General features: G+C 55.5%; 58 protein-coding genes (2 of these 58 cut by a window edge). 28 read left to right on the forward strand and 30 right to left on the reverse strand.

Annotated features, from left to right (window positions below):
• From speE to CXF87_RS12885, 6 genes are all read left to right on the forward strand, one after another.
• Window positions 1-457, forward strand: partial view of a polyamine aminopropyltransferase gene (gene speE / locus CXF87_RS12860; protein WP_101146857.1) — the 3' portion only. It extends 410 nt beyond the left edge of the window; only the last 457 of its 867 coding nucleotides appear in the window; its start codon lies beyond the left edge, outside the window; its stop codon occupies window positions 455-457.
• A gap of 245 nt (window positions 458-702) precedes the next feature.
• Complete coding sequence (locus CXF87_RS12865; RefSeq protein WP_101146858.1) at window positions 703-1,728, forward strand: amino acid ABC transporter substrate-binding protein; 1,026 nt, start codon at window positions 703-705, stop codon at window positions 1,726-1,728.
• Window positions 1,729-1,829: 101 nt separating this feature from the next.
• Window positions 1,830-3,020 (forward strand): amino acid ABC transporter permease, encoded by a 1,191-nt coding sequence (locus tag CXF87_RS12870; RefSeq protein WP_101146859.1) that lies wholly within the window; start codon window positions 1,830-1,832, stop codon window positions 3,018-3,020.
• A gap of 15 nt (window positions 3,021-3,035) precedes the next feature.
• Window positions 3,036-4,136: an amino acid ABC transporter permease gene (locus CXF87_RS12875; protein ID WP_101146860.1), complete on the forward strand. Its 1,101-nt coding sequence runs from the start codon at window positions 3,036-3,038 to the stop codon at window positions 4,134-4,136.
• Between the two features lie 84 nt (window positions 4,137-4,220).
• Window positions 4,221-4,949 (forward strand): amino acid ABC transporter ATP-binding protein, encoded by a 729-nt coding sequence (locus CXF87_RS12880; protein WP_035583650.1) that lies wholly within the window; start codon window positions 4,221-4,223, stop codon window positions 4,947-4,949.
• A 114-nt stretch (window positions 4,950-5,063) separates the two neighbouring features.
• Window positions 5,064-5,456: a RidA family protein gene (locus CXF87_RS12885; protein WP_022521312.1), complete on the forward strand. Its 393-nt coding sequence runs from the start codon at window positions 5,064-5,066 to the stop codon at window positions 5,454-5,456.
• A 20-nt stretch (window positions 5,457-5,476) separates the two neighbouring features.
• Here CXF87_RS12885 and CXF87_RS12890 read toward each other — a convergent pair whose 3' ends face one another.
• The 3 genes from CXF87_RS12890 to CXF87_RS12895 form a co-directional block, all read right to left on the reverse strand.
• The gene (locus CXF87_RS12890; protein WP_232774921.1) at window positions 5,477-6,646 is read right to left on the reverse strand and encodes a sensor domain-containing diguanylate cyclase; all 1,170 of its coding nucleotides are present in this window, start codon (window positions 6,644-6,646) and stop codon (window positions 5,477-5,479) included.
• Between the two features lie 135 nt (window positions 6,647-6,781).
• Entirely contained in the window at window positions 6,782-6,940 is a 159-nt protein-coding gene (locus CXF87_RS22110) for a hypothetical protein (protein WP_232774922.1), read from the reverse strand.
• A gap of 50 nt (window positions 6,941-6,990) precedes the next feature.
• Window positions 6,991-7,590: a histidine phosphatase family protein gene (locus CXF87_RS12895; protein WP_198556104.1), complete on the reverse strand. Its 600-nt coding sequence runs from the start codon at window positions 7,588-7,590 to the stop codon at window positions 6,991-6,993.
• A gap of 174 nt (window positions 7,591-7,764) precedes the next feature.
• Between CXF87_RS12895 and phnD the strand changes: the two genes are divergently transcribed.
• The 6 genes from phnD (at window position 7,765) to CXF87_RS12925 (ending at window position 13,700) form a co-directional block, all read left to right on the forward strand.
• Window positions 7,765-8,757, forward strand: coding sequence for a phosphate/phosphite/phosphonate ABC transporter substrate-binding protein (gene phnD, locus CXF87_RS12900; RefSeq protein WP_008956569.1), 993 nt, complete (start codon window positions 7,765-7,767; stop codon window positions 8,755-8,757).
• A 56-nt stretch (window positions 8,758-8,813) separates the two neighbouring features.
• Window positions 8,814-9,611: a phosphonate ABC transporter ATP-binding protein gene (gene phnC, locus CXF87_RS12905; protein WP_101146862.1), complete on the forward strand. Its 798-nt coding sequence runs from the start codon at window positions 8,814-8,816 to the stop codon at window positions 9,609-9,611.
• Window positions 9,598-10,410, forward strand: a complete 813-nt coding sequence (gene phnE, locus CXF87_RS12910) for a phosphonate ABC transporter, permease protein PhnE (protein ID WP_101146863.1) — start codon at window positions 9,598-9,600, stop codon at window positions 10,408-10,410. The genes phnC and phnE (CXF87_RS12910) overlap by 14 nt, the downstream gene beginning before the upstream one ends.
• Complete coding sequence (gene phnE, locus CXF87_RS12915; protein ID WP_101146864.1) at window positions 10,404-11,213, forward strand: phosphonate ABC transporter, permease protein PhnE; 810 nt, start codon at window positions 10,404-10,406, stop codon at window positions 11,211-11,213. Before phnE (CXF87_RS12910) ends, phnE (CXF87_RS12915) begins: the two co-directional genes overlap by 7 nt.
• 77 nt (window positions 11,214-11,290) lie before the next feature.
• On the forward strand, window positions 11,291-11,722 hold the full coding sequence (locus CXF87_RS12920) for a host attachment protein (protein ID WP_008956565.1): 432 nt from the start codon (window positions 11,291-11,293) through the stop codon (window positions 11,720-11,722).
• Window positions 11,723-11,843: 121 nt separating this feature from the next.
• The gene (locus tag CXF87_RS12925) at window positions 11,844-13,700 is read left to right on the forward strand and encodes a methyl-accepting chemotaxis protein (protein ID WP_101146865.1); all 1,857 of its coding nucleotides are present in this window, start codon (window positions 11,844-11,846) and stop codon (window positions 13,698-13,700) included.
• Window positions 13,701-13,726: 26 nt separating this feature from the next.
• On the opposite strand, the gene CXF87_RS12930 is transcribed toward CXF87_RS12925, so the two are convergent.
• On the reverse strand, window positions 13,727-14,653 hold the full coding sequence (locus CXF87_RS12930) for a LysR family transcriptional regulator (protein WP_008956563.1): 927 nt from the start codon (window positions 14,651-14,653) through the stop codon (window positions 13,727-13,729).
• Between the two features lie 179 nt (window positions 14,654-14,832).
• Between CXF87_RS12930 and CXF87_RS12935 the strand changes: the two genes are divergently transcribed.
• Window positions 14,833-15,609, forward strand: coding sequence for a ferredoxin--NADP reductase (locus CXF87_RS12935; RefSeq protein WP_008956562.1), 777 nt, complete (start codon window positions 14,833-14,835; stop codon window positions 15,607-15,609).
• Window positions 15,610-15,693: 84 nt separating this feature from the next.
• Here the strand turns inward: CXF87_RS12935 and glnK are convergent, their stop codons facing one another.
• The 3 genes from glnK to CXF87_RS12950 form a co-directional block, all read right to left on the reverse strand.
• The gene (glnK, locus tag CXF87_RS12940) at window positions 15,694-16,032 is read right to left on the reverse strand and encodes a P-II family nitrogen regulator (protein WP_007112362.1); all 339 of its coding nucleotides are present in this window, start codon (window positions 16,030-16,032) and stop codon (window positions 15,694-15,696) included.
• Window positions 16,033-16,203: 171 nt separating this feature from the next.
• A complete protein-coding gene (locus CXF87_RS12945; protein ID WP_101146866.1) occupies window positions 16,204-17,451 on the reverse strand; it encodes an ammonium transporter in 1,248 nt (415 codons plus the stop codon).
• 73 nt (window positions 17,452-17,524) lie between these two features.
• On the reverse strand, window positions 17,525-17,863 hold the full coding sequence (locus CXF87_RS12950) for a P-II family nitrogen regulator (RefSeq protein ID WP_007112359.1): 339 nt from the start codon (window positions 17,861-17,863) through the stop codon (window positions 17,525-17,527).
• A 357-nt stretch (window positions 17,864-18,220) separates the two neighbouring features.
• Between CXF87_RS12950 and CXF87_RS12955 the strand changes: the two genes are divergently transcribed.
• Window positions 18,221-18,568 (forward strand): accessory factor UbiK family protein, encoded by a 348-nt coding sequence (locus tag CXF87_RS12955; RefSeq protein ID WP_101146867.1) that lies wholly within the window; start codon window positions 18,221-18,223, stop codon window positions 18,566-18,568.
• A 107-nt stretch (window positions 18,569-18,675) separates the two neighbouring features.
• Here the strand turns inward: CXF87_RS12955 and CXF87_RS12960 are convergent, their stop codons facing one another.
• Window positions 18,676-18,900: a hypothetical protein gene (locus tag CXF87_RS12960; RefSeq protein ID WP_157826554.1), complete on the reverse strand. Its 225-nt coding sequence runs from the start codon at window positions 18,898-18,900 to the stop codon at window positions 18,676-18,678.
• 70 nt (window positions 18,901-18,970) lie between these two features.
• On the opposite strand from CXF87_RS12960, the gene CXF87_RS12965 reads away from it, so the two are divergent.
• The 4 genes from CXF87_RS12965 to CXF87_RS12980 all read left to right on the forward strand — a co-directional run bounded on the left by CXF87_RS12965 (window position 18,971) and on the right by CXF87_RS12980 (window position 24,885).
• Window positions 18,971-19,942 (forward strand): AraC family transcriptional regulator, encoded by a 972-nt coding sequence (locus CXF87_RS12965; protein WP_101146869.1) that lies wholly within the window; start codon window positions 18,971-18,973, stop codon window positions 19,940-19,942.
• A 159-nt stretch (window positions 19,943-20,101) separates the two neighbouring features.
• On the forward strand, window positions 20,102-22,204 hold the full coding sequence (locus CXF87_RS12970) for a TonB-dependent siderophore receptor (RefSeq protein WP_101146870.1): 2,103 nt from the start codon (window positions 20,102-20,104) through the stop codon (window positions 22,202-22,204).
• Between the two features lie 159 nt (window positions 22,205-22,363).
• The gene (locus CXF87_RS12975) at window positions 22,364-23,257 is read left to right on the forward strand and encodes an ABC transporter substrate-binding protein (protein WP_101146871.1); all 894 of its coding nucleotides are present in this window, start codon (window positions 22,364-22,366) and stop codon (window positions 23,255-23,257) included.
• A 119-nt stretch (window positions 23,258-23,376) separates the two neighbouring features.
• On the forward strand, window positions 23,377-24,885 hold the full coding sequence (locus tag CXF87_RS12980) for a YifB family Mg chelatase-like AAA ATPase (protein ID WP_101146872.1): 1,509 nt from the start codon (window positions 23,377-23,379) through the stop codon (window positions 24,883-24,885).
• A gap of 12 nt (window positions 24,886-24,897) precedes the next feature.
• Here the strand turns inward: CXF87_RS12980 and CXF87_RS12985 are convergent, their stop codons facing one another.
• Complete coding sequence (locus tag CXF87_RS12985) at window positions 24,898-25,878, reverse strand: alpha/beta hydrolase (protein WP_101146873.1); 981 nt, start codon at window positions 25,876-25,878, stop codon at window positions 24,898-24,900.
• A gap of 262 nt (window positions 25,879-26,140) precedes the next feature.
• Between CXF87_RS12985 and CXF87_RS12990 the strand changes: the two genes are divergently transcribed.
• Window positions 26,141-28,321: a malate synthase G gene (locus CXF87_RS12990; protein ID WP_101146874.1), complete on the forward strand. Its 2,181-nt coding sequence runs from the start codon at window positions 26,141-26,143 to the stop codon at window positions 28,319-28,321.
• Between the two features lie 110 nt (window positions 28,322-28,431).
• Complete coding sequence (locus CXF87_RS12995; RefSeq protein ID WP_101146875.1) at window positions 28,432-28,860, forward strand: PaaI family thioesterase; 429 nt, start codon at window positions 28,432-28,434, stop codon at window positions 28,858-28,860.
• 12 nt (window positions 28,861-28,872) lie between these two features.
• On the opposite strand, the gene CXF87_RS13000 is transcribed toward CXF87_RS12995, so the two are convergent.
• The 4 genes from CXF87_RS13000 to CXF87_RS13015 form a co-directional block, all read right to left on the reverse strand.
• Complete coding sequence (locus CXF87_RS13000; RefSeq protein WP_101146876.1) at window positions 28,873-29,319, reverse strand: DUF411 domain-containing protein; 447 nt, start codon at window positions 29,317-29,319, stop codon at window positions 28,873-28,875.
• Window positions 29,320-29,419: 100 nt separating this feature from the next.
• The gene (gene paoC, locus CXF87_RS13005; RefSeq protein ID WP_101146877.1) at window positions 29,420-31,609 is read right to left on the reverse strand and encodes an aldehyde oxidoreductase molybdenum-binding subunit PaoC; all 2,190 of its coding nucleotides are present in this window, start codon (window positions 31,607-31,609) and stop codon (window positions 29,420-29,422) included.
• 3 nt (window positions 31,610-31,612) lie between these two features.
• Window positions 31,613-32,563 (reverse strand): FAD binding domain-containing protein, encoded by a 951-nt coding sequence (locus CXF87_RS13010; protein ID WP_101146878.1) that lies wholly within the window; start codon window positions 32,561-32,563, stop codon window positions 31,613-31,615.
• Window positions 32,560-33,120 carry a 2Fe-2S iron-sulfur cluster-binding protein gene (locus CXF87_RS13015; RefSeq protein WP_101146879.1) on the reverse strand — a complete coding sequence of 187 codons (561 nt, stop codon included), beginning with the start codon at window positions 33,118-33,120 and terminating at the stop codon, window positions 32,560-32,562. Before CXF87_RS13015 ends, CXF87_RS13010 begins: the two co-directional genes overlap by 4 nt.
• A gap of 171 nt (window positions 33,121-33,291) precedes the next feature.
• On the opposite strand from CXF87_RS13015, the gene CXF87_RS13020 reads away from it, so the two are divergent.
• Window positions 33,292-34,317 (forward strand): XdhC family protein, encoded by a 1,026-nt coding sequence (locus CXF87_RS13020; protein WP_232774923.1) that lies wholly within the window; start codon window positions 33,292-33,294, stop codon window positions 34,315-34,317.
• On the forward strand, window positions 34,307-34,924 hold the full coding sequence (locus CXF87_RS13025) for a nucleotidyltransferase family protein (RefSeq protein ID WP_101146880.1): 618 nt from the start codon (window positions 34,307-34,309) through the stop codon (window positions 34,922-34,924). Before CXF87_RS13020 ends, CXF87_RS13025 begins: the two co-directional genes overlap by 11 nt.
• Here the strand turns inward: CXF87_RS13025 and CXF87_RS13030 are convergent.
• Both CXF87_RS13030 and CXF87_RS13035 read right to left on the reverse strand, forming a co-directional pair.
• Window positions 34,905-36,020, reverse strand: a complete 1,116-nt coding sequence (locus tag CXF87_RS13030; RefSeq protein ID WP_101146881.1) for a metallophosphoesterase — start codon at window positions 36,018-36,020, stop codon at window positions 34,905-34,907. The genes CXF87_RS13025 and CXF87_RS13030 overlap by 20 nt on opposite strands.
• Window positions 36,021-36,086: 66 nt before the next feature.
• The gene (locus CXF87_RS13035; RefSeq protein ID WP_101146882.1) at window positions 36,087-36,467 is read right to left on the reverse strand and encodes a DUF423 domain-containing protein; all 381 of its coding nucleotides are present in this window, start codon (window positions 36,465-36,467) and stop codon (window positions 36,087-36,089) included.
• Window positions 36,468-36,604: 137 nt separating this feature from the next.
• Between CXF87_RS13035 and thiS the strand changes: the two genes are divergently transcribed.
• The 3 genes from thiS to trmB are packed head-to-tail and all read left to right on the forward strand — an operon-like array spanning window position 36,605 to window position 38,396.
• Window positions 36,605-36,811: a sulfur carrier protein ThiS gene (gene thiS / locus CXF87_RS13040; RefSeq protein WP_101146935.1), complete on the forward strand. Its 207-nt coding sequence runs from the start codon at window positions 36,605-36,607 to the stop codon at window positions 36,809-36,811.
• Between the two features lie 10 nt (window positions 36,812-36,821).
• A complete protein-coding gene (locus tag CXF87_RS13045) occupies window positions 36,822-37,631 on the forward strand; it encodes a thiazole synthase (RefSeq protein ID WP_101146883.1) in 810 nt (269 codons plus the stop codon).
• Between the two features lie 12 nt (window positions 37,632-37,643).
• Complete coding sequence (gene trmB / locus CXF87_RS13050) at window positions 37,644-38,396, forward strand: tRNA (guanosine(46)-N7)-methyltransferase TrmB (protein ID WP_101146884.1); 753 nt, start codon at window positions 37,644-37,646, stop codon at window positions 38,394-38,396.
• A gap of 4 nt (window positions 38,397-38,400) precedes the next feature.
• Here trmB and thpD read toward each other — a convergent pair whose 3' ends face one another.
• Together thpD and CXF87_RS13060 are read right to left on the reverse strand one after the other, a co-directional pair.
• Window positions 38,401-39,312 (reverse strand): ectoine hydroxylase, encoded by a 912-nt coding sequence (gene thpD, locus CXF87_RS13055; RefSeq protein WP_101146885.1) that lies wholly within the window; start codon window positions 39,310-39,312, stop codon window positions 38,401-38,403.
• A gap of 361 nt (window positions 39,313-39,673) precedes the next feature.
• Window positions 39,674-40,588: an AEC family transporter gene (locus CXF87_RS13060; RefSeq protein ID WP_101146886.1), complete on the reverse strand. Its 915-nt coding sequence runs from the start codon at window positions 40,586-40,588 to the stop codon at window positions 39,674-39,676.
• A gap of 104 nt (window positions 40,589-40,692) precedes the next feature.
• Between CXF87_RS13060 and CXF87_RS13065 the strand changes: the two genes are divergently transcribed.
• Both CXF87_RS13065 and CXF87_RS13070 read left to right on the forward strand, forming a co-directional pair.
• Window positions 40,693-41,196: a hypothetical protein gene (locus CXF87_RS13065; protein WP_232774924.1), complete on the forward strand. Its 504-nt coding sequence runs from the start codon at window positions 40,693-40,695 to the stop codon at window positions 41,194-41,196.
• A gap of 5 nt (window positions 41,197-41,201) precedes the next feature.
• Window positions 41,202-41,795 (forward strand): SCO family protein, encoded by a 594-nt coding sequence (locus tag CXF87_RS13070; RefSeq protein WP_008956530.1) that lies wholly within the window; start codon window positions 41,202-41,204, stop codon window positions 41,793-41,795.
• 6 nt (window positions 41,796-41,801) lie between these two features.
• Here the strand turns inward: CXF87_RS13070 and CXF87_RS13075 are convergent, their stop codons facing one another.
• The 7 genes from CXF87_RS13075 to CXF87_RS13105 form a co-directional block, all read right to left on the reverse strand.
• Window positions 41,802-42,893 carry a PHB depolymerase family esterase gene (locus tag CXF87_RS13075; protein ID WP_101146888.1) on the reverse strand — a complete coding sequence of 364 codons (1,092 nt, stop codon included), beginning with the start codon at window positions 42,891-42,893 and terminating at the stop codon, window positions 41,802-41,804.
• A 3-nt stretch (window positions 42,894-42,896) separates the two neighbouring features.
• Window positions 42,897-43,577, reverse strand: coding sequence for an FKBP-type peptidyl-prolyl cis-trans isomerase N-terminal domain-containing protein (locus tag CXF87_RS13080; RefSeq protein ID WP_101146889.1), 681 nt, complete (start codon window positions 43,575-43,577; stop codon window positions 42,897-42,899).
• A gap of 139 nt (window positions 43,578-43,716) precedes the next feature.
• Window positions 43,717-44,160, reverse strand: a complete 444-nt coding sequence (locus CXF87_RS13085) for a universal stress protein (RefSeq protein WP_008956527.1) — start codon at window positions 44,158-44,160, stop codon at window positions 43,717-43,719.
• Between the two features lie 21 nt (window positions 44,161-44,181).
• Entirely contained in the window at window positions 44,182-45,465 is a 1,284-nt protein-coding gene (locus CXF87_RS13090) for a TRAP transporter large permease (protein ID WP_101146890.1), read from the reverse strand.
• 30 nt (window positions 45,466-45,495) lie between these two features.
• Window positions 45,496-46,074 carry a TRAP transporter small permease gene (locus CXF87_RS13095; RefSeq protein WP_101146891.1) on the reverse strand — a complete coding sequence of 193 codons (579 nt, stop codon included), beginning with the start codon at window positions 46,072-46,074 and terminating at the stop codon, window positions 45,496-45,498.
• A 296-nt stretch (window positions 46,075-46,370) separates the two neighbouring features.
• A complete protein-coding gene (locus CXF87_RS13100) occupies window positions 46,371-47,417 on the reverse strand; it encodes a TRAP transporter substrate-binding protein (RefSeq protein ID WP_008956524.1) in 1,047 nt (348 codons plus the stop codon).
• 202 nt (window positions 47,418-47,619) lie between these two features.
• Window positions 47,620-48,207, reverse strand: coding sequence for a TIGR02444 family protein (locus CXF87_RS13105; protein ID WP_101146892.1), 588 nt, complete (start codon window positions 48,205-48,207; stop codon window positions 47,620-47,622).
• A 29-nt stretch (window positions 48,208-48,236) separates the two neighbouring features.
• Between CXF87_RS13105 and CXF87_RS13110 the strand changes: the two genes are divergently transcribed.
• Window positions 48,237-50,213 (forward strand): ATP-binding cassette domain-containing protein, encoded by a 1,977-nt coding sequence (locus tag CXF87_RS13110; protein WP_101146893.1) that lies wholly within the window; start codon window positions 48,237-48,239, stop codon window positions 50,211-50,213.
• Here the strand turns inward: CXF87_RS13110 and dtd are convergent.
• The 6 genes from dtd to CXF87_RS13140 form a co-directional block, all read right to left on the reverse strand.
• Window positions 50,210-50,647 (reverse strand): D-aminoacyl-tRNA deacylase, encoded by a 438-nt coding sequence (gene dtd / locus CXF87_RS13115; RefSeq protein ID WP_101146894.1) that lies wholly within the window; start codon window positions 50,645-50,647, stop codon window positions 50,210-50,212. The two genes, CXF87_RS13110 and dtd, sit on opposite strands and share 4 nt — an antisense overlap.
• A 65-nt stretch (window positions 50,648-50,712) precedes the next feature.
• Window positions 50,713-51,282 carry a chalcone isomerase family protein gene (locus CXF87_RS13120; RefSeq protein ID WP_101146895.1) on the reverse strand — a complete coding sequence of 190 codons (570 nt, stop codon included), beginning with the start codon at window positions 51,280-51,282 and terminating at the stop codon, window positions 50,713-50,715.
• Between the two features lie 100 nt (window positions 51,283-51,382).
• Complete coding sequence (locus CXF87_RS13125; RefSeq protein WP_101146896.1) at window positions 51,383-52,228, reverse strand: universal stress protein; 846 nt, start codon at window positions 52,226-52,228, stop codon at window positions 51,383-51,385.
• A 115-nt stretch (window positions 52,229-52,343) separates the two neighbouring features.
• Window positions 52,344-53,174 carry a bifunctional hydroxymethylpyrimidine kinase/phosphomethylpyrimidine kinase gene (gene thiD / locus CXF87_RS13130; RefSeq protein ID WP_101146897.1) on the reverse strand — a complete coding sequence of 277 codons (831 nt, stop codon included), beginning with the start codon at window positions 53,172-53,174 and terminating at the stop codon, window positions 52,344-52,346.
• Window positions 53,175-53,315: 141 nt separating this feature from the next.
• Window positions 53,316-54,428, reverse strand: coding sequence for a TRAP transporter substrate-binding protein (locus CXF87_RS13135; RefSeq protein WP_101146898.1), 1,113 nt, complete (start codon window positions 54,426-54,428; stop codon window positions 53,316-53,318).
• A 200-nt stretch (window positions 54,429-54,628) separates the two neighbouring features.
• On the reverse strand, window positions 54,629-55,413 hold the 3' portion of the coding sequence (locus tag CXF87_RS13140) for a TRAP transporter large permease (protein WP_101146899.1). The gene runs 619 nt beyond the window's last position; only the last 785 of its 1,404 coding nucleotides appear in the window; its start codon lies off the right edge, out of view; it ends in the stop codon at window positions 54,629-54,631.

Consider the following 55,413-nt stretch of genomic DNA (forward strand, 5'->3'; position numbering starts at 1 on the left):
TGAGCTGTTGTTCGCTGATGGCGTGAAGTGGGTAGACGATGCACCTGATGAGAGCATTGATGTATTGATTATCGATTCAACCGACCCGGTCGGCCCTGCGGAAGGGCTGTTTAAAACCGACTTTCTCAAGCGCTGCCACCGTATTTTGAAAAGCGGCGGCGTGATGGTACAGCAGAGCGAGTCACCGCTTTACCACACGGGTTCAATCATTCGTGAGCTACGCCACGATATGCTGGAAGCGGGTTTTGACAGCGTCGCCACCCTGCCCTTCCCGCAGCCGGTGTACCCATCAGGCTGGTGGAGTGTGACATTGGCGGGTAAAGCCATTGATGTGAATGCGTTCCGCGAGCAGGCAGCCGCCAGCCACGAGCTGCCGCTTGAGTACTACAGCATTGATGCCCATCGCGGCGCGCTCGCCCTTCCTCCGTTTATGCGCAAGGCATTCGCGACCGAATAAACGTCCGCCCACCGCGTATCTTTCTGTCACCACTCACCTCAGCTTGCCCTACAAAGGTGCAAAGCGAGGTGGGTGGTAACATTTTTTTGCACCTAGACGTTCGTCTCGAATTCATTGAGTAGCGTTGAAAAGCGCTGAATTCACGCCTGTACCCTTGTTGGCATCTTCCTTGCTAGGTTTAGTTACATGCTACGGCATGCATAACTATTTTAATGACGGTTGTTAATCACTTCGAGGGAAACTAAATGTTCAATAAAAAACACCTGGCGCTTCTGGCGTCCGCTGGTTCACTGAGCCTAGCGGGAATGGCGACTGCTCAAGCCGACACCTTAGAAGATACTATTGAGCGTGGCGCCGTTCAGTGTGGTGTGAGCGATGGTTTGCCGGGCTTCTCAGCACCGGATGACGACGGTAATTGGCAAGGTCTGGACGTTGATGTATGCCGTGCAGTCGCCGCAGCGGTTCTCGGCGATTCAGAAGCCGTTAACTACATTTCTCTAAATGCCGTTGAGCGCTTCACCGCCCTGCAGTCTGGTGAAGTCGATGTACTGTCACGTAACACCACCTGGACCACCACGCGCGACACGACTCTGGGCCTAAACTTCACCGGCGTTACTTTCTATGATGGCCAGGGCTTCATGGTTTCACGCGATCTGGGTATTACCAGTGCCGATGAGCTAAACGGCGCCTCTATCTGCATCCAGTCGGGTACCACCACCGAGCTGAACCTGGCGGACTACTTCCGTGCTAACGACATGGAATTCAACCCGATCGTATTTGATACCTCTGAGCAAACCGTGGGTGGCTATCAAGCCGGCCGCTGTGACGTTCTGACCTCTGATACTTCTCAGCTTGCAGCGCTGCGTATCCAGCTAGACGATCCTTCTGCCTCGATGATCCTGTCTGACGTCATCTCCAAAGAGCCGCTAGGTCCTGTGGTTCGTCAGGGTGACGATCTTTGGTTCAACATCGTGAAATGGTCACTGTTTGCGATGATCAATGCTGAAGAGTACGGCGTCACCAGTGAAAACGCTGAAGAGATGCTTAACTCTGAAGATCCCAACATCGCTCGTTTGCTGGGCCAAGACGGCAACTACGGTGAAGGCATGAACCTTGAAGCTGACTGGGCTTACAATATTATTAGCCAAGTAGGTAACTACGCTGAAAGCTTTGAACGTAACGTCGGCATGGGCTCTCCGCTTGAAATCGAGCGTGGTGTTAACGCTCTGTGGACAGACGGCGGCTTCCAGTACGCTCCCCCGATTCGCTAAGCGTCTCGCTTGACCCCGGCCCGCCGCTCTCTTTGCAGGTATCTGTTTAAAGGGCATGGCGGGCCATCTGATTGACCTTCCGTGTAGCGGAGACGCCATCCATGTCTGTTAGACCCAACGTTCGCCCCGTCGGCCACAAGCCGCCGTTTTGGCGAGACCGCGCTAAGCGCGCACTTATTTTTCAAATCATTTTAGTCGCCGTTGTGGCGGCTTTCCTGATCTATATTATCGGCAATACCCAAGCCAACCTGAATGCCCGCGGCATCACCACAGGCTTTAGCTTTTTGGGCAACACAGCCGGCTTTGGTATTGGTCAAACCTTAATCGAGTACTCCTCCCAGAGCACCTACGGCCGCACCTTCGTGATCGGCTTGCTCAATACGCTGCTGGTCGGAGGGCTGGGTGTCATTGCCGCCTCAATTATCGGGTTTATCGTCGGCATTGCACGGCTATCGCCCAATTGGTTGATCGCCAAGTTAGCCAACGCCTATATCGAAACCTTTCGTAATATCCCGTTGCTGCTGCAAATTTTCTTCTGGTACTTCGCGGTACTACGGACCTTACCCAGCGCTAGAGAGAGCATGGCGTTTGGCGAAGCCATTTTCCTGAACGTGCGCGGGTTGTACTTGCCACAACCGCTGTTTGAATCAGGCTTTGGATTGATCCCTGCTACTTTTGTGGTAGCGATCATTGCCAGCATTGCGTTGGTCATCTGGAATAAGCGCCGCCACGAAGCGACCGGCAAACGCATACCGGTTTTCTGGATCTCGCTGGTGATTATTTTTGGCCTACCACTGCTGGTACTGGTGGCGACCGGCGTTCCGGTCACTTGGGAAATGCCGGTACTGCGTGGTTTTAACTTCGGCGGTGGTATTACTATCATTCCCGAATTTTTGGCCCTGTGGCTGGCGCTTTCCATTTATACCGCATCGTTTATTGCTGAGATTGTGCGCTCGGGCATTCAAGCGATTCCCCATGGCCAAACCGAAGCGGCCCAAGCACTTAGCTTGCCGCGAAAACTCGTTCTGCGCCTGGTGGTGATTCCTCAAGCCTTGCGCGTCATCATTCCGCCGCTCACCAGCCAATATCTCAACCTGATTAAAAACTCCTCTCTGGCCACCGCCATTGGTTACCCCGACCTGGTGTCGGTTTTTGCTGGCACCACGCTCAACCAGACCGGTCAAGCAATCGAAGTCATTGCCATGACCATGGCGGTCTATCTCATCATCAGCTTGCTGGTGTCCATGCTCATGAACTGGTTCAACGCTCGCGTTGCGCTGGTCGAACGCTAGGCCGGAGGCGACCCCATGATTCACAACAAAGAAACCATACCTCAGCGTCCGGCGCCTAAAGGCACGATCGGCCCGGTTGCCTGGCTACGAGGCAACCTGTTCAACGGTCCTATCAATAGTGTTTTCACGCTGTTGGGCCTGTACGTACTGTATCTGCTGGTGGTGCCAACCGTTCAGTGGGCGTTTATCGATGCCAACTGGGTGGGCGACAGCCGCGAAGACTGCACACGGGCGGGCGCCTGCTGGGTCTTCGTCAACGCGCGTTTCTCCCAGTTCATGTATGGCCTCTACCCAAGCGAAGAGTATTGGCGTGCCAACATCGTGTTTGCCATGTTTGCGGCCATTATTGCTTGGATGGTCATTCCTCGCCTGCCCTTTAAGCGCTGGATGGCCCTGTTTGCGCTGCTAATCTTCCCGGTCATCGCCTACGTGTTGCTCCACGGCGGCTACTTTGACCTACCGCGTGTCTCGACCCACCGCTGGGGCGGCTTGATGCTGACCCTGCTCTTGGCCAGCGTAGGCATGATTGGCGCGCTACCGATTGGTATCGTGCTCGCCCTTGGGCGACGCTCGAACATGCCCATCGTCAAAACCTTCTGCGTGATTTTCATTGAGTTCTGGCGCGGTGTACCACTGATTACCATTCTGTTTATGGCCTCGGTGATGCTGCCGCTGTTCTTGCCTTCAGAAATCAGCGTGGATCGCCTGGTGCGCGCCCTGATCGGCCTCACGCTGTTCCAAAGCGCCTACATGGCGGAGGTGATTCGCGGTGGTTTGCAGGCGATCCCCAAAGGCCAGGACGAAGCTGCCGCAGCGCTGGGGATGACGTACTGGAAGCGTATGGGGCTCATCGTCATGCCGCAGGCACTTAAGATGATGATTCCCGGTATCGTTAATACGTTTATCTCCCTATTTAAAGACACCACCCTGGTGATGATCATCGGGCTGTTTGACCTGCTGGGCATTGTGCAAGCGGCGCTTTCCGACTCGCGCTGGCTGGGCTTCTCAATCGAGGGGTATGTATTTGCGGCGTTCGTGTTCTGGATTTTCTGTTTCAGCATGTCGCGCTACAGCCAGTACCTGGAACGCAAGCTTAATACCGGCCATAAGCACTGATGCCGCATTTCTTTACGATTTAAGTAGGATTTCAACATGACACAAGCAGCCACCAACACCACTGACGCCAGTACTTCTGACCTGATGGTCGAGATGCGCAACGTCAACAAATGGTACGGCGATTTTCACGTACTGCGCGATATCTACCTTGAAGTAAAACGCGGCGAACGGATCGTGGTATGCGGCCCTTCGGGGTCGGGCAAATCAACGCTAATTCGCTGCATTAACCACCTTGAAGAGCACCAAAAAGGTGAAATCGTAGTGGGCGGCGTACCGCTAACCCAGGACGTTAAGCGTATAGAGCAGATTCGCCGCAGCGTGGGTATGGTGTTTCAGCACTTCAACCTGTTTCCTCACTTAACGGTGCTGGAAAACTGCTGTATCGCGCCAATGTGGGTTCAGAAGAAGCCCCGTAAAGAAGCCGAAGCGCTGGCCATGGAGTACCTTGAAAGGGTGCGCATTGCAGAGCAGGCCACCAAGTACCCCGGGCAGCTTTCGGGCGGCCAGCAGCAACGCGTGGCCATCGCCCGCTCACTGTGCATGCACCCTGACGTGATGCTGTTTGACGAGCCCACCTCCGCCCTAGACCCCGAGATGATCAAAGAGGTGCTGGACGTTATGGTGGAACTGGCGGAAGAGGGCATGACGATGATTTGTGTCACCCACGAAATGGGCTTCGCCAAAAAGGTCGCTGACCGAGTGATCTTTATGGATCAGGGTCAAATCATTGAAGAAAACGCGCCTGAACCATTCTTCAATAACCCGCAGTCTGAACGCACCCAGTTGTTCCTGAGCCAGATTCTGGGGCATTAATCCACAGCCCAATCGACAAAGCAGCTGTTGATAAGTACGTCATCATGGGTCTCATTTGAGGCCCATGATGGTTAACAGACTTTAAAAAATGGCTATCAAATAAAGGACAAAGGCATGATTGAAAAGCTGTTTATTGACCGCGCGCCACAGCCTATCGCACCGTTTTCTCATGCGTGCCGCGTAGGTGATCTGGTGTTTATCACGGGGCAAATGCCGACGGTGCCGGAAACCAACGAAATGCTATTGGGGACTTTCACCGAGCAGACCCACCGGGTGATGCAGAACCTAGCGATTGTGCTGGAAGAAGTTGGCAGCGCCTTCGAGTATGTGGTGCAGTCAAGGGTGTTTATTACCAATATGGGCCACTTTGACGAGGTCAATAAGGTTTATGCGAGCTACTTCCCCCAGCCGCTGCCTACCCGCACCTGCATTGGGGTGACCGGCCTTGCGGGCGGTGCCGATGTGGAAGTCGATATGATTGCCTGGATTCCGCCGTCGCAACAATAAACCTTATCAGTAGGCTATTCTCACGGCTGCCAGTGCGCCACAACGCAATTTCGCCCCGCCTCTTTGGCGGCATAGAGCGCTTGGTCGGCCTGGGCAACGGCGACTGCCTGACTGTGGTCTAAATCACTGGTGAGCGCCAGTGGTGCAATCCCCACGCTGACCGTGAGTGTCACCACCGTCGGCGTTTGGGACTCGCCCGCCGTCAGATAAAACGGCTCCCGGGCTATTCGTTCGCGAATACGCTCGCCTAGCTGGACTACCTGTTGGTGCGATAAATCACCTGCCGTAACGGCAAACTCTTCACCGCCAAGCCTTGCCAGACAATCCTCGGGCCGCAGGGCATCATGGACACGCTTTGCCATCTCCACCAATAGCTCATCCCCTGCGGGGTGGCCGTAGCGATCATTGATATTTTTAAAGTAATCAATATCAATCATCAGCAAGTAATAGGCTGCCGCTACAGGGCGCTCATTGAGTTGCGCTAAGTGATTAGCCAAGCCGCGTCTGTTGCGCGTGCCGGTCAAGGCGTCAAACTCCGCTGCTGCCCAGGCTTGCTCTTCGATATTTTTGCGTTGGCTAATGTCGATGACTAGACCGCCGATACGCGCCAAATAGCCATCCTCGGTGTAATAGCTTTCCATCACCAACTCGTGCCAGCGCCACTGCCCGGATGCGACCCTAAGCTGGACATCAATACGACAATGGGTTTGCAGTCGCTGATAGCACTCGCGAATCACACCAAACACCCTTAATCGGTCGGCGGGCATGGCATGGGCCAGTAAGCGACGCAACGGGAGCATGGCGTAATCGCCAGGGTATCCCAGCGAAAGCAACAACGCCGAAGAGCACCAGGTGGCGCCGCTGCGCGTGTTGATCTCCCAGGTGCCGCATGCGGCGACCTGCTGCAGCAGATCAACCTGACGCTGCCTGCGGGTAAGCTGCTGACGATAGATAGCCGAGGCGATCAGTTCGGCGCCGATCACTAGCGCCTGCAACCCCGCCCCCTCCCAGTCAACTTCGCGCTCACAGTCGTCAAAGCCCAAGGTGCCCCACCACTGACCATTCACCATAATCGGAACAGTGACCATTGATTGAATCGACTGGCTTTCCAAATTGTCGCGCAGCGTTCCCAGATCCACCTTCGAGGTAATACAGGTGTGCGATTCACCGCGCTCACGACGATTGACCATTTCCTCATACTCGGCATCGTCGATCAGCGTGGTAAAAAAGCGAAAGCGTTTTTGCGTTCGCTCACGATAGTGCGAGGAAGACGCCCACTCAAAAACATAATCCTGCAGGACACCGTTTGGGCTGCGTTCTATGGTTTAAAATATCCACACGCGATTGACACCCGATGCCTCTCCTAGCGCCGCCAATAGCTTATCGACTCCTTCACTCCAAAAGTGCGCGTCGATTAACGCACGGCTACCCACGGCAAGGGCATTTAGCAGGCTCGGCGCATCCGGCGAAAAAGGAGCAGGCATAACAGGATCTCTTTACTTTTCTTAGAGACTATCACACAGCTTTCTGTGGATTACACACCATGCCCATAAAGAGTGATGCTAGCGGGTGCTAACGGCGTTTGCTCACGATGGGTCGTCAGCGGTTTCCCGGCTAGCGCCGTGAGCAGGATTTGCAGCGGGTCGCCATGGCTTACCAACAGGATGATTTCACCTGCGTATTGCTGTTCTAGCCCTTCCATCACGGCGCTCATGCGCGCCGCTACTGAACTAACGGCTTCCACCTGATGATGAGTATGATCGGCATTACGGCTGTCCAGTGCCCATACGTCAGGATAATGCGCATCAGTCTGCCCATCGAATTCGCCAAAATAACGCTCCCGCAAGCGCTTATCTACTGCCATCTCAAGCTTAAAAGCGCTCGCCACCTGGGCAGCCGTTTGGGTCGTCCTTAAAAAATCTGAATGCACCACTTTGGTGGGCACAGGCCACCCCCTCTCAGCCACCGCCTGGGCAAGCTGGCGCTCGCCGATCGCCGAGAGACCAAACTCGTTAATACCGCGCTCAGGGCTGCTGATAATTAGCCCCTGTTGGTTTGCTTGGCTGTGGCCGTGGCGCATTAATAAATAGCGATTGCGCCAATGGTCGGAGGGAGACTGTAAAGTATTTGACATAAGTTTGTCACAAACCCTAGATTGAAGGTGTCTGCTTTCGAAAATAACCATCCTTCGCGCGGAATGTCCACTTACGAACCATTTTTCGTTTTCATAAGTAGCAAATCGCAGTGAAGAGAACACAGCATTAACCATAGCAAGCACACAACAATAACCGTACAAACGAGGCATACCATGGCAACTTCGCTCTTCCGCAAGCGCCCGCTTGCAATGCTTACCGCCGCATCACTCCTTCCGCTCGCCCTGTTAACAACACCTGCTTTCGCTGAGTGTGAGCGGGGTGATTTGGCTGCCATTTATTGCGACGAAGATGGCGATATGGTCGCTGATCGTCCGTCTGACGAGTCTGAGTGGGTTAATCCCGATACGCTGATCTTTGCCTATACCCCGGTAGAAGATCCGGCCATTTATTCAGATATCTGGCAGCCCTTTATCGATCACTTGGCGGAAGTCACCGAGCGCGATGTGCGCTTCTTCGCGGTGCAGTCCAACGCGGCGCAGGTAGAAGCCATGCGCAGCGGGCGGCTGCATATTGCTGGGTTCTCTACCGGCCCCACACCGTTTGCGGTGAATTTGGCCGGTGCTGTGCCATTTGCATTGATGGGCTCTGATAGCGGCCAATTTGGTTATACCCTGCAGCTATTTACCCACGTCGATTCCGACATTCACGAGGTAGAAGACCTCAAAGGTAAGCGTGTCGCCCACACCTCGCCCACCTCCAACTCGGGGAACTTGGCCCCTCGCGCCCTGCTGCCTGAACTCGGCATTACGCCCGATGAAGATTACGAGGTGGTCTACTCGGGTAGCCACGATCAGTCCATGCTAGGTGTTGTGGCCCAAGACTATGACGCCGCTCCTGTGGCCTCTGAAGTCGTCGAGCGGATGGCCGCCCGCGGCCTTTACGATGAAGAGGACGTGCGGCTGATTTTTGAGTCCGACCGCTTCCCCACCACGTCTTACAACTACGCCCATAACCTGCACCCAGATCTGGTCAAAAAAATCGAAGAAGCCTTTTTCAGCTTTGATTTTGTCGGCACCGAGCTAGGCGAGGAGTTTGAAGGCGTCGAGAAATTTATTCCCATCAATTACCAGGATAATTGGAAGGTAATCCGCACCATTCAGGCGGCTAATGATGTGAGCTATACGCCAGAAAATCTGGAAGAGTAAACGTAACGCACCGCCACCGGCGGTGCGGTTATTTTCTCGACGATGGAAGCGGACACATGCTGGAAATTACCAATCTGGTCAAACGTTATGGTCACGATGAAGCCGTGCTGAAAGGGCTTGACCTCAAGGTAGAGGGAAACAGTGTTGTTTCTATCGTAGGCGCCTCGGGTGCGGGTAAAAGCACCATGCTGCGATGTATTAATCGCTTGGTCGAGCCCACCTCTGGCTCGATCAAGCTCAACGGCAATGAGCTGGTGAACCTGAAAGGCGCCGAGCTGCGCCGTGCTCGCCGCAAAATCGGCATGGTGTTCCAGGGCTTTAATCTGCTGGATCGTTTGACCGTGATGGAGAACGTGCTGGCCGGGCGGTTGGGTTACGTCAATCTCTATCAAGCGATATCGCGCCGCTATCCCCAGGCAGATATTGAACGTGCGTTTGTGCTGATGGAGCGGGTGGGAATCGCTCACTACGCCAACAAGCGCGCTGATGAGCTATCCGGCGGTGAGCGCCAGCGGGTAGGCGTGGTTCGTGCGCTAATGCAGGAACCTGAAGTCCTGCTGGCAGACGAACCAACGGCCTCTCTCGACCCACGCACCTCCGAGCAGATCATGATACTGCTGCAGAGCCTGGCCAGCGAGCTGTCGCTGCCGGTGCTCATTAATATCCACAACGTGGCACAGGCCAAAACCTATACCGAGCGCATAGTGGGTCTACGCCACGGCAAGATGATCTTTGATGGGTTGCCTGCCGACTTCAACAAAGACGCGCTAGACGCCATTTACGGCGGCATTGAAGCACCGGACGATGCGATCACCGAGAATCCAGCGGAGGAGCGCGCCCATGACTCCGCCTGACGCCCCGTCAACAGCGCCCCGCACCTGGAGAAAGCCGCCGTTTATCGCTAATCCGTTGCTACGTTATGGGCTGATCATCGTCGCCGTAGTCTATTTGGTGTGGGCGTTCGGCTCGCTGCCATTCAACTGGGCGCGAATCTCTGAAGGGTTGCCTCGCGCCGCGCGTATTTTTAGTGGCGGCTTCCCGCCCAATTTAGAGCGCTACGAGCTACTGCTGACAGGTTTTAAAGAGAGCTTTCAAATCGCCATTTTGGCCACATTGATGGGGGTTTTGCTCTCTATTCCTTTTGCCGTGATGGCGGCGCGCAATATCGCTCCAATGCCGATTTACATCATTGGCCGAGCAGTGATTATTGTCTCACGCAGCTTCCACCCGGTGATCGTGGCGATTCTGTTCGTCGCTGCTGTCGGCTTTGGTCCGCTGGCGGGTATCCTTACCCTCACGCTCTATTCGATTGGTTTTGTCGGCAAGCTGCTTGCCGAGGAGATCGAAGAGATTGATTGGGGCCAGGTAGAAGCGATGAAAGCCGCAGGCGCGGGTTATGTTGCTATTCTGTTTTATGCGGTTTTCCCGCAAATACTGCCACGCCAGGTCGGGCTTTCCATGTACCAGCTGGACAGCAACCTGCGCGCCTCTGCGGTGGTTGGCATCGTGGGGGCAGGCGGCATTGGCGGCACGCTCATGAACGCCTTTGGGCGCTACGATTACGATTTCGCCTTTGCGATTTTGCTCGTTATTATCGCGGTCATTTTGCTCAGCGAAGGTGTCAGCGGCTGGGTAAGGAAAAAAATATGGTAGATCACGCACAGCAGATTGCCGACCGTGTTTGGCAACGTTACGACCGCAAGCAACGCCTTATTCGCTACGCCGTGCTCTTAGCCACCTTGATAGTAGTGGTCTGGGCGGTGCGCGATATTGATATTTTCTGGCCCTGGGTATGGGATGCACCCAACCAAATTTCTGCGCTTGGGGGGCGCATGTGGCCACCCAGTGCAGCGGGATTTAAGGGCATCATCGCGGCGCTCATTGAGACCGTGCATATCGCCACCCTGGCGACCTTCTTAACCATCTTCTTGGCCTTACCGGTGGCCTATATTGCGGCCCAAAACACTACGCCAAACCGTACCTGCCTGTGGCTGGGGCGTTTTATTCTCGTCTCCAGCCGTTCGGTAAACACCATTATCTGGGCGCTGCTATTCGTGGCAATTTTTGGTCCTGGCGTGCTAGCAGGGATACTCGCCATCGTATTTCGCTCCATTGGCTTTATCGGCAAGTTGATGGGCGAGGCAATCGAGGAAATCGACCGACGCCCTGTAGAGGCGATGGAAGCCACCGGCGCCTCCAAGGCCAAAGTGGTTGCCTATGCGATTGTGCCTCAGGTCATGCCAGCCTTTTTTGCCATTGTGATCCTGCGCTGGGATATCAATATCCGCGAATCGACAGTGCTTGGCTTAGTGGGTGCGGGCGGTATTGGGGTGATCCTGCAAGGTGCGATTGACACCTTTGCCTGGCCAACCGTGGCGACCATTTTGATTGCCATTATTGTGCTGGTGCTGATTGGCGAAGCCATCACCAGTTTGCTGCGCGGCAAAGTCCTGTAGGTGGCCTAAGCGTTTGACCTAGCGCCAAACGCTTGCCATGTTTAAAGGATCATCAACGACAAGGAGTATGCACAGCGATGACAACTTATATCGTGGTAGCCGACGCCGCTCGCGCGCGTATTTTTACCCGTGATTCGCTTAATCTTGCCGAAAAGGAAAGTCTGGTACATGCAGCAGGAAGACTTCATGAGGGCGATTTAATCACTGATCGCCGCGGCGCCGATGTGCATGAGTCGACATCCTCCACGTCACGCTCTTCTGGAGAAGAAAACGTTGCTTCACAGCACGAGAATGAACTGTTTGCTAAAGAGGTCGCTCAACACCTCTATAGTGCGCGGGTTAAGAACAGCCTGGAGAAGTTAATCATGGTCGCACCCCCTAAATTTTTAGGCCTGTTGCGTGACAAGCTTGATGGCCCGACCCAGAAACTGGTCATTCACTCCCTTTCGAAAGACCTAAGCAAAGCCTCGCTAGCAGAAATTCAAACTGCCGTGAGCGACTTACGTTAGACGTATTAACTTTACAATCTCCTTACTAACCTAAAGTAGTGGTCGCTCTCGCCGATACTAAGAAGTTCTATCAACAGTGCCTCCCTGGGTACTGACATGCACTTCGACGTCGAGAGCGATCATGTTTTCTACCCTCCGAGCACGCATTCTACTAGCTGCGCTAGTAGTGATTACTCTTGCCCTGATGATTAACGGCATTGCCAGCTATACCACGGTAAAACACCATAATAATCAACAAATAACCCGTAATCTTAACGCTGTGGTTAGCGGCAACACCAGCGCGCTTCATGAATGGATGGAGTCACGTAGCACTATGCTAACAGGCATGGAAGAAGCTGCCTCTAGCCGCAATCCTCGTGCTGCGCTGCGCCAGCTAACGACTTCTGGCGACTTCATGGCAACCTATATAGGTTACGCGGAAAGCGGTGAAACGATTTTCTTTAATGGCTGGGAGCCACCCGCTGACTTTGATCCTCGCACGCGCCCCTGGTATCAGGCAGCTGTAAATGCCGAAGACACCATTGTGACTGCCCCCTATGTCGATGCCCAGAGCGGGGATCTTGTCGTTACCTTTGCCCGGCCGTTTTACCAAAACAATCAATTACAGGCGGTAGTAGGCGCCGACGTTAACATCAGTGATATGGTGGCTATTGTTGATGGTATATCTCCCACGCCTTCCAGCTTCGGCTTCCTGGTAACGGGCGACGGTACCCTTGTGGCTCATCCCAATAGTGAGCTGACGCTTGAGCCCTCTACCGCCTTGAGTAATGAATTAAGCGCTGCTTACTTACAACAACTCACGTCTGCGACTAGCCCACAACAAATCACCCTGGAAGGTAGCAGTAAGCTACTAATGGCACGTTCAGTAGGCGGTAATAGCGATTGGCAATTGGTGGTGGCGTTAGATGAAGCCGAAGCCACAACGGGCCTTCGGGCAATCGCGACAACCTCCATTGTGACGCTAATCATCGTTGCTGGCGTCACGATAATTACATTTGGTCTGTTGTTAACTTTCCTACTGCGTCGTTTGCTTAGCGTGCGCAATGCATTGATGAGCATAGCCAGCGGCAGCGGCGATTTAACTCAGCGCTTATCAGAAGATGGACGCGACGAAGTGGCACAAATCGCCAGCGCCTTTAACCAGTTTGTCGCTAAAATGGATGGTGTCATGCTCACCATTCGCGACAGCAGCCAATCGGTACAAACCGCGGCCAGTGAAATTGCCCTTGGTGGCCAGGATTTATCGCGGCGCACCGACAATGCGGCCTCAAGCCTTCAGCAGAGCTCTGCTTCCATTGAAGAAATCACCAGCACTATCGAACATACCGCTTCCTCGGCACAACATGCTAACCAACTGTCGTTAGACGCATCTAAAGTAGCGAACCGCGGTGGTGACGTAGTGGGCCAGGTTGTTGCCACCATGGACGATATTTCGGCGTCATCTACGCGAATCAGCGAGATTGTTACGTTGATGGATGGCATCGCCTTCCAGACCAACCTGCTGGCATTGAATGCCTCTGTAGAGGCTGCACGCGCTGGTGAGCATGGCCGTGGGTTTGCCGTGGTAGCCGATGAAGTACGTAAATTGGCTCAGCGCAGCAGCGATGCCTCCAGTGAGATCAAAACGCTCATAGATACTTCTCACCAAACTGTTACCAACGGTACTCAGTTGGTTAAGAGCGCGGGCTCTACCATGCAAGAGATTGTCGTTAGCATCACTCGTGTAACCGATGTATTGAACGAAATTACCGCCGCTACGCGTGAGCAAAGTGATGGTATCAGTCAGGTCAATATTGCCGTGTCCGAACTCGACCGCATGACGCAACAGAATGCCGCCATGGTGGAAGAATCCACCACTGCAGCTGAGCAGCTAAAAGATCAGTCACTACGCTTGGCAGATGCAGTGGGCGGCTTCAAACTTTCAGAATCAGCGTCTGCTCCGTTAGCATTAAGCAACGCCAGAGCCTATACCACCTAATCTCAAGAGCAAAGCCAGTGGAGATGTTAAGGAATCGGCGGCAGCGCAATATCGTCACTGCGTTTAGCCCCAGCGGTCATTTCACGGCATAGCCGCAAGAACTCACGCACACCGGTGGTGAGGTACTTGTGGCGGTGCCAGATAAAGGTGAACTGACGCTTTAAATCCAACTCCGGCGTGGGCAGCGGTACCAAACTGCCGCGCCGGAAGGCATCGCGTAGAGCGAGGCGTGAAACACAGCCAATCCCTAGCCCCGACTCTACCGCCCGTTTAATACCTTCGGTGTGTTCAAGCTCCAGCAGGGTATTAAACCGGCTGCGCCGGTGGCGTGCGGCGTGCTCCAGCGTCATCCGCGTGCCCGAGCCCTCTTCACGCATGATCCAGTCTTCACGCAGTAGTTGCTCTAACTCAAGGTGCTCACGGCCTGCCAGTGGGTGGCGCGGCGAGCAGAACACGCACAGCTCATCTTCGACCCAGGGCTGGCTGATGATCATCTCATCGTCGCACTGCCCCTCAATCAGCCCTAAATCCAGCGAATGTTGACGCACACCTTCGATTATATGGCGGGTATTGCGCACTGCTAAGCGCACTCGGCTGCCGGGGTGGCGCTGCATAAAGTCGCTGATCAGCAGCGTGGCGAGATAGTTACCGATGGTTAGCGTGGCGCCTACCTCCAGCGACCCAACCCCCTGTTGACCACGCAGGAGTTCTTCTATCTCTTCCCCGCGGTCGAGCAGCGCCACCGCTTTGGGCAACAGTTGAAAGCCGAGTGCGTTGAGCTTTAAGCGCTTGCCGATGCGATCCAGCAGCTGGCAATCGAACTGCCGCTCCAGCTCGGCAAGCGCGGTACTGGTCGCTGACTGAGACATGGAGAGCGCCCGCGCCGCATGGGAGACGCTCTCATGCTGGGCGACCGCTACAAAAACTTCCAACTGCCGCAAAGTGTAGTGCATAGAGCCTGACCTTTATTTGATCTATATCTATTTTTCAGATAACCGATATCAATATAATTCACTTAACAGATATACCACCCTTTGCTTAGACTTGCTGGCAACTTATTTAATCATTTTTATTCTTTTTAAGAATATGCCCGATGCAGTAGCGCGTCCGCATCGGCTAAGGGAGAAGCGGCATGAGTAAGTTTGCTCTGGAAGAAGTGCTTAGTGTTCATCACTGGAACGATACCCTGTTCAGCTTTCGCACCACACGCGAGCGCAGCCTGCGTTTCAAAACCGGTCAGTTTGTAATGATTGGTCTGGAAGTGAATGGCAAGCCGCTAATGCGCGCTTACTCAATTGCCAGCCCCAACTATGAAGACCACCTTGAGTTCTTCAGCATCAAAGTGCCCGATGGCCCGCTAACCTCACGCCTACAGCACTTGAAAGTGGGCGATCAGATCATGGTCAGCCGCAAGCCAACCGGCACGCTGGTGACCGATGATCTACTGCCTGGTCGTAACCTTTACATGCTTTCGACTGGTACTGGTCTGGCGCCCTTTATGAGCTTGATCCAAGACCCCGACGTTTACGAGCGCTACGAGAAAATCGTGCTGGTACACGGTGTCCGTGAGGTCTCTGAACTGGCTTACGCCGACTTCATCACCAAAGAGCTGCCTGCGCACGAGTACCTGGGTGAAGATATCACTGAAAAGCTGGTCTACTACCCCACCGTTACCCGTGAAGAGTTCCACACCATGGGCCGCCTGACCGACCATATCCGTACCGGTAAGCTGTTCGAAGATACTGGATTGCCGCCCATCGACCCGCGCCAGGATCGTGCCATGATCTGCGGTAGCCCCGCCATGCTGGATGATACCAGCGCACTGCTTGATGAGCTGGGGCTCAATATCTCGCCGCGCATGGGCGAGCCGGGCGACTACGTGATTGAACGCGCTTTCGTCGAAAAGTAAGTTAACCACTAGCCATTAAAAACCCCCGCTAATCGGTTTGAGGATATAAACCGGCTAGCGGGGGTTTTGTATTCTGGTGCGTTGTTAAACGGCGTCTTTGCCCGTTTCACCAGTACGGATACGAATTACCTGCTCCAACGGCATCACAAAAATTTTGCCGTCGCCGATTTTACCCGTGTTAGCGACTTGGGTGATGGCATCGATCACCTGCTCGGCCATATCGTCGTCCACGGCTACTTCCAGCTTCACCTTGGGCAGGAAGTCCACCACATACTCAGCGCCACGATACAGCTCGGTATGCCCTTTCTGACGCCCAAAACCTTTCACTTCCGTCACCGTAATACCCTGTACACCGATGTCGGAGAGCGACTCGCGCACATCGTCAAGCTTGAACGGCTTGATAATAGCTGTGATCAATTTCATTACCATATCCTCTAACTGGGTGGCCGTGATGGGGTTGAGTTGAAGGGCTGCAAGTATCGCAACCGATAACCGCTACTCACCAGCATACACCGCTATCGACAGAGAATAAAAAAGCCTCCCACTTTAGGGGAGGCTATAAGGAGCACACCAGCTCAATGGGTAGGCATTACCTTATTTCTTAATACCAAATTCGGGGTAGGCTTCGAGACCACATTCAGCGATATCAACGCCTTCATACTCTTCTTCTTCGCTGACCCGGATACCCATGATGGCTTTCAGGATTAGCCATACCACCAGGCTTGCCAGGAAGACCCAACCGAAGATACCGGCAATACCGATGATTTGAGCACCAAATGACGCGCCGTCGTTGTTCAATGGCACCGCCAGCACGCCCCAGATCCCGACAACACCGTGCACTGAGATCGCGCCGACCGGATCATCCAGTTTCACTTTATCGAGGGTGACGATGGCAGCGACAACGATGATGCCGCCCACTGCACCAATAATCGTGGCGCCTAGTGCGGTCGGAGAGAGCGGATCAGCGGTGATTGCCACCAGACCCGCCAGCGCACCGTTCAGTGCCATGGTCAGGTCCGCTTTACGGAACCACAGTTTGGCCAGAATCAGTGCCGCAATCACACCACCTGCTGCTGCAGCGTTGGTATTTACAAACACTTGCGCCACGTTATTCGCAGAATCGACGGCCGCCAGCTTGAGCTCGGAACCACCGTTAAAGCCGAACCAGCCCATCCAAAGAATGAAGGTACCCAGCGTTGCCAGCGGCATGTTGGCACCGGGAATCGCGTGGATAGAACCATCTTTGCCATATTTGCCTTTACGCGGCCCGAGCACGATGACACCAGCGAGTGCTGCAGCTGCACCGGCAAGGTGCACAATGCCTGAGCCAGCATAGTCAGAGTAGCCAACTTCAGACAACCAGCCGCCACCCCACGTCCAGTAGCCAGACACCGGATAGATAAACGCGGTCATCACCACTGCAAAGGCCAGGAATGCCCACAGCTTCATACGCTCGGCCACGGCACCCGACACAATCGACATGGCGGTGGCGACAAAGACTACCTGGAAGAAGAAGTCAGAACGCATGGAGTAGTAGGGGGCGTCATCGCCGCCTGCGGTCACCGCATCAACGCTGTTTTCAGCGCCAATCAGGAAGCCTAGGTTAGGCAGAAAGCCGCCAGCGCTGCTGGAGTACATGATGTAGTAGCCCACCAGCAGGTACATGGTGCAGGCAATCGCAAACAGCGCGATATTTTTGGTCAGAATTTCAGCGGTATTTTTGGAGCGTACCAAGCCCGCTTCCAACATGGAGAAGCCTGCGGCCATCCACATCACCAGCACGCCGCAAATTAGAAAGTAGAACGTATCGAGCGCGTAGCTCAAATCAGCTAACTCATTCATAAGGTGTTCCCCGTTATTCTATGAGAAGTTATACGCAAAAGACGGCTATGCAGCCCTGTTCGCGTGGCGTCCGTTATACGGCGTCAGCGCCACGCTCACCGGTGCGGATACGAATCACGTCTTCCAGTGGCGTAACAAACACCTTGCCGTCACCGATTTTTCCGCTGTTGGCTGCGCTACAGATTGCGTCCAGCACGCTTTCTAATCGTGCATCGTCGACGGCCACTTCCACTTTTACCTTGGGCAGAAAGTCGACAACGTATTCGGCGCCACGGTACAGCTCGGTATGCCCTTTCTGACGGCCAAACCCTTTAACTTCAGTAACGGTGATGCCCTGAACTCCGTTGTCGGCGAGTGCCTCACGAACATCGTCGAGCTTGAATGGCTTGATGATAGCGGTGATGAGTTTCATCCCGGATCTCCCCTGCTGGATAAGTCCTGCTAGATTGGTAGCGGCACAGCCGCCAGAATAAGCACCTGAACCGTTAATGCGCATACCGTGCCAGCTGACTTTTTTTTCTTATAATTCAGCTAATTAGACAACAAGGAAAGTCTTTCAAAGCGCTTAATCTCGTCAAATCCATCGTCACACCACGGCTATTGCACCAAAAAAAGGCGTAAGCAAATGTTGCCTGCTCCATTTCGATGCAAACCACCCGCTGAGCAGTTAATCCATTCGACACATGCGAATTCGCCAACTGTTGCGTATCCTTACGGTAAGCCGTTTTTATATATGTTCATTTAGTGAGTTATTAAGGAGAGAGCAGCTATGGCGCCTCAAGACCGCATCAGCCGACTGGCCCAGCAGATTGGCGACCGTTTACAAAACGCCTCTCAGGCACCGGAAGATATCCAAAAAGGCGTACAGCAAGTCGTGCGTGGCGCCTTCGACCGCCTTGAGCTTGTTTCCAGAGAAGATTTCGATATTTTGATGGACGTACTGCAGCGCACGCGTTCGCGGGTAGAGGCGTTAGAGCGCCAAGTGGCTAACCTTGAAGCAGCCGTTGAAGCCTCCACAGCGCCAACCGCCACGCCAGTAGAAGCAGAAGTACCGCCGGTGCCGACGCCAGAGCCAGACAGTGACAGCAATGAAGACGAAAAACCGACCAAACGGTAAACCCATTTACTGCCTAGTCAATTAGTTAGCGGTTATCGGCAATAGCGTGACATCACCTATTGCCGACGTCTGCCGTCATGATGGTCGCCTTGCTCTATCATGCCCTCTCAGCCCTCCCCATCCTCATAAATACGAATCAATATCATTGACATTTTAGCTGTCAATGATACCTTCCTGGTGTAGCCGTTATCTTCAAGCGCCATTCGTTCTTCGCTAGTGGAGCCGTTGAGAAAGGCGACCTGGTAAAAATAAGTCGCGTGCAAGCACCAAGATAGATCAAACCGGTGCCGACGCCGCTGCGGGATGGCCTCTGCCAGCGCAGATTTTTTCATTTTGACGAGTCGTCTTGCGTACTGATGCGCCAATTTGATGCATATCATTGAAAACAATAGCGCATGACCTATGAAATCACTCGCGACTCACCCGCCTATAAACCAAACACAGCAGACCCTGACGTCGCAGTCGCTGGAACAATTGGGGTTGCGCTTCGGCATCGATTATCGAATTGAGGGGAGGTGTGCAAAAGTAGCGCCCGTCGCCCAAGGCCAAGTACATGATGTCAGCCTTTCCCCGTCGCTCCATTTAACGCTCTCGGACCTACAGGTTGAGCGTACCTACTGGTCGACTTCCCGCCAGTCAGTGCCCTGGTTCATTAGCGTTGTGCTCGAAGGTCATATCACCGCCACGGTGGGTTCTGAATGCTTTGCCCTCATGGCAGGCGATGGGCTGTGCGCGCACTTCAATTCTCAGCATTCGCTCACGGTCTGTCAGCCCGCCCAGCCGCGCCTACGCACGGTGAATCTTGCAGTACTCGCAACAGAACCTCATGGGCTTCCTCTATCCCCCGCAGCCCCGCTGTTGCATCGCTGGCGGCTACCTGAAGCGCTGCTTCTGGCCCTGCGCGCCAACATCGACCAGCCGACAAGTGCTTGCCGGCAACCGCTGGTGTGGCAAGGGCTAGCGCTACAACTACTCGGTCATGGCTTACCCGCTGACCCGTTATCGCCGCTGGCGGCACGCTCTGCCTCCCATCACCGTGAAACACGCTTAACCTCTCGAGACCGCGGCTGTCTGGCGACGCTTCACCAGCAGATTGCCGATCAACCAATGAAGAACTACTGCTTGGATGGCTTGGCCCGTGATGTAGCCATGAGCCCTAGCAGCCTGCGTCAGAAGTTTCGCGCCTATTACGGTTACTCACTTTTTGAGCACCTGCGCCAATGCCGCTTAACCCAGGCATATCACGATCTGCAGCGTGGTTATAGTGTGCAGCAGGCTGCCCATGCGAGCGGTTATCGCCACGCCACTAATTTTGCCACCGCTTTCAAGCGCGCTTTTGGGATGGCGCCCCACGCTGTGTTGAAACGCCATTAAGACACCACTCACTTGTCTTTAGCAGTAAGTTCCTCTCCCAGGCATTTTTTGGCATCAGGCATAACACCTTTGTCATTGCGCATACCTTTCCACTGCAATAAAAAGTAATAATTCTCATTAACACGTTTGCTTCATTGCTTTTTATTGCAGGTACCACCCATGCTTACTTCCCATCATCGCTTTCTACGCTCTCCGCTTAGCGCCGCTGTTATCGCAGCACTGTCGGTATCACCGCTTTATGCACAGGAAAACACCACGCTGGGTACCGTCACGGTGACCGCTCAGCAGGCCGCCACCAAAGTCGAGACGCCGTTTATCGAAACACCCCAGAGCGTCTCTACCATTACGCGCGAACAGATGGATAACCGCGGTGTAAGCACCGTTCAGCGAGCCACTGACTACACGCCCGGCGTTTATAGCAATCAAATCGGCGCCTCCAACCGTTTTGACTATCTCGTGCTGCGCGGGTTTTCGGACGGTAGCTTGAGCAATACTTTCTTAGATGGTTTGAAGATCATGGGCGATGCCAACTCCCATAGCAGCATGCATATCGACCCGTGGTTTCTAGAAAGTATCGAAGTAGTGCGCGGGCCCGCCTCGGTGCTCTATGGTCGTGCCTCCCCTGGCGGAGTGGTCGCCCTGAACAGTAAGCGGCCCGAATTTGAACAGGGCGGTGAGCTGCGTTTTCGAGTGGGTAATAATAACCAGCGCAGCGCCGCTTTTGACCTTACCGGGCCACTTGGCGCTGAGCAGCGGGTGGCCTTTCGCCTGACCGGCATTGCCAGCGCCGCGGACACCCAGTTTGGCCCGGCAGAAGAGGAGCGCTACGCCATTGCGCCCCGGCTCGCTTGGGATATCACCGATGACACCAGCCTAACGGTAGAAGCCTACTTGCAGGATGAACCCGAAGGCGGCTACCACTCCGGCGTCCCCTATGAAGGCGCCGTGGTCGCCCACAATGGCCGTAAGATCAGCAACAACTTCTTTGATGGCGAAGAGGATTACGACACCTATGAGCGCACCCAGCGCATGGTCGGCTACGCCCTGGAGCACCGCTTTAACGATCAGGTGACCGGTCGGCAGTTGATGCGCTACCTCAATTCAGATGTGGTGCTCAATCAGGTCTACGGTTTTGGCTGGACCTCGCCTACGTCTGATGAACTCACCCGCTACTACTCCGGCAGCAATGAATCGCTAGACGCCTGGACGCTCGATAACCAGTTAGAAGCCAACATTAGCAGTGGCTTTATGGATCACACGCTGCTGTTCGGGGTGGATTACCAGCAGCGGGAAAACGACGTCTCTTGGCCATCCGGGTATTTTCCGTCGATCAATGCGTTTAACCCTGTGTATGGCAGCGAACCCATCGAGTTTTACGCCCCGGTGCGGGAACGCCACGAAATCGACCAAACCGGCGTTTACCTGCAAGACCAAATCGCCCTCAATGACTGGCGCTTCACCCTGGGCGGCCGCTACGACTGGGTGAATATCGACAATACCAACCGCGACAGTGGGGATACCAGCTCGCTCAGCGATACCCAGTTCAGTGGCCGCGCCGGGGTGGTCTACCTGTTCGATAACGGCGTGGCGCCCTACTTAAGCTACTCCACCGCGTTCACCCCCACCAGTTTCGTGGATGAAAGTGGCGATCTGCTGCAACCGATGGAAGGCGAACAGTGGGAAACCGGCGTCAAATTCCAACCAAACGGCAGCGCCAGCCAGTACAGCGCGGCCCTGTTCCACATCAGCCAGGAGAACGTCGCCACCAAAGAGCAGCCCACTGACCCTTACCGGGCCGTGGGTGAAATCGAATCCCAAGGGCTGGAACTGGAAGCGCAAACACGGTTGAGCGACACCCTTTCGCTACAGGCGGGCTACAGCTTCACCGATATCACTTACGCCAAAAGCGATGACGGCAACCAGGGCAATAACGCGATTTACTCACCCCGACACCAGGTTCAACTGTGGGGCCACTACGAGGGCAACAAGGGTTGGCTAAACGGCGTGGATATGGGTGTCGGCGTACGCCACTACGCGGATATCGCCGCTGACCGGTCCAACACCGAAAGCGTGCCCGACTACACCCTGGTCGATGCCACCGTTGGCTATGACCTTAGCCAACTCGGTGTTGAAGGGGTCGAGACACGTCTGAATGTGAGCAACCTGCTGGATAAAGAGTACGTGGCTTCCTGCAACTCCCTGGAGTACTGCTACTTTGGCGCCGAGCGGGGCATCACTGCCAGCGTTCACTACCGATTCTAAGCCTCCGCTCAGAGCCATTGCCTAAGTATCGAGAAGTAATCATGAACATATTTGCCCAGGCCGCCGCGCCTGGGCTTTTTTACCTGCACTCATGTTTGCAAACAATAAATATTATCGTTTAAATACAGCTCTTATTTTTCTGGATGGCCTCTCTTCATCATGCGCCAAACCACCCTGCTCTCTTTATTTGTACGCTGTGGGCTGTTCGCCGTTTGCCTAATGACTTTTTCAACGGCAAAGGCGCAGTGGGCAACGGTCGACTGGACTATCGCCGAAACCCTGCTGGCCATTGACGCCCCTATTAGCAGCGTTGCCCAACAGGACGCTTACCACGACTGGGTAGGTGAGCCCCGTATATTTAACAGTGCCACTGATATGGGCCTGCGCACCCAACCCAATCTGGAGCTATTGGCCCAAGTACCGCCCGAACAGATACTGATCTCCCCCATGTTCGCTGGCTTAACACCGCGCCTGGAGCGAATCGCACCGGTCACCTCGTTCGCGCTCTATTCGCCCGGCACCGATACCTGGCAAGAGATGCAAACCCTGACCCGCCAGTTGGGCGAGTTAACCGAGCGTCAGCCTCAGGCAGAGCAACTGATCGAAGAAACCCAAACCTTGATGACCACGCTGCGCGAATCCCGGTCCCGCTCACAGTCAGAAATCGCGCCACTGCTCATGGTGCAGTTCATGGATGCCCGCCACGTGCGCGTCTTTGGCGATAACAGTCTTTACAACGCTGTTCTAGAGCAGCTCGAACTCCCTAATGCCTGGGACAAGCCCACCAACGCCTGGGGGTTTGCGCTGGTAGGGGTTGAAGCGCTGGCACGCTACCCTGAGGCAATGTTAGTTATCATCGACCCGCTCCCCGCCGGGGTAGAAGAGCAGCTTGCAAAAAGCGGCCTGTGGCAACAACTTCCCAGCGTCAAGAATGACAACCTGCTACGCCTACCGCCGGTATGGAGCTTCGGCGCATTACCTTCGGCTCAACGCTTTGCCAAGGAACTGACCGCGGTGTTGGAAGACGCTGCAGCAGACAGCGAGCAGCCTTAAGAGGAGTAGCGTTGAGCGCTACCAAAGCGGGCTTAACTAAGGTAGTTTAGCCATAATGGTAAAGCAGGCTTAGATAATATAAGCGTAACGTTGGCCCCCATCATCAGCGAGGAATTGCAATGACATTAGCCATTGTCGCCACCCGCGCAGGCGTAGGTTTAGACGCACCCGCGGTGCATGTTGAAGTGCATCTGGCTAATGGCTTGCCGGGCCTGACGTTAGTGGGCTTACCCGAAACCGCCGTCAAAGAGAGCCGTGAACGGGTGCGCAGTGCATTGGTCAATGCAGGCTTTGATTTCCCTAATACGCGACGAATCACGTTGAACCTCGCCCCCGCTGATCTTCCCAAAGAGGGTGGCCGCTTTGATCTACCTATTGCATTAGGCATTTTGGCCGCCTCTGGGCAAATTCCGGTGGAAGCATTGGAAGGTATGGAGTGTGCCGGTGAGTTGGCCCTAGATGGCAAACTGCGCGCCGTGCCGGGAATACTGCCCTTTGCACTGGCTACGCGGCGGGCGAAAAAAGCGCTGATTATTCCCCGCGACTGCGCCGATGAAGCGGCCCTGGCAGGCGACTTACCGGTGCTGCCTGCCGACACGCTCTGGCAAGTCGTGGCGCACTTACTCGACCAAGAGAAGATTCCCCCGCACAAGCTCAGCGCCTCGGTGAAAACCACCGCCCCGGTGGATGACCTCGCCGATGTGCGCGGCCAGCAGCAGGCGCGGCGGGCGCTCGAAGTCGCCGCTGCTGGGGGTCATAATCTCATATTCGCAGGCCCGCCAGGCACCGGCAAAACCATGTTGGCCAGTCGCCTGCCGGGCATTCTGCCGCCGCTTTCCGAAGAGGATGCCCTGGAAGTCGCCGCCGTGCGCTCGGTCTGCGGCCTGCCACTGGAAGCTGACTGGGGCAAAAGGCCGTTTCGCCAACCCCATCACAGTGCCAGCGCTGCAGCACTAGTCGGCGGCGGCTCGAAACCCAAACCCGGCGAGATTTCACTCGCCCACCACGGCGTGCTGTTTTTAGACGAACTCCCCGAGTTTTCCCGCAACGTATTAGAAGTACTTCGGCAGCCACTGGAAACAGGTACGATTCATTTAGCCCGCGCCAGCCATGAACGCCGTTATCCAGCTCGTTTTCAATTGGTAGCCGCCATGAATCCTTGCCCCTGCGGCCACTTAGGCGACCCGCGCCAGCGTTGCCAGTGTACCGCCAGCCAAATTCATCGTTATCAAGCACGTCTTTCCGGGCCGCTGCTGGATCGCATCGACCTCCAAGTGGAAGTGCCCGCGCTGCCACCTGAACAACTTACTGCGCAGACCCAAGGTGAATCATCAGAAGCGGTGCGTGGGCGGGTAATCGCGGCGCGGGAGCGCCAAATGGCGCGCGGCGCGCTTAACAGTCAGTTAAGCGGCAAAGCCCTGGAAGCCGCCTGCGACCTGAATGATGAAGAACGCGCCTGGCTTGCAGGCGTGCTCGAAAAGCTCAAGCTTTCCGCCCGCGCCTACCACCGCGTTTTGCGGGTGGCGCTTACGCTAGCCGACCTGCAGGGTGAACCCAAACCCACTCAACCGCACTTTATTGAAGCGATTGGCTACCGGCAGTTGGATCGGATGCTGAAGGGAGCTTAGCGAAAAGCGGCACTAGGCCTGATTTTCGCTTAACTGGTCTACAAACCCATCCAGCGCTTCAAAAAGCACCTCCCGGATGGAATCGGCTTCATTGACCAGATGATGACGCGCTTCCGGGTGGCGATGAATCTCGGCATTGGGAAACTTCTTCGCCAGAATCGCTAAATTCCACTCCCAATCAACGGTCAAATCCTGCTCGCCCTGCAAAATCAACGTCGGTAACTGGCTTGGCTCCTGCGCCAGTAGCCGGGGCATCCAACGACGCATAGCGCTCACCCAGGCAACGCTCAAGCGCTCGGGCTGCAGAGGGTCTCCCTCGCGTAGAAATTCGGTGAACTGTTCGTCGGTAGAGTTGGGCCGATATTTACGCGGCAGCTCTTTTACAAAGGGGCTGGCAATCAAGTGCAGCCAGCTTGTTTGGCTCCATCCCCAAGGCCGCACCAGCGGCGCCAGAAGCACCAAGCCTGACCAGCCCGAATCCTCTCGGCGGGTGAGCGCATCGGTAGCTAGAATTGCCCCGCCGGTACTCTGCCCCACCCCCAGCCACGGGGCCGGCGCCATTCCCTGGCTCTTGAGGATGGTCTGCAGGTGGGTCAGACAGTGCTGATAATCATCGAAATCCTCTATTTCCGCGCGCGCACCACTGGAAAGGCCATGGCCCGGAAGGTCCCACAGCACCACCCGCCAGCCCTTGGCCAGCAAACGCTTGAGCAGATGGCGATAAAGGCCCATATGGTCAAAATAACCGTGCACCACGAAAGCGGTGCCTACCGGCTGCGGCGGGCTCCACACTTGGCACCACAGCGCAAAGCGTCCAGTATCAATAAAGCCTGCGTGTACTTCACTGGTATCCAGTAGCAGGACTTCCAGACCATAGTGCTGAAAATAGTCCTGCATGGCGTCGGTCAATATTTCCCCTGGCAGCAGACGGCTAAGGGCGGTCTCGCCCGAAGCATGGCGAAACAAGCCTTCCAGATGTTGGAAATCACGCATCGTTGTTTCTCCATATCGCCATTTTACGTTGGCCTAGACGCGGCAGGCGAGTCGCGCTATCAACTTCTAATGGCTAGTCATTTGGTCGCGCATTTTACCGCTTTAGGGTCTACGCTGTTTACATGCCCGAGCAAATGTGGAATTATTTTCCATAAATACATTTTACTCTGCCCACGGCAAACCATGTTTTAAGAACCCATGTTATAAAAAAACATGTTCTAAAAAACAGAGTGCCCACGGGCATCCTCACAGGAGATACCCCATGAGTGAGCGTATCACGCGCCACCGTTTACAGGTGGCAGCCAATTTAGATCGTTTTATTAATGAGCAGGCGCTACCGGGAACAGGCGTTGATGAAAATGCCTTTTGGGCCGGTGTGGATGCCCTGTTTCATGATCTGACCCCTAAAAACCGTCAATTGCTGGAAGAGCGCGACACGCTACAAGAGAAGCTAGATGCGTGGCACCGGGAAAACCCCGGCCCAGTCACCGATATGCCTGCGTACCGCAGCTTCCTGAAAGAGACCGGCTACTTGGTGGAAACCCCCGCTAACGTCAAAGCGACAACGACGAATGTTGATCGTGAAGTAGCTGTTCAAGCAGGCCCGCAGCTGGTAGTGCCGGTAAGCAATGCGCGCTATGCGCTGAACGCTGCCAATGCGCGCTGGGGCAGCCTTTATGATGCCCTGTACGGCACCGACGCGATTTCAGAAGACGACGGCGCCGAGAAAGGCACCAGCTTCAACCCGAAACGCGGCGCCAAGGTGATTGCCTACGCCCGCGGCGTGCTGGATCGCGCGGCACCGTTGGCCACTGGTTCACACCGTGACGCGGTGAAATACGCTATCCGTGATGAGCATTTGGTCGTCACCCTGGAAGGTGGCCGTGAAACCGGCTTGAAGGATTCCGGCAAGCTGATCGGTTTCACTGGCGAAGGAGCCAAACCCGACGCGATTCTGCTGGGTAACAATGGTCTGCACCTGGAAATCCAGATCGACGCCAGCGATTCCATCGGTAAAACCGACCCAGCAGGCGTGAAGGATGTTGTCGTCGAAGCTGCCCTGACCACGATCATGGATTGTGAAGACTCCGTTGCTGCGGTGGATTCAGAAGACAAGGTCGGCGTTTACAGCAACTGGCTCGGCCTGATGAAGGGCGACCTGGAAGAGAAGATCGAGAAAGGTGACAAGACGTTTACGCGTAAGCTGAACGCCGACCGCACCTGGCAAACCAGCGATGGCGGCAGTGTAACGCTACCCGGTCGTTCGCTGATGTTCGTGCGTAATGTGGGTCACTTGATGACCACACCAGCGATTCTGGATGAAAATGGCAACGAGCTGCCGGAAGGTATCCTGGATGCGGTGGTTACCTCGCTACTCGCGCTGCACGACCTGAAAAAGGATGATAGCCAGCCGCGTAACTCGCGGACCGGCTCGGTCTATATCGTGAAGCCGAAAATGCACGGCCCTAAAGAAGTCGCCTTTGCCAATGAACTGTTTGGCCGCGTTGAAGACCTTCTGGGCATGGACCGTGACACCCTGAAAATGGGCATTATGGACGAGGAACGTCGTACCACCGTCAACCTCAAAGCGTGTATTGCCGAAGCCGCTTCCCGCGTTGCGTTCATCAATACCGGCTTCCTGGATCGCACCGGCGACGAAATGCATACCGCCATGGAAGCAGGCCCCATGGTACGCAAGGGCGACATGAAAGGCGCCAAATGGATAGCGGCCTACGAGAAGAGCAACGTGCAAGTCGGTCTTGCCTGTGGCCTACGCGGTCGTGCGCAAATCGGTAAAGGCATGTGGGCCATGCCGGACCTGATGCACAACATGCTGGAGCAGAAAATCGGCCACCCGAAAGCGGGCGCCAACACCGCCTGGGTACCTTCTCCCACGGCTGCCGCGCTACACGCGCTGCACTATCATCAGGTCAACGTCACCGACGTTCAGCGCGAGCTGGAAGCCCTGGGCGAGCCCGATTATCTCGATGACCTGCTCACCGTGCCGGTCGCGGAAAATCCCAACTGGTCGGATGAAGAGAAGCAACAGGAGCTGGATAACAACTGCCAGGGTATTCTGGGCTACGTGGTGCGCTGGGTAGAGCACGGTGTAGGCTGTTCGAAAGTACCGGACATTCATAACGTCGGCCTGATGGAAGACCGTGCGACGCTGCGTATCTCAAGCCAGCACATTGCCAACTGGCTGCACCATGGCATTGTCGATGCGCCGCGGGTGGAAGAAACCCTTAAGCGTATGGCCAAGGTAGTCGACGAGCAGAACGCAGGCGACCCGACCTACACCGCTATGAGTGCGGACTTTGAAGCCTCTACCGCGTTCAAAGCTGCCTCCGACCTGATCTTCAAAGGTCGCGTCCAGCCTTCTGGCTACACCGAGCCGCTACTCCACGAATGGCGCCAGGTGCACAAAGCTAAACGTGCATAAGGTTAAGTAAGCCCGCTAGCTTATCCATATAGCCCCAAGGCTCGCGCCTTGGGGCTTTTTATTTAGGCTGATTGACGTTAACGTTAAAGAAAACGTGAGGAATAATAACAATGACCGTGATGACTGCTGAGCAGATTGAGCACTTTCTGGATGAAGTCTTTCCCCAGCGAATGGGCAAGATAGAGAGCGTGGGCGAGATGCGCGCCACAATGCGCTTAGCGATTGATAATGAACATCTACGCCCTGGGCCGCGCGTTTCCGGACCTACGATGATGGGGTTTGCGGATGTGGCCATGTATGTCGCTATTTTGGCCCAGATTGGCCCTGAATCGATGGCGGTCACCAGCGATTTTAACTGCCACTTTCTGCGCGCGGCTTCCGGTGACCACGACATTATCGCCCACGCCAAGCTGATCAAACTCGGCCGCCGCCTAGCGGTGGGCGAAGTACAGATTTTTTCAGCCAGCGATGACACACGCCCCGTAGTGCATGTCACCGCCAGCTATGCACTGCCTGACACCCTACCCAACAACGCTTAATGCAACCGCTGATTAAGGCGCCAGGGTCATAAACGGGGTATCTTCCTGGTCGGTAAACGCATACACATTGTAAGGGGCCTCTTGCGGCCCCGGCATGCCCGGCGTACCAATGGGCATACCGGCCAAGCCAATGCCGTCGATATCAGGTTGCGTTTCAAACAGTGCCTGCACCGCGTCCATCGGCACATGGCCCTCAATCCAGTACTCACCTATTTCGATGGTATGGCACGATCCTAAACCATAGGGAACACCCGCCTGCTGTTTGATATCACTCAGTTCAGCGTCATCCACGATAGTGACATCAATACCCAGCTCTTCAAGATGGCGTGCATAAGCATCGCAGCAGCCGCACTGAGGGTTTTTGTACAAGGTCGCCTCGGCGGGCAGTGCCGCGTGCGCCGAGGTCGCCCCGAGAATTAGAGCACTAGATAGGAATATTGAGGTGGTTAAGCGGCTCATAAATACCCTCCTGATTAAGAGCGAATAAAAAACGTTGGTAAGCGACGCAACATCCAATTGAAAGCTTACAACCTGTGTGTCGCCCCAAGGTCAAGCTAGCTCAACGCTCAGTGTTAGGGAGTTGATCGATCATGTGATCCAGCGTCATCGGGTACTCACGTATCCGGACACCGGTGGCATTGTAGATCGCGTTGCCAATCGCAGCCGCTACGCCGCAAATACCCAGCTCACCCACCCCTTTTGCTTTTAGGGGCGATGAAGCAGCATCGGTGGTCTCTAAAAAGATGACCTCCTGCTCGGGAATATCCGCATGTACCGCCACTTCGTAGCCTGCTAGGTCGTGGTTGACGAAGAAGCCGCGCCCGGTATCCACGCTCATGCCCTCGGTCAAGGCAGCGCCTACGCCCATGGTCATGCCGCCAATTACCTGGCTGCGCGCCGTGATGGGATTGAGGATGCGCCCTGCATCGCACACGGCCAGCATACGCCGCACGCGAGTTTCCCCGGTGTAGGCATTCACGGCCACCTCGATAAAGTGCGCGCCGAAGGTGCCGATCTCCAGCTCATCCTTGAAGTCGCCAAAGTTGATCGAATCCTCAGCCACTATCTCTTCGCCATCGGCTATGTCGGCCAGCGCCAGATCTTTCTGTCCGGAAACCACGCGGCCATTTTCAAAGCGCGCCTCGTCAACGTTTAGGCGCTTGGCGATCTGCTCTTGAAGCGCCACACAGGCAGCATATACGCCAGCGGTGGCGCTAGTCGCACCAAACTGCCCGCCTGAGCCGGAGGAGGTTGGATAGGCGCTATTGCCAAGGCGCACTTCTACATCCTGCATCTCCATGCCCATGGTTTCTGCCGCCGTTTGGGTCAGGATGGTGTAGGAGCCGGTACCGATATCGGTCATATCGGTTTCCACAATCAGCCGCCCTTTCTGCAAGCGCACCCGCGCGCCCGAGGTCATGGTGGGCGCACCGCGATAGGCACCAGCCATGCCGTGGCCAATCAGCCACTGGCCTTCGCGCCGACCGCCCGGTTGAAGGTTACGCTCAGCCCAGCCGAAGGCATCGGCGCCCTTACGCAGGCACTCCACAAAGTGGCGATCGCTGAAGGGTTTCGATGGCTCCTCGGGATTGACCTGGGTGTCGTTGAGAATCCTGAACGCCACGGGGTCCATGCCGAGCTTCTCCGCCATCTCGTCCATGGCGATCTCCAGCACCGCCAGCCCCGAGGCTTCGCCGGGCGCACGCATGTCCGCCGATTCGGGCAGCCCCATATCGATAGGATGGTGCGCCACACGACGGTTTTCGCCCGCATAGAAGCAGCGGGTCTGGTTGACCGCGTCTTCACCGCTGCCGCCGGGCAGCGTATGGGAAACGGCAGCATGGTCGAAAGCGGTAATCTTGCCATCTGACCCGGCCGCGATGCGCAGACGCTGAATAGTGCCGGAACGATGCGTGGCGTTATTGAAGATCATTGGGCGCGGCAGAGCCACCTTGACCGGCCGCCCGGTCTCGCGCGAGCCAAGCGCCGCCAGCACCGCATCGGCGCGTAGCCACAGCTTGCCGCCAAAGCCACCGCCCACGTAAGGGCTTTCCAGGCGGATTCTGTCAGCATCAATATCAAAGGTGGTGGCGAGCGCCTGGCGCGTCCACTCGATCATCTGGTTCGAGGTCCATACCGTCATCTGCTCACCATCGGACCAGTCAACAATCGAGGCGTGAGGCTCCATCATGGCGTGGCTTTGCGAGGCGGTGCGGTAGGTTTCATCCAGCGTGACCGGCGCGGCGGCAAACGCCGCATCCACATCGCCGACGTTTGCCACCGGCTCGCCGGTGCTCTGAAGGCGCGTCCAGGCATCTTCAAGATCAAACACGCCCTTCGCCTCTTCGTAGCGCACCTCGATCAATGACGCCGCACCACGCGCCTGCTCCAAGGTATCGGCAACCACCACCGCGATGGCCTGATGGTAGTGCTCAACGGTGGCGCCGCCGAACAGGTGGGCCACGTTGCTGTCTGCACGCGCCAGGGGCTCAAGCTCCAGTGTGGTAATAACGGCCGCCACGCCGGGGGCAGCGCGGGCAGCCGAGGCGTCCATATGAGTGATTTTCCCTCGGGCAATCGTTGCGCACACGGGGTAACCCACCAGTTGGTTGGCTGCCACGTCATGCCGCTCGTAAGCGTAGGGCGCGCGGCCGGTTACCTTGAGCAGACCGTCGATCCGCGCGTGGGGCTTGCCGATAACGCGGGCATGATCGAACAGGTTATCTTCCGTTGATTGATTAAAATCCATGGGTCACTCCTGAGCCAGCAGCGCGGCGAGCGTTCGCTCTGCTAAGGTAAGCTTGTAGGCGTTCTCTTGCGTTGGGCGGGCGCCGTCCAGTAAACGGGCCATGACAGCGGATGCGCCCTGCGGTAACGCCGCGTCGGCGTCATCACGGCGCCAGGGCTTGGGAGCTACACCGCCCAGGGCAACGCGCCCCGTTCCATCGGGGGCTTGAATCAGCGCAACGGACACCAGCGCAAAGGCGTAGGAGGCCCGGTCGCGCACTTTGTAGTAGGCGTGGCGGCCCTCAACGGGGGGCGGCAGCAGTACGGCGGTGATCATTTCGCCTGTTTGCAGCGCTGTCTCCACCTCCGGCGTATCGCCAGGCAGTTGATAGAACTCATCCAGCGTCAGGCGGCGTGTTTCACCGGTTGACGTCACTGTTTCCACTTCGGCATCCAGCACGCGCAGGGCAACGGCCATATCAGAGGGGTGCGTGGCAATACACGCATCGGACGTGCCGATAATGCCCAGCTGACGCGTGGTGGCTCCTTCGCTTAACGCTGCGCAGCCCGCCCCAGGCGAGCGCTTATTGCAGGGCATGCCAGTGTCATAAAAGTAGCCACAGCGCGTGCGCTGGAGCAGGTTGCCGCCGGTGGTCGCTTTGTTACGCAGCTGGCCGGAGGCACCCGACACCAGCGCCCGACTCAATACCGCGTAGTCCTTACGAATCCGGGTATCCGCCGAGAGCGCGGCGTTGCTAACCAGCGCGCCAATGCGCAGCCCGCCCTCATCCGTTGGTGTAATATCGTCAAGACCCGTGCCCCCTACGTCGATCAGGTGCTTGGGAATTTCGATCTCATGCTTCATCAAATCCAGCAGGTTAGTGCCGCCCGCAATAAACTTGGCGCCCGGCACTTCCGCCGCACGGGCTGCCGCCTGGGCTGGGTCGCTGACGCGTTCATAGGAAAAGGCTTTCATGAGCGCGCCTCCGCAACCTGGTTGATGGCCTTGAGAATGTTGGCGTAGGCGCCGCAGCGGCAAAGATTGCCTGACATCCGCTCGCGAATTTCCGCATCGCTGATCTCAATAGGCGCATTCAAATCTTTGGTAACATGGCTTGGCAGCCCCGCTTGAATCTCTTCAAGCACCGCCTTGGCCGAGCAGATCTGCCCCGGCGTGCAGTAGCCGCACTGAAAAGCGTCATGATCGACAAAGGCTTGCTGCATGGGATCAAGATGGTCGACCTCAGCCGCCCCTTCGATGGTCGAAATATCATCATCTTCATGCATGACCGCAAGGGACAAGCAGGCGTTGATGCGTTCGCCGTTCACCAACACCGTGCAGGCGCCACACTGGCCGTGGTCACAGCCTTTCTTGGTGCCCGTAAGCTTTAGATGCTCACGCAGGGCATCCAGCAGCGTTGTGCGGTTATCCAGGGTTAACGTATGCCGTTCACCATTGACGGTTAGTGAAAAGGTGCTGCTATCGGGGTTCACGGTCTTGGGGTGTCTTTCGACGTTATTAGAGGGGTTCATTGCTATATGCCTTCCTTGCGCGTTGCTTTCGCTTATTTAGTGCCATAAGGCCTTTAGCATAGACACGATTACGCCAGGCAGCCCAACTCTGTGTCCAAACCTTGTAAAACTAAACCTCTAACGGCGTCAGTTGCGCTACGCTATGACACGTCTATCCACGCAAGACAGGCCATGGATGCCGCTTGCTCACTATTGGAAACGTTTGAAATGCAGCATTTGGACTTGCAGGTTATCGATCAAGCGCTTACCTGGTCCCAGGAGGGTGAAACGGTCTGGCTGTGCACCGTGCTCGCCACGTTTGGCTCATCGCCCCGCGCCCCCGGCGCCTGGATGGCGGTGACCAGGGACGGCAGGCACCTGGGGTCGCTCTCCGGCGGCTGTGTGGAAGATGATTTCATCAAGCGCCTGGCCGAAGGGCAGTTTGAAACACCGGCGACCATTATACGCTACGGCGATGCAGAGGACGCTCAGGGCGGACATATCGCGCTGCCCTGCGGCGGCATTCTAGAGGTACTGGTTGAGCGCCTGCCGGCCACACCGGATATACGGGAGCACCTTGGCACGCTGAAAGCGACGCTTGAAGGCCACCGCCAGTTGATGCGCCATGTCGATATTCACGCTGGCACCCGACACTTTACCGACGACACCACACTGGGGCCGCGGGTGGTCTGGCCCAGTGAAGAGGGTGCGCCGAACCGGGTAACAATGCGGCTCGCGCCCGCACGGCGGCTGATCATTGCTGGCATTTCGCCCGTTTCCAGCGCCTGTGCCTCATTTGCCGCCACGTTAGGGTTTGAGGTCATTGTCTGCGACCCCGACGAAGCCGCCTGTCAGGCGTTTGATGTTCCAGGGGTAACAGTCATAGCGCAACTGCCTTCCCAGTACATTGCCGCCAACGGCTGCCACGGCGCCACGGCCATTGTGGCGCTCACCCATGATCCACGTATAGATGACCTGGCGATGATGGAAGCGGTGCGCACACCTGCGTTTTATATCGGCGTGATGGGCTCAAAGCGCACCTCTACTGCGCGCGCTGAGCGGCTGATTCGCTCAGGAGGGCTGACCGAAGAGCAAGTCGAGCGATTGCATATGCCGATTGGTCTAGCGCTAGGCAGCATGACCCCGGCGGAAATTGCCCTCGCTATCATGGCGGATATCGTCCGGGTCCAATACGGAAAAGCTACCAATGAGCTCTAGCAATGTCGTCGCCCTGGTGATGGCGGCTGGCTACTCGCGCCGATTTGGTGAGGATGACAAGCGCTGCGCGACCTTAACCGACGGACGCTCGCTGTTGGCAGCCTCTGTCGCGAATGCCGAGCAAGCCTTTCCTATACTGCGCGTGGCAATCCGCGAAGAGGATGATGCGGCCTCGCTCGGCCTTACAGAAAGCACGTCGTTGATTCGACTCCATCAGGCGCACCTTGGGTTGGGGGCAAGCCTCGCCGAGGCGGTGGCCGCGCTTAGCCACGACGCCCGCCTGAATAGCGTCGAGGCAGTCGCGATTTTATTGGGCGATATGCCCTGGATTCAGCAGGAGACGCTGCTGTCGTTACAGCGGCTAGCCACTCGCGACACTATCGTGCGGCCCTGCCATGAAGGCAAGCCGGGGCATCCGGTTATATTTGGGCGTACGCTTTGGCCCGCGTTTACAACGCTAAACGGCCATACGGGGGCCAAAGAGATTATTCGCAACAACGCCGCATACTACCGTGAGTATCACGTGCAGGATGCGGGCACGATGATGGATATCGACGTGCCCGCTCACTTAGCGTCATCAAAACACGCTACCCCTGACGGAGCGTAATGCGGGTTAGCTCTGAGGGCTTGCCGAGGCGTAAAGCAAACCCTGGCCATAAGCCTGTACCGTTATTGACGTAAAGCGTCATGTCTTGAATATTATAAACGCCTGAAACGAAACCATTGTTAGCGCTGGCAACCAGTCGATCGAAGCCTAGTATCATCCCACCATGAGTATGTCCGGAGAGCTGCAGATCTACACCAGCCGTGGCCGCAGCCACCGCATTGCGGGGCTGATGATCCAGCATAATAATCGGCGAGTCGCTCGGTGCCTCTGCTATCGCCTCCTCGACATTCGGCGCAGCAAAAGCATGCCTGGCGGCCGTAAAATCCGTCACTCCCGCAAGGACCAAGTTCGCCCCCTCGTTGTCGATCACAACATGTTGATTTGCCAATACCTGCATGCCGAGCGACTGGTAATACTCCATCCACTGCGGGTAACCAAAATAGTACTCATGATTACCCGGAATGGTATAGACACCGTCGGGCGCTGAAAGCGCTTGTAAAGGCGCCACATCTGCGCGACGCAAATCCAGGTCGCCATCGATCAGGTCGCCGGTGATGACGATTAAATTTGGCTCCAGCGCATTGGCCTGCGACACCACCGCTTCAACCCACGGGGCTTCAAACAGTCGGCTAATATGCAGATCGGTTAACTGCACAATTTCGTAGCCTTCAAACTGAGAGGGCAACCCTTGAATGGTAACCTCGATATCCTTCACCAGCGGCACCCGCGCTGCTTGGCTGACGGCGAAAGCAGCCACGCCTAACGCCAATGCCCCCATGCTGTAACGCAATGAAGAAGGAATGGCGACACGCCTTCTTTTTACCGCCATCAGCATCAGCGCTATCGCATCAACCACTAGCTGAAACACTGCTAGAAACAGCATCGTGCCGAAAATCCAATTGACGATCAGTACGATGGCTCTTGGCACCTCGGGAGAGAACATGGAGCCAAACGCCATCAAGGTAAGCCAATGATGCTGAGCTACCAGTAACAGCGCAACGCTGAGCAGACCTTTAAACCAGAGCGGCCATTTGAGTGGCACTAAATAGCGAAGAATAACAATCAGGCAGGGTATGGCGACGACAAAATGAAACATAGAGATGCTCATGAAAAGGAAGAAGCGCGGCGCATAGCCACGCGAATATTTGGCCTACAAAGGTGCTTACTGCTTGGCCATCAGTGCGACGACCGCCAGCGCCAGCCACCCGGCCATTAATAAAACGCCGCCAATAGGCGTCACAATGCCGAGGCTTAGCCCAGCCAAGGCCATTAAGTAGAGTGAGCCTGAAAAACTCACCACCCCCAGCGACCACAGCGCCAGCACCCAGCGCTGCCCCGCCAGCGGATGCACTCGGCGCCACACCAGTACGATCATCATGGCTAGGGTGTGCCACGCCTGGTAACGCACGCCGGTTTCGACGGCACTCACCATGACCTCGGTCGTGCGCGCCGCCAAGCCGTGTGCCGCATAGGCACCCAGCATCACCAGCATGGCGCCTGAAATCGCCGCTATACACCACCACACTTTATCTGTTTGTTGCACACTGCTCTCCTGTCTCACTTTCATGCTCCCAACTTCGCTTCGCCCACCGCGCTGATTATACCCACGGCGTACCTTGCGCGCCGCTAAACCGCTACAATAGAGAATGAACTGCCATGACGAATGAGACGCGCCCTATTATGTCTATACAGATACGTCTAAACGGTGAACCGCATACACTGGCCACCGGCCTAACCGCCGCCGACCTAGTGGAACAGCTGGGTCTTAGTGGCCGTCGTATAGCCGTGGAAATTAACGAAGAGATTGTCCCCCGCAGCCAACACGCCGACACCCACTTGGCCGATGGCGACCACGTGGAAGTGGTTCACGCGATTGGCGGTGGCTAAAGGAAATACTATGACGCAATTAACGCATGAACCGCTCACTGATACGCCGCTAACCATTGCCGGACACGATTTTCGTTCGCGCCTGCTGGTGGGCACTGGCAAATACAAAGACTTTACCGAAACCGGCGCTGCCATTGCCCAGAGCGGTGCCGAGATCGTGACGTTTGCCGTACGCCGCACCAACTTGGGCCAGGACGCCGAGGCGCCCAATCTGCTAGATGTTATCTCGCCCGAGCGCTACACCCTGCTGCCCAATACCGCTGGTTGCTACAACGCGAAAGATGCCGTGCGCACCTGCCGTTTGGCCCGCGAGCTGCTTGATGGCCACAACCTGGTCAAACTGGAAGTGCTCGGCGATGACCACACGCTCTACCCCAACGTGGTAGAGACCCTGAAAGCCGCTGAAACGCTGCTTGCCGACGGTTTCGACGTGATGGTTTACACCAGCGATGACCCTATTGTGGCACGCGAACTCGAAGCCATGGGCTGCTGCGCCATCATGCCACTGGGCTCGCTGATTGGCTCTGGCCACGGCATTCAAAACCCGCACAACGTGCGCTTGATTGTTGAGCAGAGCAACGTTCCGGTGCTGGTGGATGCGGGCATTGGCACGGCGTCGGATGCCGCCATGGCGATGGAGCTCGGCTGTGACGGCGTACTGTTGAACAGTGCCATTGCCCATGCTCGCGACCCGCTACGCATGGCCAACGCCATGAAACTAGCCGTGGAAGCCGGCCGCGACGCGTTTTTAGCTGGCCGTATGCCGCGCCGCCAGTCCGCCGATCCCTCTTCTCCTTTCGCCGGCCGTATTAACGGCTGATACAGAGACACCATGACCGATACGAACAATGCCGCGCCCGAAGGCAACGCCACCACCAACCCCGAAAGCCAGGATGCCCCGCTGCATCGTCGCGGCATTAAAAGCTATGTAATCCGCGCGGGCCGCATGACCCAGGCACAAAACCGGGGGCTAGAAGACGTTTGGCCACGCTTCGGCCTGACCATTGCCGACGGCCGTCAAGACCTGGACGTGCTGTTCGGGCGCCAAGCGCCGCGCGTAGTCGAAATCGGCTTTGGCATGGGCAACTCACTGATTGAGCAGGCCGAAACCCACCCGGATACCGACTTTATCGGTATCGAAGTGCACGCCCCTGGCGTTGGCAAACTATTAGATGAAGTGGATAAACGCGGCCTGACTAACCTGCGAGTTTACCGCGAAGATGCCCTGGCCGTGCTAGAGCAGTGCCTGCCGGAAGGCTCGCTAACCACGCTGCAGCTGTTCTTCCCTGACCCCTGGCCGAAGAAAAAGCATCACAAGCGGCGTATCGTGCAGCCAGCCTTTGTTGAGCTGATTCGCACTCGTCTGATGCCCGGCGGCACCTTCCATCTAGCTACGGACTGGGAAGCCTACGCGGAGTGGATGGTGGAAGTGATGGAAGCGGCCCCCGGTTATGCCAATACCGCTAGCACAGAGACCGCCCCCTACGTGCCGCGCCCGGCCTTCCGCCCGCTCACCAAGTTTGAAGCCCGCGGCGAAAAACTCGGCCACGGCGTGTGGGATTTGATTTATCGGCGAGAGGGGTAACGCCTTACTCTTTAAGCGGTTCAATCGGCTCCCAATCTGAACGATTGGCCAGAAACTCAGGCCTGGGCCGATTACCGCAGTAAGGGTCATGAAGGGTATTTTCAACGCTGTTATAAACAAAGAACAGATTACTTCTCGGCCAGCAGGACATATTCGTGTTGGAGCCGTGCATAGTATTGCTTTCGAAAATCACCAGCGAACCAGCGGGCCCCTTGGGCGCTTCAATATCGTTCTCCAACATTAATTCGCGCAGGCTGCTGGCTGGCGGCACTCCCACCTCTTGGCTTTTGAGTGACTCTTTGTAGTTATTCTCCGGCGTTCGCCCTACACAGGGAACAAAGTAGCGGTGCGAACCAGGAATCAACATCAGTGGCCCATTAAACTCACCGTTATCGGTGAGCACGATGGAACAGCTAAGCGCGCGCATGCGCGGCATGCCATCTTCGCTATGCCACGTCTCAAAGTCTGAATGCCAATCAAACCCTTTGCCTTTGAACCCGGGCTTATAGTTGATTCGTGACTGATGGATATAGACATCGCTGCCCAGCAATTGCTTGACGATCGCCAACAGCTTGGGGTCCTGGGTCAGACGTTGGAAACGCTTGGACACTTCATGAATACCGAACACGGTGCGTATCTCTTCACGCCCTGGTTCAAGAATCGTGCCTTCTGAAAGCTTAAGATCGGCATCATCTTCGTACTCACGCAGCTCTTGAAGAAACACCTGCATATCGTCGGCGTCAAAAAAACCTTCAAAGGAGAGAAATCCCTTTTTCTCATACTCCTCAATTTGCGACCTATTCAGCGGCCCATCAGCAAGCTGGGATTCATCGCCATATACCACGGGATCGATGCGTTCAAACATTCCCAATTTTCGCTCCAAGCGAGTAGGGAAAAGATCTTGGGTATCGTTCATGGTCAACTCCTCCATTAGCATGCGTTTAAAAAGCGCTTTTAAGCATTACGTATAAAACGTAGACGCCAAAACGCACCTCAGCAATGCCCTTTGGAGGTCGCCGAAAAGCCAGCATTAGAAATGGGGAGGTTAGCAGGGTGTAGAAAAAAGAAAGCCGCTCCATTGGAGCGGCAAAAAAAGACCGTGACTAGCAATGAGAGGGAGAAACCATGACAGTTAACTGGCGATAATGTTTACCGAGTAGCTGTCTTGGCTGCCAAGCGTCTCATCAAACGCTGACAATCACACTATAATCATTCTCATTTACCTCGTCAATACAAATACGAATATTTTTTATTTACCTTTTGAGTCTGCCTATCCATCAGCTTACCAATCGCAGCCAAAACGGTAGCGTCGCCATGGCCAATAGGGTTTGTCCGGTGATAATGGCCGCCATCAGTTCAGCATCGCCGCCCAGTTGGCGGGCTAAAATATAGGCAGACGTAGCGGTGGGCAGCGCTGCAAACAGGAGCGCCACGTCACGACTGACCGGATCTAGTTGCAACACCCAGGTTAATACCAAGACAAACGCGGGCATCAGCAGCAGCTTAACGCTATTGGTAGCCAGCACGCCGCGGTCAATCCGCAGCAACGCCGCCGGGCGCAGCGCTACCCCCACCGCTACCAGCCCCAGTGGCAACGCCGCACGCCCCAATAGCTCGACCGTGTCCTGACTCCAACCAGGTAAACCGACACCGGAAAGGTTCAGGCCAATACCAATAAGGCAAGCAAGGATTAGCGGATTTTTAATCAGCGCCATTGCGCTTTTACCCACGCTAGCGCCGCCCAGAGTGCCAGCGGCCACAAAGCTAGCCACACACATCACGTTAACTACCGGTACCATTAGTGCCACCGCGACGGCTGCAGTGGTCGCTCCTAAGCTGCCGTGTAGCGCAGCGGCACCAGCAACGCCCACATAAGTATTAAAGCGTACCGCCCCTTGAAACACCGAGGTAAACGCAGCGGGTGTAAGCCGTAACCAGCCTCGTAAACGCCAAAGCAGTATGCCAAACAATGCCATTGCGCCCAGCAATACCAGTGCTAGGCGGCCTACAGGCACTTGGCTCACATCGGCAGTCGCCAACGTTCCCACCAGCATGGCGGGGAACAGTACAAAATAGATAAGCCGCTCCATCTGCGGCCAGAAAGTATCGCTAGGCCAACGCCAATAGCCGAGCATGGCGCCCAGTAAAATCAATAAAAACAGGGGGCCTAAAGCGCCAGTGATACTCTCCATTTGCGTCCCTTTTGCCTGCGACATCCCAGCACAGCGATATCGGCTCGATTACTGTTACCATGGCGAAACACCCGCCTCACGGCTTGCGTAGCGATTATTCTGCCATGAAGATGATATCAAAACCTGCACACCCGGCAGGCTTTCCTGCTTTAAGGGTACTGATACTGGTCACTGGTATAGCGCTGGCTGCCTGTGCTTGGTATGCCTTTGCCCATTGGTTGCACCGCGATAGCGATGTGACCTGGTTTCCGCCTGCGGCAAGCTGCAACTTGCATACAGCGCCTTGTTCCGCCACGTTGGGCGATAAAGGCCGCATCACCCTCCATGTTCAAGCGAGTGGGCAGATTGATGCATTAGAGGTATTACCACTGGAAGTTGAGGTTGACGGCGTTACGGCCACTCAGGTTGACGTTGATTTTGTTGGCCGTGATATGGACTTAGGGCTGCACCGTTTTGCCCTCAGCGCAGGCGCGCCCGGCCATTTTCAAGGCCAAGGCCAAGTGGGGATTTGCACCCAAACCGTTATGCCCTGGCGAGCGCGTGTCATACTGGACACTGCAGAAGGTAAAGTGGGTAGTTGGTTCGATTTTGACGTTATTCGGAGTTAACGCACATGGCACGTAAACCGTTATGGCTGGGCGCTGGTGTCGCCGCTGTATTAATTGTGGTCAGTGGCATCGGCCTCTATCACTACGCTTTTGCCCCCAAGGATGGCGAACCTGTAGGTGGCCCTGTGGAAATGCCTTCGACCCAGGGAGATTTTTCGCTGACCCAGCTGGATGACGATCAGCTAGCCATTTTGTCGTTTGGTTACACGTTCTGCCCCGACATATGCCCGATGACCCAGTCGGTCAAACGCCAAGCCTTGGCTCAACTCTCTGAGGAACAGCGCGAGCGGGTGGTGCCGGTGATGATTACCGTTGACCCCGAACGCGACACCATAGAGCGCATGCAGGAGTACATGGGCTTTTTCGGCGAGGAGTTCATTGGTGCGGTAGGTAGTCAGGAGCAGCTTGAAGATGTTGCGTCGCGCTATGGCGTGATATGGCGAAAAGTCGAAGCGCCGGATTCGGCAATGGCATACACTATCGATCACAGCGCCTCGCTTTTTTTAGTCAATCGCGAAGGCGAGATATTGCAGCGAGTGCTCTATTCGCCAACTCCCCATGGGTTAGTCTCGGCATTAGAGAGCGAACTGGGCAGTTAGTCGACTTTACTCTGGCGAGGCGTTTTCGGGAGCAGTTTGCAAGCGATCCAACATCGCCATCAGCGCACCAATCTGGGTGCCGCTACGGGTATCGTGCTGAGGGCTTAACTGCCAAGTGCTTTCGGCAAATCCCCACCAGTCCCAGCAGCCTTGCGGATTCGCCATACTGCTTTCCGCCTGGGGATAAAGCACAATTTGCTGATGCGCTGACGCCCAGGCGTTTAACCCAGTGTAACGTACAAACGTTTCACCAATCGCCTCTGCGTTCATTTGGCAGCCATGCAGCGCCAACGTTACCGGGCAGTTACCCGCTTCACAGCCTTCCGGTATAAACACATAGCCTGTGTCGGCTAGGCCTTTTACCGCAAATTCCGACTGATCAAACGCGGCTAACTCGCCACCCAGTTTGCCGCTCGCCTCAGAGGCTTCACGTTCGGGATAAAGCCAGTTCAACATATCACCAGCGATATCTTCATCGCAGGCTAATACATAACTACCGCCCCCTTGGCGACAATCGCCCCACTCTTGGGGGCCGGGCGATACATCATCAGGTAAGCGTACCGGCCAGCCATGCCCGGCATTTTCGCTACGCGCAACGCGCAGTTGATCTGGCGAGGCAAGCCATTGCGTCCACTGCTCGGCAAGGAGATCGCCCAGCAGCGGTTCAACGACGTCATCTTCTTCGCCGTGCCAAAAGTAGGCCCGCAGCTGGCTAAGGCGCTCTGTGCTTCCGACCTGTTCAAGCGCTATATAGCGATCATAGCGGCTCGCCAGCTCGTCTAATGATGGCGCGCCGCGGCGCGTCATCATGCACTGGTTAAGCGCCAAACTCAGCGAGCCTTGTGCACAACTCCAAGGCCCCGCCGCCAGTACGCCCAGGCCACTAAACCGTTCTGGCCAAGCGACCGCTAGCTGGGTTGCCATATAGCCGCCTGACGATACCCCCACCACGCTTGCCTGCTCGCTAACGGCACCCAGGGCGGGTAATGCCTCAGGCTCAACCTCCGGCTCGGCCTGTGCCAACAACGGGATACCAAGGCTCAGGCAGACCAGAGCGTATGCAAGTGGGCGAAGCATGGAAGGGGCGGCTGAAGTCATTGCTTATTCGACGCCTAACAATTCAACGCGGAAGGTCAGCACTTCATTGGGTCCAATCGGCCCTTGACCATTTTCGCCGTAAGCAATATCAGCGGGAATATATAGCATCCAGCTATCGCCAACGCTCATCATCTGCAGCGCTTCCTGCCAACCTTCGATCACTTGGTTGGTTTGGAAACTGACTGATTCACCGCGCTCAAAGGAGCTATCGAATACAGTGCCGTCTAACAGCATGCCTTCGTAGTTCACTTCAACAGTGTCTTCAGGGCCAGGTGTCGCACCATCGCCCGACTCAAGCACTTCATACTGAAGGCCAGAATCCGTCACGGTTACTTCTTCACGTTCAGCGTTTTCGGCCAGGAAAGCTTCGCCTTCTTCGAGATTCGTTTGCGCCATCTCTTCAGCTTCGGCTTCACGTGCTTGCATTGATTGCTCTTGGAAGGCCATCAATGCTTCGGTCATCTCTTCTTCACTAAGCGCTAAGTCATTACCTTCAAAAACGTCACTCATGCCGTCATGAAACGCATCTAAGTCGAGGTCTTCGATATCGGCCTGCATGCTTTCGCCCAAGGTAACACCCAGGCTGTAAGCCAAACGCTGTTCGTCAGTTTCGGGCGCTGCCGCTGCAAAAGGGGCGACCAAAAGCAAACCTGTCAGAGCCGTTGTAGAGAGCAGTAGTTTCATGAAAGATCCTTTTATCTTTTATATAGCGGCGCCGAACGCCTATCTGTGTCACTTAAAGATTAACACCCACCGCCCCAAGCTGCATCTTTGGGCGGTGGGTGTTAATAAGACCATAAAGCAAGCAAGAGGTTTAACGGATTTAGACGACCAACGTAGGACAGTGAGCGGCGCCAGCAACGCGCTGAGAGACGCTGCCCAGCAGCGGATTCTTTTCGCCGTTGGTGCCCTGAGCGCCAATTACGATCAGATCGCACTCTCGCTTACGGGCGAAACGCACGATAATACGCGAGGGGCGCCCACCTTTTACAAAGGCACGCACGCGGGAGTCATCAGCGCCCAGCTCAATAGCATGCGCCTTCGCATGTACGGCAATCTCGGTGGCGTACTCTTTTAACGCATCGTCAGGAATATCCAACTGATTAGGCCGCACCATGGAAAGGGAGGCTTCCAGCAGGCTGTGGTGTTTAAACACGCACAGCAGATAAAGCTCGGCGCCCGTTAGCATCTGTAAGCCTACCGCCTTCTCCAGCGCCCTTAAGGCGCCTTTTGAGCCATCCACCGGGACTAATATGCGATTAAACATTCGCGTACTCCTTGTGGCTGTTTAGCGGAAGGCAACATCGCGCAGGAACAGCGCAATTTGCGGGAACATGATCAATAAGGCGGCCGCTAAAATCAGCATGAAAATAAACGGCGGTGTGCCTTTGATGACATCCCAGTAAGGGCGTTTGAAAATCGCAATCGCAGTAAAGATATCGCACCCAAAGGGCGGTGTTGCCGACCCTATCGCCACCTGCAGCGTAATCAAAATACCCACCAGCACAGGGTCGAGTCCGGTGGCTTCAATCGCCGGTGTAAAGATCGGCGTTAGCACCAGGATGACGACGATGGGGTCAACGAACATACAGGCGACGAAAAAGGCGATACAAATGGCAATCAACACGCCCGTGGGGCCTGCTTCATTGATGCCCACTGCCTCCAGAATCATTTGCGGGATCTGGGCAAAAGAGATAATCCACGAGAAGCCATTACCCACTGCCACCAAAATAAACACCACAGCGGTGATTAAACCGGTGGATTTGGCAATGGCGTAAATGTCGTTCATTTTGAGCGAGCGGAAGACCACAAACTCAAGCAAGATGGCATACAGCACACAGGCGGCGGCGGCTTCGGTCGGGCTAAAGATACCGCCATAGATACCACCAACAATAATCACCGGAAAGCCGAGCGGCCATAACGCTTGTTGTACTGCTTTTGCGCGCTCTTTCCAGCTCGATTTTGGTTCTGTGGGTACGTCTTTAACAATGGCGTAGATAATGCAGTAAGCCGAGAACATACATAGAATCATCAAGCCTGGACCAATCCCGGCGATAAATAGCTCACCGATAGAAGTGCCCGAGATAACCCCGTAGATAATCATGCCGATACTAGGCGGAATCAGAAAAGCAATATCGCTGGCATTGATGATCAGCGCCAGCGTAAACGAGTCTGAGTAGCCCGCTTTAAGCATTTTCGGGCGCAATGGTGAACCAACGGCCACCACGGTCGCTTGCGTTGACCCGGACACGGCACCAAACAGTGTGCAAGAGGCCGCCGTGCTCACCGCTAAGCCGCCTTTAATATGGCCGATAAACGACATCACCATATCAATTAAGCGATTAGCAGACTGCCCGCGAGTCATAATATCGGCAGCAAGAATAAACATTGGCACAGCAATGAGTGAGGCTGGGCGTATACCCGCCATCATCTGCTGGATCAACGTATCCATCTGGCCGAAGCCGTTAAACATCATGAAGAAGCCAATTATCGCAGCGGTAATCAGCGGAATCATCATTGGAAAGCCCAGCAGCAGCAGGGCAATCATGGTAGTAACCATTATTGTCGTCATAGCTGTTCCCCTAGGGTGCAGTGTCCCGCGTTAGACTTCAGTTTCCGTGTCTTTGTAACCATCCACCACGCCCGTCGAGAGATACACATCGTGGGAAGTAAAGTTTTTAACAGCAGTCAATAAGTATTGAATCCCAGTGACCAAAAAGCCCAGCGGTACCCATAGGTAAATGATCCATACCGGTAAGCCCAGGGAGGGCAGCACGCGCCCTTTGCTATACAGGTCAACAATATAAATAATTGAATAATAAAGAAGGAAAAACATTACCATCGATGTGAATAGTGCAATACCAATCATCAGCACTTTGCGGCCACCCACCGGCAATGCATCATAAATAGCCGACATACGAATATGACGGCCATGTCGGGCGGCATAACCAATCCCGGCAAAGGTGATCATGATGATCAAAATTCGGTTTAATTCACCAGAAAACATAATGCTGTTGCCAAACACGAAACGGGCAACCACGTTGGTGACCGTATTCAGCGCCATTAGCAAAACGCCCATCGCCAGGATCACGGCTTCCATTTTGCTAATTGCAGTGTCGATCACACCTAAAATCCCCGGCAAACCGGAGCGATAACTCTTTTCCATCTCTTCATCGGTCATGGCCGGACTCCTTTCTAACGGCTTTAACGGCATCAGTTCAGTGCCGTTAGCACAATTAACACAGCGTTATTACAGACCTACCTATTGCAAACCTGCCCGCGTTATTCAGCAAGGAATCACTACTAGCGTAACGGTATGCCGCCGCTAGTGATTCAACGCTAGATATACGTAACCCAGCGTAATGATGCTAAATTCCAAACCGAAAACCCATAGCTTACCGCGGCAGCATAAAAAAGGGGCAGCCTTTGCTGCCCCTCGGGTAAATCATCCAACATGCAAATGCGGCTTAAGGATGATTACTCGTTGCTTACGGCTTCCAAATCGGCTTTGAACTGCTCAAGCAATTCTTCGCCTTTGTCGCCGGTCATTTCCAAGAAGGCTTCTTCAACCTGTGGAGCACGGTCACGGAAGGCTTGAATCTGCTCTTCATCCAGACGCGTTACAGTCACTTCATCAGACGCTTCCTGAATCTTCGCTAACGACTCTTCAGCCAAGCCTTGGATATGCTCGATGGTGTGGTCATAAGCTGCTTGTGAAGCTTCATCAACCAGTGTTTGGTCTTCTTCAGACAGGCCTTCATAGAAGTCCTGGTTAGCCATCATCGCGGTGGTGAACCAGCCATGGCCAGTGAAGGTCAAGTGCGGAGACACCTCATACAAACCACCGGACTCGATCCAGAAAATCGGGTTCTCTTGTCCATCGATGATGCCGGTCTGTAGGCCACCATAGACTTCACCCCACGGTAGCGGCGTAGGCGTCGCACCAAAGGCGTCGTAGGTTTCCGATAGCAGCGGGTTGGTCATGGTACGGATTTTCTTATTATCCATATCTTCCGGTGAGCTGATCGGCTCGTCGGTCGTTATGACCATTTCGCCTTCCGGATACATCTTCAGTAGCTCAAGGCCTTGTTCGGCATAAAGCTCTGGGAACATCTCGTTGATTGCTTCGCTTTCTTCGAAGAACGTTAGTACGGTCTCTTCGTCGGTCGGCAGCAGGTAAGGAATGAAGAAAATTTGCGCTTCAGGAATCAATGCACCGGTAAAGCCGGGTGACTGGTTCACAAACTGCAGAATACCGTTCTGAGTCTGCTCCATAATATCGTCAGACTCACCCAGCTCACCAAAGCGGTAAACCTGAACCGTGTGATCGGAGTTCTCTTCGATATGCTCTTTAAAAGCATAGGCAAAGACATCCTGTACGTCGCCTTCGTACTCTTCATGAGCATAACGCCAGTTATCCGCTTGCGCGACAGCTGTCATGCCCATCAACAGTGCACCCACGCTTGCTGTTGTCACTAATTTGGTGGTTACAGAACGATTAAATACGGGTTTGCTTGCCTTCATACGGTGTTCCCCTTGCAGTGATAAGCGCGCTATTCAAGTGCGCAAAAACCTAGGTCAGTTTTGCTTTTCTAAACACGACACTGTCATTTACGACACTGTTATTCGCTAATTGGTGTTCACTAACAAACACTGAAGTACTGTTCTTAAAGGTGTGCTAGCGAGCGAATAACGCTAGGTATTTCAAAATCAGCTTAAATTCAGGCTAGCGCGCTCCTTGATGAGGGTCAAGCTGGCAAGTAAGCATTTGTAGCGCCTCACACAGTGCCGACGTGGTATTTAAGCTACTCTCCGAGTGGGTGTTAGCTTTACTAAAAAGCAGCTGATTTCGCAGCCATTTAGCCGAATCTTGCGGAATTTCGACGATATTCATTACACGCTGCTCATCAGCATGCACTTCTAAAACCCATTCTTGCCAACGTTGAAGGTTCTCACGCTCGGCCATTAGTTCCGCCTGCTTAATGGTTTCGCGCAGCGCTGCCACAGAGTCACTAGACGCTGCCGAGGCTTTTAAATCGCGACGTAAACCACGCAAAACTGCCGTGACACTGCTCTGCCATTGGCGACGCTGCTCGCGCTGGCGAGCGACCGCGCGGGGGATCGCTTCTAAATCGCACGAGTAGAGCCAGCAATGAAATAGTAGCTCACAAACATCCAGCTCACCCTCCTCTTGCAGCGTCAGGCAAGCAGTCTCAACACCCGGCTTGGCGTAAAGCGACAGCGCAAATTCCCATAACGGTGCCTGCTGTAGGCGCTGCAATCGGGTAGAATCAAGCGCAATAGAATTTTGCATCGTATGACCCACTTTTTTCGGGAGAAAGCATGATCGCACTGCGCCAAGTCGCCCTGCAACGCGGCACGCAAACGCTACTCGACAATGCAGACGTTACCCTTAATAACGGGGTGAAGGCCGGTATTATCGGGGCAAACGGCGCCGGCAAATCGAGCCTGTTCAAACTGCTGCTGGGCGAGATTGCTCCTGACCAGGGCGATGTCGAGATGAGCGGCGGCCAGCGCATCGCGCATATGGCCCAGGAAGTTGACGCCCTTGATCGCCCCATTATTGAGTATGTACTTGATGGCGATGTAGCGCTACGCCAGGCAGAAGCCGACTTGCTGGCCGCTCGGGAGGCCGGAGAAGCCCATCGTGAAGCCGAACTGCACGGCTTGATTGAAACCCTGGATGGCTACCGCGCGGAATCGCGCGCAGCACAGCTACTGGTGGGGCTAGGCTTCCTTCAGACCGATCTCACCCGCCCACTCTCGGCGTTTTCCGGCGGCTGGCGGATGCGGGTCAACCTCGCCCGTACGCTGTTTATGCCTTCTGACCTTCTGCTGCTGGATGAGCCCACCAACCACCTGGATCTGGACGCCCTGCTGTGGCTGGAGCAGTGGCTGACCCGCTACCCTGGCACGCTGCTGCTGATTTCCCACGACCGCGACTTTTTGGATGCCGTATGTGATCACATCGTGCACATGCATCACCAAACGCTGGAGCTTTACCGCGGCAATTACTCCCAGTTTGAGCGCACCCGCGCCGAAAAGCTCGCCTTGCAGCAAGCCGAAGCCGCTAAGCAGCAGGCCCGCCGTGAGGAGATCGAGCGCTTTATCGCCCGCTTTAAAGCCCAGGCGACCAAGGCAAAGCAGGCGCAAAGCCGGGTCAAGATGCTGGAGCGGATGGAAGATATCGCTGTGGCCCATGTGGATTCTCCCTTCCACTTCACCTTGCCTGCTGCCGATAAAACATCGCGCCCGCTACTGGTGCTTGATCAGGCGCAGTTAGGTTATCGCGGCAAAACGGGCGATGGAAGTGACGACAACATCCAGTTGGACAAGGTCAACGTTACCCTGCTGCCCGGCAGCCGCATTGGCCTGTTAGGCCCCAACGGGGCGGGTAAATCGACGCTAATTAAGTCGCTCACCGGCGAACTTGAGCTACTTAACGGCAAGCGCGTGCCTGGCGAGCATTTGGCGATTGGCTATTTTGCTCAGCATCAGCTTGAGAGCCTGGACGTTTCATCGACGCCTTTTGTGCATGTCCAACGCCTCTCGCCCACCGCCAGCGATCAGGATATCCGTAACTTCCTGGGCGGTTTTGGGTTTAAGGGCGACGACGCCTTCGGCAAAGTCGCCAACTACTCAGGTGGTGAGAAAGCCCGCTTGGCGCTGGCGCTCGTTGCTTGGCAAAAACCTAACCTACTGCTGCTTGATGAGCCGACCAACCACCTGGATCTAGAAATGCGCGAAGCGCTGACCCAGGCGCTGGCAAGCTTTGAAGGCACGGTGATTCTGGTGTCTCACGACCGTCACTTGCTACGCGCCACGGTCGATGAGTTTTGGCGGGTAGCGGATCACCGCGTTGAACCTTTCGATGGCGATTTAGAAGATTACCGCGTTTGGCTCAAAGCGCGCCTGGAAGAGAGCCGTCGGGATTCCCGCGGCGAAAAAGCCGAGCGCCAGAACCAGCAACCCAGTGGCGACAGCCGTGAAGCGCGCAAGGCATCGCGTAAAGCAGCAGCCGAGCTGCGTGAGAAGCTACGCCCACTGAAAAAACAGCGCGATCAAGCGGAAAAAGCGATGGAAAAGACCCAGCAGGAACTTGATCAGGTAGAACAAGTGCTGGCAGACCCCGAGCTCTACACCGACAGCGCCCGCAAACCCGAGCTGACCAAGACGCTTAGTCAACAAGCTGAAATCAAAGCACGACTGAATGAAGCAGAACAGCAATGGCTTAGCGCCGAAGAGGCGCTGGAAGCAATGGAAGCCGAGCTGCTCGCCAGCGAAGAGACGGCTAGCTAGCTTTCGAGTAAAAACGTTACCGGGCCATCGTTGATTAGCGCCACCTGCATATCGGCGCCAAACTCACCGGTAGCGACATGTGGCCAGGCAGTGCGCGCCTGGGCAACCAGCAAATCAAACAGCGCTTCACCCTGGGCGGGGGGAGCGGCGCTGGAGAAGCTGGGCCGTAGCCCTTTGCGGGTATCCGCCGCCAGCGTGAACTGAGAAACAAGCAGCAAGCCTCCACTCACCTGCTGCAGGTTGTGATTCATTTTGCCTTCGGCGTCGCTGAATACCCGGTAGTGCAGCATTTTATGCAACAGCTTCTCTACCGCCGCCGCATCATCGTGCTTCTCAACGCCTATCAGCGCAAGTAGTCCGTGATCGATACTACCGACAATTTCCCCTTCCACTTCTACGCTGGCGCGCTTTACGCGCTGAATGAGTGCCTTCACAACGCCTCTCCCCGGCAAAGAAACGGCTATTGTAACCGCCGCTCATTCGCTTTTCCTTCACCGAGTCAGTTTCGCCCTAGTAGCGCGTCGCGGAAGTCGTCGTCCAGTGGGCGCTCACCGAGCCAAATACTAAACATCGCGCTGGCAAACTCGGCACTCTCCTCTTCAAACAGCACCTCACCATTGAGCGCAAGGCGCAGCTGCTCGCCGTTCCAGCTAAGCAGGTAGCGGTCACCGGGAACGACATTGCGATAGCGTTGATTTAGGCGCCCAAGTGGTTCTTCGATCTGAGTGAATTCATACAGCGTAAGAGTGTCTTGCAGCGTTTTTTCAGTCGCTTCGGCAAAGTCGCTGGCTTCAATGGCATGAAAGTAGGCAAGCTCCAAGCGCCGCGGAATATTGCCTAACGGCTGTGGCTGGGTTTCACCTTCAAGCTGATAATATGCCCCCGCGTAGGCCGTCCAGATCATGTAACGGAATACGCCACTGCCAATCAACGTGTAGCGTTGGCCATCCTCTACTACGCTGCGTTCAAACGATTCGCCGTTTTCTGACACGCTACTGGCCATTACCCAAGGAGACAGCATTAGCCCCACTAACATTAGCGTAGTTTGGGCGGGAATTGGCGTGGACATAAAACCTCCTCGTGGCAGCATTGCTATACGTAGCAATACACCCAATAAAGGTTTCGTACAATATACAGCCTATCCAAAAGCAATTTAAATGATGTGTCGCCTACCAAGCGCGGCAGAGCATCAAATCGCAGTGCGGCTCACACAGCAGCATCTCGGTGAGCTGGCTAGTGTGATGGGGTTGCCCACGGCTGCCGATCATGACGAGATCGGGTGAATGACGTTTCATATAGGCCTGAAGCACATCACAGGGTGCGCCCTGCTCTAGCACTAGCTCAACGTCTGGTACCCCCTCTAGCTCGCGCATTAGGCTATCGACCTCATTGGTCAGCTGTTCGCGCAAGCGCTGCACTTCTTGCTCACGCCAATGGGCGTAGTACGCTTGCGAACCCAGCTCACGCTCGCCGGGAAGCGACCAAGCGTGTAGCAGCGTCAGCGAGGCATCAGGGAAGCGAATCAGCGCCTCTCTCAAGGTATGCCGCGCGGTGAGCGAAAAGTCGATGGGTACCAAAATATGCTGCCAGGGCTGGGTGGGTTGATAAGAGGCCACCACCACCGGGCAAGGAGCGCTGCGCAGCACACGCATCAGTGTTGTACCCATCAACAGGTCTTTTTGCCCGCGCTTGCGATGCATGCCCAGCACAATCAGCTCGGCGTTGCGCTCATGGGCTTCACGTACAATCTCAACGTGGGGCGAACCTGTCACGGTTTGGATCAGCGTTTTCGGCGCCTCCAAAGCGTAGTCTTCACGTAGATCGGTCAACGTGGTGGTAATGTCCTCTACTACCGCGCTCTCTACATCAAGCAAGACACGCCGCGGTAAGTAAGGGTCCAACACGTGCAGCACGTCGAGCTGAACCCCGTAAGCGTAGGCTAAACGCAGCGCACGGGCACAGGCGGCGCGATTATCAGCAGAAAGATCGGTGGCAAACAGAAGTGTACGAGGCATGGCGAAACGCTCCTCAGCTGAGCAACTCAGCCTTATAAGCCGTTAAGCAGACACTCCTCAGCATGGTGTGCAATACCCATTCACGCAAGCTACCTATTACTCTGATGGCAGCGCCTCACCACCAGGCGTGAAAATGGTGCACCGGTCCGCGCCCTTTACCCACATTTAAGCGCACACTCGCTTCCAGCGCTGCATGTAGCCAACGCTTGGCATCGCCGATCGCCGCCACCGGGGCATCAGGGCCTGACTGCTCTGGCAGTTTCGCCAGACAGGCGGCAATCGCCGAGGAGAGCGCGCAGCCGGTGCCGTGCAAATTGTTGGTGTCGATTCGCGAGGCGGGCAACCATTCATGGCCGTTGGGGGTTGCCAGCAGATCAGGGCAGGTCGCTCCGCGCAAATGGCCGCCTTTTAGTACCACATAGGGCGCCCCCAGCTGGGTCAGTCCCGGCAACATCGCTTCCATATCATCCAAGCTGGTAGGCGATGGCGAATCGAGTAGAACCGCGGCTTCCGGTAGGTTCGGGGTGATGACATCGGCAAGCGGTACCAAGATGTCACGCACGGCGCGAATACCGGCGTCATCGACCAGTATGTCACCGCTCTTGGCGACCATCACAGGGTCGAGCACGATCCAGCGCGGTCGGCGCTGGCGCAGCACGTCGGCGATTACCTCAGCCACCTCGCGGCTGGCTACCATGCCAATTTTGACCGCGTCCAGCGCCACATCATCCAGCAGGTGCTCAAGCTGCTCGCGAATGGCCTGGGGAGAGACCGGATACACCGAGGCGACGCCACAGGTATTCTGGGCAATCACCGCGGTGATCACGTTAGTACCATACACGCCGAGGGCCGAAAAAGTCTTCAAATCGCCCTGTAAACCAGCTCCGCCGGACGGGTCGGAGCCAGCGATGGTGAGCACATTGCGCAGACGGGAATGGGTAGACATGAGGCTCCTTTACGACAAAATCGTCACTGTCTGCCTAGGATACCCAAGCTATGCGTTTTGTGCTGCTTAAAACCTACGCTCCAGACACACAACAGCCGCCCGAAGGCGGCTGTTGTGTTCGTGTGCGTTAAGCACAGCAGTCTATTGCGCGGTGTCGCCTTCCGGGTTACGGGCGTTGTAGTACGCCTGCTCGGAGATAGCGTGGTAATCCTCGACCTTTTCCTGGAACGCTTGATAAGAGTCATAGATACGCGTGGCTAATTCGCTCGACTCCGCCAATTCGGCGACAACATCAGCCGAATGCTCGCGGGCTTGAGCAAGCACGTCTTCAGGAATACGGCGCAGCTCAACCTCGTGCTCGTTCACTAGGGTTTCCAGCGCATCGTTGTTACGTGCGGTGTACTCATCCAGTACGCTTTGGTTGATATCGCTAATAGCGGTACGCAGGATCGCCTGCAAATCCGCTGGCAGCTCAGCGAAAGCGTCTTCGTTAACGATCGCCTCGAACATGACCGTCGGCTCGTGCCAACCTGGGTAGTAGTAATAGTCAGCAGCCTGATGCAGGCCAAACGCCAAGTCGTTATAGGGGCCAATCCACTCGGTAGCGTCAATCGCGCCCGACTGCAGCGAGGTAAAGATCTCGCCGCCCGGCATGTTAACAATCGCTACACCCATACGGCTCATTACTTCGCCACCCAGGCCAGGCATACGCATTTTCAGGCCGTCTAGGTCATCAACCGAGTTGATCTCTTTGTTGTACCAGCCGCCCATCTGCACGCCTGAGGCACCAGCGACCATGACGTCAACGCCAAAGTCGTCGTAAAGCTCGTTCCACAACTCCATACCGCCGCCATAGCTTAACCAGGCGTTCATCTCCTGGGCGTTCATGCCAAACGGCACGGCAGCAAAGAACTGAGCGGCGGGGGCTTTGCCCTTCCAGTAGTAGGAAGCGGAATGGCCAAGTTCAGCAGTGCCGTCGGAAACGGCGTCAAACACTTCAAACCCCGGCACCAGCTGACCAGCACCGAAGACTTCGATAGTCAGGCGGCCATCCGACATTTCATCCACCAGCTCAGATAGGCGCTCTGGGCCTTGGCCAACACCTGGGAAATTCTTCGGCCAGGAGGTGACCATTTTCCAACGGAACTCGTCCTCTTGCGCCTGGGCGTGGTTATCGAAGCTAGAGACCACCAGCAAACTGGCGGAGAGAGCGGTCGTCATGGCGATGGCGACTGGGAGTGTTTTGGCTTTCATACAATAACCCTCTTACTTTCTATTATTACTATTATGAGTAGGGAATACCCCGCCTAGCGTAGAACGCCAGGCGGTTTGCTACAGACCATTACTTGCTACAGGACACTAATGGCTCGTTGCTGCTTTTAGTTAGGTTGCCACATATATTCGTTGATAGCTGCGTTGATCACAGTGATGCTTTTCAACTTACCTTTTGTTGACTAGAACTGCGAGGGAAGCCAGGTTGCCAACTGCGGGAAGAAGCTAAGCATGAGCAACATACCCAACTGCATCAAAATAAACGGGATAACGCCACGGTAAATAGCTGACGTGGACACAGACGGCGGCGCAACACCGCGCAAGTAAAACAGCGCGAAACCAAACGGCGGCGTTAAGAACGATGTCTGCAGATTAATGGCAATCATGATGCCCAGCCAAATCGGGTCAAGGCCCATGGCAAGCAAGATCGGCCCGACAATGGGCACCACCACAAAGGTGATTTCGATAAAGTCGAGAATAAAGCCGAGCAGGAAGATAACCAGCATGACGATAATCGTTGCGCCCACCACGCCGCCAGGCATGCCCTCGAACAGCTCGGTAACCATGTGCTCGCCGCCGTAGGCACGGAAGACCAGCGAAAACAGCGCCGCACCGATCAAGATCAGAAACACCATGGTGGTAACGTGAGTGGTCGAGCGCAGCACGTCTTTCAGGGTCGCCCAGTCGAGCTGACGGTAAGCCAGTGCAAGCACCAGAGCGCCAAAGGCCCCTACCGCGGAGGCTTCAGTCGGTGTGGCAAAGCCGCTTAGGATCGACCCCAGCACCGCCACAATCAGCACAACGGGTGGCACTAAGCCTTTGAGCAGCAGCATGCCAATCCCTGAGGTATGGCCAAGCTCGGCCATTAACTCTTCACGGTCGGCAGCGGGTGCCATGTGCGGTCGCAACCATGCCACCAGCGCCACATAAATCATATATATCACGACTAGCAGCAACCCAGGCACCA

This window comes from Halomonas sp. MES3-P3E, from assembly GCF_002836035.1.
Taxonomy (GTDB): Bacteria; Pseudomonadota; Gammaproteobacteria; order Pseudomonadales; family Halomonadaceae; genus Vreelandella; species Vreelandella arctica.

Excerpts from the sequence above, each read along its gene's own strand:
- CXF87_RS12865 (WP_101146858.1), top strand. The coding sequence starts at position 703 with ATGTTCAATAAAAAACACCTGGCGCTTCTGGCGTCCGCTGGTTCACTG.
- CXF87_RS12870 (WP_101146859.1), top strand. The coding sequence starts at position 1,830 with ATGTCTGTTAGACCCAACGTTCGCCCCGTCGGCCACAAGCCGCCGTTT.
- CXF87_RS12875 (WP_101146860.1), top strand. The coding sequence starts at position 3,036 with ATGATTCACAACAAAGAAACCATACCTCAGCGTCCGGCGCCTAAAGGC.
- CXF87_RS12880 (WP_035583650.1), top strand. The coding sequence starts at position 4,221 with ATGGTCGAGATGCGCAACGTCAACAAATGGTACGGCGATTTTCACGTA.
- CXF87_RS12885 (WP_022521312.1), top strand. The coding sequence starts at position 5,064 with ATGATTGAAAAGCTGTTTATTGACCGCGCGCCACAGCCTATCGCACCG.
- CXF87_RS12890 (WP_232774921.1), bottom strand. The coding sequence starts at position 6,646 with ATGGTCAATCGTCGTGAGCGCGGTGAATCGCACACCTGTATTACCTCG.
- CXF87_RS22110 (WP_232774922.1), bottom strand. The coding sequence starts at position 6,940 with ATGCCTGCTCCTTTTTCGCCGGATGCGCCGAGCCTGCTAAATGCCCTT.
- CXF87_RS12895 (WP_198556104.1), bottom strand. The coding sequence starts at position 7,590 with ATGTCAAATACTTTACAGTCTCCCTCCGACCATTGGCGCAATCGCTAT.
- phnD (WP_008956569.1), top strand. The coding sequence starts at position 7,765 with ATGGCAACTTCGCTCTTCCGCAAGCGCCCGCTTGCAATGCTTACCGCC.
- phnC (WP_101146862.1), top strand. The coding sequence starts at position 8,814 with ATGCTGGAAATTACCAATCTGGTCAAACGTTATGGTCACGATGAAGCC.
- phnE (WP_101146863.1), top strand. The coding sequence starts at position 9,598 with ATGACTCCGCCTGACGCCCCGTCAACAGCGCCCCGCACCTGGAGAAAG.
- phnE (WP_101146864.1), top strand. The coding sequence starts at position 10,404 with ATGGTAGATCACGCACAGCAGATTGCCGACCGTGTTTGGCAACGTTAC.
- CXF87_RS12920 (WP_008956565.1), top strand. The coding sequence starts at position 11,291 with ATGACAACTTATATCGTGGTAGCCGACGCCGCTCGCGCGCGTATTTTT.
- CXF87_RS12925 (WP_101146865.1), top strand. The coding sequence starts at position 11,844 with ATGTTTTCTACCCTCCGAGCACGCATTCTACTAGCTGCGCTAGTAGTG.
- CXF87_RS12930 (WP_008956563.1), bottom strand. The coding sequence starts at position 14,653 with ATGCACTACACTTTGCGGCAGTTGGAAGTTTTTGTAGCGGTCGCCCAG.
- CXF87_RS12935 (WP_008956562.1), top strand. The coding sequence starts at position 14,833 with ATGAGTAAGTTTGCTCTGGAAGAAGTGCTTAGTGTTCATCACTGGAAC.
- glnK (WP_007112362.1), bottom strand. The coding sequence starts at position 16,032 with ATGAAATTGATCACAGCTATTATCAAGCCGTTCAAGCTTGACGATGTG.
- CXF87_RS12945 (WP_101146866.1), bottom strand. The coding sequence starts at position 17,451 with ATGAATGAGTTAGCTGATTTGAGCTACGCGCTCGATACGTTCTACTTT.
- CXF87_RS12950 (WP_007112359.1), bottom strand. The coding sequence starts at position 17,863 with ATGAAACTCATCACCGCTATCATCAAGCCATTCAAGCTCGACGATGTT.
- CXF87_RS12955 (WP_101146867.1), top strand. The coding sequence starts at position 18,221 with ATGGCGCCTCAAGACCGCATCAGCCGACTGGCCCAGCAGATTGGCGAC.
- CXF87_RS12960 (WP_157826554.1), bottom strand. The coding sequence starts at position 18,900 with ATGAAAAAATCTGCGCTGGCAGAGGCCATCCCGCAGCGGCGTCGGCAC.
- CXF87_RS12965 (WP_101146869.1), top strand. The coding sequence starts at position 18,971 with ATGAAATCACTCGCGACTCACCCGCCTATAAACCAAACACAGCAGACC.
- CXF87_RS12970 (WP_101146870.1), top strand. The coding sequence starts at position 20,102 with ATGCTTACTTCCCATCATCGCTTTCTACGCTCTCCGCTTAGCGCCGCT.
- CXF87_RS12975 (WP_101146871.1), top strand. The coding sequence starts at position 22,364 with ATGCGCCAAACCACCCTGCTCTCTTTATTTGTACGCTGTGGGCTGTTC.
- CXF87_RS12980 (WP_101146872.1), top strand. The coding sequence starts at position 23,377 with ATGACATTAGCCATTGTCGCCACCCGCGCAGGCGTAGGTTTAGACGCA.
- CXF87_RS12985 (WP_101146873.1), bottom strand. The coding sequence starts at position 25,878 with ATGCGTGATTTCCAACATCTGGAAGGCTTGTTTCGCCATGCTTCGGGC.
- CXF87_RS12990 (WP_101146874.1), top strand. The coding sequence starts at position 26,141 with ATGAGTGAGCGTATCACGCGCCACCGTTTACAGGTGGCAGCCAATTTA.
- CXF87_RS12995 (WP_101146875.1), top strand. The coding sequence starts at position 28,432 with ATGACCGTGATGACTGCTGAGCAGATTGAGCACTTTCTGGATGAAGTC.
- CXF87_RS13000 (WP_101146876.1), bottom strand. The coding sequence starts at position 29,319 with ATGAGCCGCTTAACCACCTCAATATTCCTATCTAGTGCTCTAATTCTC.
- paoC (WP_101146877.1), bottom strand. The coding sequence starts at position 31,609 with ATGGATTTTAATCAATCAACGGAAGATAACCTGTTCGATCATGCCCGC.
- CXF87_RS13010 (WP_101146878.1), bottom strand. The coding sequence starts at position 32,563 with ATGAAAGCCTTTTCCTATGAACGCGTCAGCGACCCAGCCCAGGCGGCA.
- CXF87_RS13015 (WP_101146879.1), bottom strand. The coding sequence starts at position 33,120 with ATGAACCCCTCTAATAACGTCGAAAGACACCCCAAGACCGTGAACCCC.
- CXF87_RS13020 (WP_232774923.1), top strand. The coding sequence starts at position 33,292 with ATGGATGCCGCTTGCTCACTATTGGAAACGTTTGAAATGCAGCATTTG.
- CXF87_RS13025 (WP_101146880.1), top strand. The coding sequence starts at position 34,307 with ATGAGCTCTAGCAATGTCGTCGCCCTGGTGATGGCGGCTGGCTACTCG.
- CXF87_RS13030 (WP_101146881.1), bottom strand. The coding sequence starts at position 36,020 with ATGTTTCATTTTGTCGTCGCCATACCCTGCCTGATTGTTATTCTTCGC.
- thiS (WP_101146935.1), top strand. The coding sequence starts at position 36,605 with ATGTCTATACAGATACGTCTAAACGGTGAACCGCATACACTGGCCACC.
- CXF87_RS13045 (WP_101146883.1), top strand. The coding sequence starts at position 36,822 with ATGACGCAATTAACGCATGAACCGCTCACTGATACGCCGCTAACCATT.
- trmB (WP_101146884.1), top strand. The coding sequence starts at position 37,644 with ATGACCGATACGAACAATGCCGCGCCCGAAGGCAACGCCACCACCAAC.
- thpD (WP_101146885.1), bottom strand. The coding sequence starts at position 39,312 with ATGAACGATACCCAAGATCTTTTCCCTACTCGCTTGGAGCGAAAATTG.
- CXF87_RS13060 (WP_101146886.1), bottom strand. The coding sequence starts at position 40,588 with ATGGAGAGTATCACTGGCGCTTTAGGCCCCCTGTTTTTATTGATTTTA.
- CXF87_RS13065 (WP_232774924.1), top strand. The coding sequence starts at position 40,693 with ATGAAGATGATATCAAAACCTGCACACCCGGCAGGCTTTCCTGCTTTA.
- CXF87_RS13070 (WP_008956530.1), top strand. The coding sequence starts at position 41,202 with ATGGCACGTAAACCGTTATGGCTGGGCGCTGGTGTCGCCGCTGTATTA.
- CXF87_RS13075 (WP_101146888.1), bottom strand. The coding sequence starts at position 42,893 with ATGACTTCAGCCGCCCCTTCCATGCTTCGCCCACTTGCATACGCTCTG.
- CXF87_RS13080 (WP_101146889.1), bottom strand. The coding sequence starts at position 43,577 with ATGAAACTACTGCTCTCTACAACGGCTCTGACAGGTTTGCTTTTGGTC.
- CXF87_RS13085 (WP_008956527.1), bottom strand. The coding sequence starts at position 44,160 with ATGTTTAATCGCATATTAGTCCCGGTGGATGGCTCAAAAGGCGCCTTA.
- CXF87_RS13090 (WP_101146890.1), bottom strand. The coding sequence starts at position 45,465 with ATGACGACAATAATGGTTACTACCATGATTGCCCTGCTGCTGCTGGGC.
- CXF87_RS13095 (WP_101146891.1), bottom strand. The coding sequence starts at position 46,074 with ATGACCGATGAAGAGATGGAAAAGAGTTATCGCTCCGGTTTGCCGGGG.
- CXF87_RS13100 (WP_008956524.1), bottom strand. The coding sequence starts at position 47,417 with ATGAAGGCAAGCAAACCCGTATTTAATCGTTCTGTAACCACCAAATTA.
- CXF87_RS13105 (WP_101146892.1), bottom strand. The coding sequence starts at position 48,207 with ATGCAAAATTCTATTGCGCTTGATTCTACCCGATTGCAGCGCCTACAG.
- CXF87_RS13110 (WP_101146893.1), top strand. The coding sequence starts at position 48,237 with ATGATCGCACTGCGCCAAGTCGCCCTGCAACGCGGCACGCAAACGCTA.
- CXF87_RS13120 (WP_101146895.1), bottom strand. The coding sequence starts at position 51,282 with ATGTCCACGCCAATTCCCGCCCAAACTACGCTAATGTTAGTGGGGCTA.
- CXF87_RS13125 (WP_101146896.1), bottom strand. The coding sequence starts at position 52,228 with ATGCCTCGTACACTTCTGTTTGCCACCGATCTTTCTGCTGATAATCGC.
- thiD (WP_101146897.1), bottom strand. The coding sequence starts at position 53,174 with ATGTCTACCCATTCCCGTCTGCGCAATGTGCTCACCATCGCTGGCTCC.
- CXF87_RS13135 (WP_101146898.1), bottom strand. The coding sequence starts at position 54,428 with ATGAAAGCCAAAACACTCCCAGTCGCCATCGCCATGACGACCGCTCTC.